63 protein-coding genes (2 of these 63 running past the window's edge) are annotated in these 52,849 nt (G+C 71.7%); 34 read left to right on the top strand and 29 right to left on the bottom strand.

The window, feature by feature from the left end; genetic code table 11:
• The 4 genes from HNR40_RS23200 to HNR40_RS23185 form a co-directional block, all read left to right on the top strand.
• Positions 1-569 carry the end of a ricin-type beta-trefoil lectin domain protein gene (locus HNR40_RS23200; RefSeq protein ID WP_221340728.1) on the top strand. Its footprint begins 928 nt before the window's first position, so 569 of the gene's 1,497 nt are visible here — the last part of the coding sequence; the start codon falls outside the window, past its left edge; it ends in the stop codon at positions 567-569.
• An 84-nt stretch (positions 570-653) separates the two neighbouring features.
• Complete coding sequence (locus HNR40_RS23195) at positions 654-1,046, top strand: VOC family protein (protein WP_184964669.1); 393 nt, start codon at positions 654-656, stop codon at positions 1,044-1,046.
• Positions 1,047-1,074: 28 nt separating this feature from the next.
• Positions 1,075-1,944, top strand: a complete 870-nt coding sequence (locus HNR40_RS23190) for a sigma-70 family RNA polymerase sigma factor (protein WP_184964667.1) — start codon at positions 1,075-1,077, stop codon at positions 1,942-1,944.
• A 74-nt stretch (positions 1,945-2,018) separates the two neighbouring features.
• On the top strand, positions 2,019-2,216 hold the full coding sequence (locus HNR40_RS23185; protein ID WP_184964665.1) for a hypothetical protein: 198 nt from the start codon (positions 2,019-2,021) through the stop codon (positions 2,214-2,216).
• Here HNR40_RS23185 and HNR40_RS23180 read toward each other — a convergent pair.
• Both HNR40_RS23180 and HNR40_RS23175 read right to left on the bottom strand, forming a co-directional pair.
• On the bottom strand, positions 2,203-2,706 hold the full coding sequence (locus tag HNR40_RS23180) for a hypothetical protein (RefSeq protein ID WP_221340727.1): 504 nt from the start codon (positions 2,704-2,706) through the stop codon (positions 2,203-2,205). The two genes, HNR40_RS23185 and HNR40_RS23180, sit on opposite strands and share 14 nt — an antisense overlap.
• Positions 2,703-2,879, bottom strand: a complete 177-nt coding sequence (locus HNR40_RS23175) for a hypothetical protein (RefSeq protein WP_184964663.1) — start codon at positions 2,877-2,879, stop codon at positions 2,703-2,705. Before HNR40_RS23175 ends, HNR40_RS23180 begins: the two co-directional genes overlap by 4 nt.
• Before the next feature lie 78 nt (positions 2,880-2,957).
• Here HNR40_RS23175 and HNR40_RS23170 point away from each other — a divergent pair, with 78 nt between their 5' ends.
• The gene (locus HNR40_RS23170) at positions 2,958-3,533 is read left to right on the top strand and encodes a TetR/AcrR family transcriptional regulator (protein ID WP_184964661.1); all 576 of its coding nucleotides are present in this window, start codon (positions 2,958-2,960) and stop codon (positions 3,531-3,533) included.
• Positions 3,534-3,547: 14 nt separating this feature from the next.
• Here HNR40_RS23170 and HNR40_RS23165 read toward each other — a convergent pair whose 3' ends face one another.
• Complete coding sequence (locus HNR40_RS23165) at positions 3,548-4,303, bottom strand: hypothetical protein (protein WP_184964659.1); 756 nt, start codon at positions 4,301-4,303, stop codon at positions 3,548-3,550.
• Between the two features lie 184 nt (positions 4,304-4,487).
• On the opposite strand from HNR40_RS23165, the gene HNR40_RS23160 reads away from it, so the two are divergent.
• Positions 4,488-4,784, top strand: a complete 297-nt coding sequence (locus HNR40_RS23160; RefSeq protein ID WP_184964657.1) for a hypothetical protein — start codon at positions 4,488-4,490, stop codon at positions 4,782-4,784.
• Here HNR40_RS23160 and HNR40_RS23155 read toward each other — a convergent pair.
• Both HNR40_RS23155 and HNR40_RS23150 read right to left on the bottom strand, forming a co-directional pair.
• On the bottom strand, positions 4,754-5,512 hold the full coding sequence (locus tag HNR40_RS23155; protein WP_184964655.1) for a GntR family transcriptional regulator: 759 nt from the start codon (positions 5,510-5,512) through the stop codon (positions 4,754-4,756). The genes HNR40_RS23160 and HNR40_RS23155 overlap by 31 nt on opposite strands.
• Entirely contained in the window at positions 5,512-6,534 is a 1,023-nt protein-coding gene (locus HNR40_RS23150) for a hypothetical protein (protein ID WP_184964653.1), read from the bottom strand. The genes HNR40_RS23155 and HNR40_RS23150 overlap by 1 nt, the downstream gene beginning before the upstream one ends.
• A gap of 149 nt (positions 6,535-6,683) precedes the next feature.
• Between HNR40_RS23150 and HNR40_RS23145 the strand changes: the two genes are divergently transcribed.
• The 3 genes from HNR40_RS23145 to HNR40_RS23135 are packed head-to-tail and all read left to right on the top strand — an operon-like array spanning position 6,684 to position 8,731.
• The gene (locus HNR40_RS23145) at positions 6,684-7,253 is read left to right on the top strand and encodes an RNA polymerase sigma factor (protein ID WP_184964651.1); all 570 of its coding nucleotides are present in this window, start codon (positions 6,684-6,686) and stop codon (positions 7,251-7,253) included.
• A complete protein-coding gene (locus HNR40_RS23140) occupies positions 7,246-8,091 on the top strand; it encodes a hypothetical protein (protein WP_184964649.1) in 846 nt (281 codons plus the stop codon). The genes HNR40_RS23145 and HNR40_RS23140 overlap by 8 nt, the downstream gene beginning before the upstream one ends.
• A gap of 52 nt (positions 8,092-8,143) precedes the next feature.
• The gene (locus HNR40_RS23135) at positions 8,144-8,731 is read left to right on the top strand and encodes a dihydrofolate reductase family protein (RefSeq protein ID WP_184964647.1); all 588 of its coding nucleotides are present in this window, start codon (positions 8,144-8,146) and stop codon (positions 8,729-8,731) included.
• Between the two features lie 7 nt (positions 8,732-8,738).
• Here HNR40_RS23135 and HNR40_RS23130 read toward each other — a convergent pair whose 3' ends face one another.
• Genes HNR40_RS23130 through HNR40_RS23115 form a run of 4 tightly spaced genes read right to left on the bottom strand, consistent with a single transcriptional unit; the run spans position 8,739 to position 12,676 of the window.
• A complete protein-coding gene (locus tag HNR40_RS23130) occupies positions 8,739-9,587 on the bottom strand; it encodes a shikimate dehydrogenase family protein (protein WP_184964645.1) in 849 nt (282 codons plus the stop codon).
• A complete protein-coding gene (locus HNR40_RS23125) occupies positions 9,587-10,360 on the bottom strand; it encodes an enoyl-CoA hydratase/isomerase family protein (protein WP_184964643.1) in 774 nt (257 codons plus the stop codon). The genes HNR40_RS23130 and HNR40_RS23125 overlap by 1 nt, the downstream gene beginning before the upstream one ends.
• A gap of 1 nt (position 10,361) precedes the next feature.
• The gene (locus HNR40_RS23120) at positions 10,362-11,921 is read right to left on the bottom strand and encodes an acyl CoA:acetate/3-ketoacid CoA transferase (protein ID WP_184964641.1); all 1,560 of its coding nucleotides are present in this window, start codon (positions 11,919-11,921) and stop codon (positions 10,362-10,364) included.
• Positions 11,918-12,676 (bottom strand): SDR family NAD(P)-dependent oxidoreductase, encoded by a 759-nt coding sequence (locus tag HNR40_RS23115; RefSeq protein WP_184964639.1) that lies wholly within the window; start codon positions 12,674-12,676, stop codon positions 11,918-11,920. Before HNR40_RS23115 ends, HNR40_RS23120 begins: the two co-directional genes overlap by 4 nt.
• A 142-nt stretch (positions 12,677-12,818) precedes the next feature.
• On the opposite strand from HNR40_RS23115, the gene HNR40_RS23110 reads away from it, so the two are divergent.
• Complete coding sequence (locus tag HNR40_RS23110) at positions 12,819-13,979, top strand: Gfo/Idh/MocA family protein (RefSeq protein ID WP_184964637.1); 1,161 nt, start codon at positions 12,819-12,821, stop codon at positions 13,977-13,979.
• On the opposite strand, the gene HNR40_RS23105 is transcribed toward HNR40_RS23110, so the two are convergent.
• Positions 13,974-15,014 carry a LacI family DNA-binding transcriptional regulator gene (locus tag HNR40_RS23105; protein ID WP_184964635.1) on the bottom strand — a complete coding sequence of 347 codons (1,041 nt, stop codon included), beginning with the start codon at positions 15,012-15,014 and terminating at the stop codon, positions 13,974-13,976. The genes HNR40_RS23110 and HNR40_RS23105 overlap by 6 nt on opposite strands.
• Before the next feature lie 68 nt (positions 15,015-15,082).
• A complete protein-coding gene (locus HNR40_RS23100; RefSeq protein ID WP_184964633.1) occupies positions 15,083-16,093 on the bottom strand; it encodes a LacI family DNA-binding transcriptional regulator in 1,011 nt (336 codons plus the stop codon).
• Between the two features lie 157 nt (positions 16,094-16,250).
• Between HNR40_RS23100 and HNR40_RS23095 the strand changes: the two genes are divergently transcribed.
• Genes HNR40_RS23095 through HNR40_RS23075 form a run of 5 tightly spaced genes read left to right on the top strand, consistent with a single transcriptional unit; the run spans position 16,251 to position 20,491 of the window.
• On the top strand, positions 16,251-17,219 hold the full coding sequence (locus HNR40_RS23095) for an ABC transporter substrate-binding protein (protein WP_184964631.1): 969 nt from the start codon (positions 16,251-16,253) through the stop codon (positions 17,217-17,219).
• Positions 17,216-17,965 carry an ABC transporter permease gene (locus HNR40_RS23090; protein ID WP_184964629.1) on the top strand — a complete coding sequence of 250 codons (750 nt, stop codon included), beginning with the start codon at positions 17,216-17,218 and terminating at the stop codon, positions 17,963-17,965. The genes HNR40_RS23095 and HNR40_RS23090 overlap by 4 nt, the downstream gene beginning before the upstream one ends.
• Complete coding sequence (locus tag HNR40_RS23085; protein WP_184964627.1) at positions 17,962-18,738, top strand: ABC transporter ATP-binding protein; 777 nt, start codon at positions 17,962-17,964, stop codon at positions 18,736-18,738. The genes HNR40_RS23090 and HNR40_RS23085 overlap by 4 nt, the downstream gene beginning before the upstream one ends.
• Positions 18,735-19,496: an ABC transporter permease gene (locus HNR40_RS23080; protein WP_184964625.1), complete on the top strand. Its 762-nt coding sequence runs from the start codon at positions 18,735-18,737 to the stop codon at positions 19,494-19,496. The genes HNR40_RS23085 and HNR40_RS23080 overlap by 4 nt, the downstream gene beginning before the upstream one ends.
• Positions 19,493-20,491, top strand: a complete 999-nt coding sequence (locus HNR40_RS23075; RefSeq protein WP_184964623.1) for an amidohydrolase family protein — start codon at positions 19,493-19,495, stop codon at positions 20,489-20,491. The genes HNR40_RS23080 and HNR40_RS23075 overlap by 4 nt, the downstream gene beginning before the upstream one ends.
• Here the strand turns inward: HNR40_RS23075 and HNR40_RS23070 are convergent.
• Together HNR40_RS23070 and HNR40_RS23065 are read right to left on the bottom strand one after the other, a co-directional pair.
• On the bottom strand, positions 20,488-21,024 hold the full coding sequence (locus tag HNR40_RS23070) for a GNAT family N-acetyltransferase (RefSeq protein ID WP_184964621.1): 537 nt from the start codon (positions 21,022-21,024) through the stop codon (positions 20,488-20,490). The two genes, HNR40_RS23075 and HNR40_RS23070, sit on opposite strands and share 4 nt — an antisense overlap.
• A 107-nt stretch (positions 21,025-21,131) precedes the next feature.
• Entirely contained in the window at positions 21,132-21,887 is a 756-nt protein-coding gene (locus tag HNR40_RS23065; RefSeq protein ID WP_184964619.1) for an SDR family NAD(P)-dependent oxidoreductase, read from the bottom strand.
• A gap of 122 nt (positions 21,888-22,009) precedes the next feature.
• Here HNR40_RS23065 and HNR40_RS23060 point away from each other — a divergent pair, with 122 nt between their 5' ends.
• Positions 22,010-22,873, top strand: coding sequence for an AraC family transcriptional regulator (locus HNR40_RS23060; RefSeq protein WP_184964617.1), 864 nt, complete (start codon positions 22,010-22,012; stop codon positions 22,871-22,873).
• 189 nt (positions 22,874-23,062) lie between these two features.
• Entirely contained in the window at positions 23,063-23,302 is a 240-nt protein-coding gene (locus HNR40_RS23055; protein WP_221340726.1) for a hypothetical protein, read from the top strand.
• On the opposite strand, the gene HNR40_RS23050 is transcribed toward HNR40_RS23055, so the two are convergent.
• Positions 23,299-24,351 (bottom strand): alpha/beta fold hydrolase, encoded by a 1,053-nt coding sequence (locus tag HNR40_RS23050; protein ID WP_184964616.1) that lies wholly within the window; start codon positions 24,349-24,351, stop codon positions 23,299-23,301. The genes HNR40_RS23055 and HNR40_RS23050 overlap by 4 nt on opposite strands.
• A complete protein-coding gene (locus HNR40_RS23045; RefSeq protein ID WP_246509380.1) occupies positions 24,348-24,590 on the bottom strand; it encodes an AbrB/MazE/SpoVT family DNA-binding domain-containing protein in 243 nt (80 codons plus the stop codon). Before HNR40_RS23045 ends, HNR40_RS23050 begins: the two co-directional genes overlap by 4 nt.
• 158 nt (positions 24,591-24,748) lie before the next feature.
• Here HNR40_RS23045 and HNR40_RS23040 point away from each other — a divergent pair, with 158 nt between their 5' ends.
• The 3 genes from HNR40_RS23040 to speB are packed head-to-tail and all read left to right on the top strand — an operon-like array spanning position 24,749 to position 28,358.
• Entirely contained in the window at positions 24,749-26,176 is a 1,428-nt protein-coding gene (locus HNR40_RS23040; protein ID WP_312896484.1) for an alpha/beta hydrolase family protein, read from the top strand.
• A 9-nt stretch (positions 26,177-26,185) separates the two neighbouring features.
• Positions 26,186-27,310, top strand: a complete 1,125-nt coding sequence (locus HNR40_RS23035; RefSeq protein ID WP_184964614.1) for a LysR family transcriptional regulator — start codon at positions 26,186-26,188, stop codon at positions 27,308-27,310.
• Positions 27,311-27,320: 10 nt separating this feature from the next.
• Positions 27,321-28,358 carry an agmatinase gene (speB, locus tag HNR40_RS23030; protein WP_184964612.1) on the top strand — a complete coding sequence of 346 codons (1,038 nt, stop codon included), beginning with the start codon at positions 27,321-27,323 and terminating at the stop codon, positions 28,356-28,358.
• Between the two features lie 120 nt (positions 28,359-28,478).
• Here speB and HNR40_RS23025 read toward each other — a convergent pair whose 3' ends face one another.
• Positions 28,479-28,895: an STAS domain-containing protein gene (locus HNR40_RS23025; RefSeq protein WP_184964610.1), complete on the bottom strand. Its 417-nt coding sequence runs from the start codon at positions 28,893-28,895 to the stop codon at positions 28,479-28,481.
• Between the two features lie 107 nt (positions 28,896-29,002).
• Here HNR40_RS23025 and HNR40_RS54845 point away from each other — a divergent pair, with 107 nt between their 5' ends.
• The 6 genes from HNR40_RS54845 (at position 29,003) to HNR40_RS22995 (ending at position 32,832) form a co-directional block, all read left to right on the top strand.
• Entirely contained in the window at positions 29,003-29,314 is a 312-nt protein-coding gene (locus HNR40_RS54845; protein ID WP_312896483.1) for a helix-turn-helix transcriptional regulator, read from the top strand.
• A gap of 80 nt (positions 29,315-29,394) precedes the next feature.
• Positions 29,395-29,814 (top strand): hypothetical protein, encoded by a 420-nt coding sequence (locus HNR40_RS23015; RefSeq protein ID WP_184964606.1) that lies wholly within the window; start codon positions 29,395-29,397, stop codon positions 29,812-29,814.
• Positions 29,815-29,816: 2 nt separating this feature from the next.
• On the top strand, positions 29,817-30,041 hold the full coding sequence (locus HNR40_RS23010; protein WP_184964604.1) for a helix-turn-helix transcriptional regulator: 225 nt from the start codon (positions 29,817-29,819) through the stop codon (positions 30,039-30,041).
• Between the two features lie 72 nt (positions 30,042-30,113).
• Positions 30,114-30,506: a beta/gamma crystallin-related protein gene (locus HNR40_RS23005; RefSeq protein ID WP_184964602.1), complete on the top strand. Its 393-nt coding sequence runs from the start codon at positions 30,114-30,116 to the stop codon at positions 30,504-30,506.
• 29 nt (positions 30,507-30,535) lie between these two features.
• Complete coding sequence (locus HNR40_RS23000) at positions 30,536-31,492, top strand: squalene cyclase (RefSeq protein ID WP_184964600.1); 957 nt, start codon at positions 30,536-30,538, stop codon at positions 31,490-31,492.
• Positions 31,493-31,548: 56 nt separating this feature from the next.
• Entirely contained in the window at positions 31,549-32,832 is a 1,284-nt protein-coding gene (locus tag HNR40_RS22995; protein ID WP_184964598.1) for a tetratricopeptide repeat protein, read from the top strand.
• Here the strand turns inward: HNR40_RS22995 and HNR40_RS22990 are convergent.
• From HNR40_RS22990 to HNR40_RS22970, 5 genes are read right to left on the bottom strand one after another with little or no spacing between them, the layout of a single operon-like run.
• Entirely contained in the window at positions 32,813-34,105 is a 1,293-nt protein-coding gene (locus HNR40_RS22990) for an aspartate aminotransferase family protein (RefSeq protein WP_184964596.1), read from the bottom strand. The two genes, HNR40_RS22995 and HNR40_RS22990, sit on opposite strands and share 20 nt — an antisense overlap.
• Before the next feature lie 50 nt (positions 34,106-34,155).
• On the bottom strand, positions 34,156-36,768 hold the full coding sequence (locus tag HNR40_RS22985) for an ATP-binding protein (RefSeq protein WP_184964595.1): 2,613 nt from the start codon (positions 36,766-36,768) through the stop codon (positions 34,156-34,158).
• A gap of 11 nt (positions 36,769-36,779) precedes the next feature.
• Entirely contained in the window at positions 36,780-37,223 is a 444-nt protein-coding gene (locus HNR40_RS22980) for an SRPBCC family protein (protein WP_184964593.1), read from the bottom strand.
• Positions 37,220-38,548, bottom strand: coding sequence for a carotenoid oxygenase family protein (locus HNR40_RS22975; protein WP_184964591.1), 1,329 nt, complete (start codon positions 38,546-38,548; stop codon positions 37,220-37,222). The genes HNR40_RS22980 and HNR40_RS22975 overlap by 4 nt, the downstream gene beginning before the upstream one ends.
• Positions 38,545-39,807 (bottom strand): MFS transporter, encoded by a 1,263-nt coding sequence (locus tag HNR40_RS22970; RefSeq protein ID WP_184964589.1) that lies wholly within the window; start codon positions 39,805-39,807, stop codon positions 38,545-38,547. The genes HNR40_RS22975 and HNR40_RS22970 overlap by 4 nt, the downstream gene beginning before the upstream one ends.
• Before the next feature lie 97 nt (positions 39,808-39,904).
• Between HNR40_RS22970 and HNR40_RS22965 the strand changes: the two genes are divergently transcribed.
• The 4 genes from HNR40_RS22965 (at position 39,905) to HNR40_RS22950 (ending at position 41,704) form a co-directional block, all read left to right on the top strand.
• Positions 39,905-40,339, top strand: coding sequence for an SRPBCC domain-containing protein (locus HNR40_RS22965; RefSeq protein WP_184964587.1), 435 nt, complete (start codon positions 39,905-39,907; stop codon positions 40,337-40,339).
• On the top strand, positions 40,326-40,667 hold the full coding sequence (locus tag HNR40_RS22960; RefSeq protein WP_184964585.1) for an ArsR/SmtB family transcription factor: 342 nt from the start codon (positions 40,326-40,328) through the stop codon (positions 40,665-40,667). Before HNR40_RS22965 ends, HNR40_RS22960 begins: the two co-directional genes overlap by 14 nt.
• A complete protein-coding gene (locus HNR40_RS22955) occupies positions 40,664-41,041 on the top strand; it encodes a VOC family protein (protein ID WP_184964583.1) in 378 nt (125 codons plus the stop codon). The genes HNR40_RS22960 and HNR40_RS22955 overlap by 4 nt, the downstream gene beginning before the upstream one ends.
• A 90-nt stretch (positions 41,042-41,131) precedes the next feature.
• Positions 41,132-41,704, top strand: a complete 573-nt coding sequence (locus tag HNR40_RS22950; RefSeq protein ID WP_184964581.1) for a hypothetical protein — start codon at positions 41,132-41,134, stop codon at positions 41,702-41,704.
• Positions 41,705-41,709: 5 nt separating this feature from the next.
• Here HNR40_RS22950 and HNR40_RS22945 read toward each other — a convergent pair whose 3' ends face one another.
• The 7 genes from HNR40_RS22945 to HNR40_RS22915 form a co-directional block, all read right to left on the bottom strand.
• Positions 41,710-43,155, bottom strand: coding sequence for a sensor histidine kinase (locus tag HNR40_RS22945; protein WP_184964579.1), 1,446 nt, complete (start codon positions 43,153-43,155; stop codon positions 41,710-41,712).
• Positions 43,152-43,862, bottom strand: coding sequence for a response regulator transcription factor (locus HNR40_RS22940; protein WP_184965335.1), 711 nt, complete (start codon positions 43,860-43,862; stop codon positions 43,152-43,154). Before HNR40_RS22940 ends, HNR40_RS22945 begins: the two co-directional genes overlap by 4 nt.
• Before the next feature lie 46 nt (positions 43,863-43,908).
• On the bottom strand, positions 43,909-44,670 hold the full coding sequence (locus HNR40_RS22935) for an ABC transporter permease (RefSeq protein ID WP_184964577.1): 762 nt from the start codon (positions 44,668-44,670) through the stop codon (positions 43,909-43,911).
• Positions 44,667-45,578, bottom strand: coding sequence for an ABC transporter ATP-binding protein (locus HNR40_RS22930; protein ID WP_184964575.1), 912 nt, complete (start codon positions 45,576-45,578; stop codon positions 44,667-44,669). Before HNR40_RS22930 ends, HNR40_RS22935 begins: the two co-directional genes overlap by 4 nt.
• Before the next feature lie 108 nt (positions 45,579-45,686).
• The gene (locus HNR40_RS22925; protein ID WP_184964573.1) at positions 45,687-46,703 is read right to left on the bottom strand and encodes an NAD(P)/FAD-dependent oxidoreductase; all 1,017 of its coding nucleotides are present in this window, start codon (positions 46,701-46,703) and stop codon (positions 45,687-45,689) included.
• 97 nt (positions 46,704-46,800) lie between these two features.
• Positions 46,801-47,325: an isoprenylcysteine carboxyl methyltransferase family protein gene (locus HNR40_RS22920; RefSeq protein WP_184964571.1), complete on the bottom strand. Its 525-nt coding sequence runs from the start codon at positions 47,323-47,325 to the stop codon at positions 46,801-46,803.
• A gap of 6 nt (positions 47,326-47,331) precedes the next feature.
• A complete protein-coding gene (locus tag HNR40_RS22915; protein WP_184964570.1) occupies positions 47,332-48,381 on the bottom strand; it encodes a type III polyketide synthase in 1,050 nt (349 codons plus the stop codon).
• Between the two features lie 57 nt (positions 48,382-48,438).
• Between HNR40_RS22915 and HNR40_RS22910 the strand changes: the two genes are divergently transcribed.
• The gene (locus tag HNR40_RS22910) at positions 48,439-49,251 is read left to right on the top strand and encodes a UbiA family prenyltransferase (RefSeq protein WP_312896482.1); all 813 of its coding nucleotides are present in this window, start codon (positions 48,439-48,441) and stop codon (positions 49,249-49,251) included.
• Here HNR40_RS22910 and HNR40_RS22905 read toward each other — a convergent pair.
• Positions 49,241-50,380: an NAD(P)/FAD-dependent oxidoreductase gene (locus HNR40_RS22905; protein WP_312896481.1), complete on the bottom strand. Its 1,140-nt coding sequence runs from the start codon at positions 50,378-50,380 to the stop codon at positions 49,241-49,243. The genes HNR40_RS22910 and HNR40_RS22905 overlap by 11 nt on opposite strands.
• Positions 50,381-50,483: 103 nt before the next feature.
• On the opposite strand from HNR40_RS22905, the gene HNR40_RS22900 reads away from it, so the two are divergent.
• The 3 genes in view from HNR40_RS22900 to HNR40_RS22890 are tightly spaced (each overlapping or abutting the next) and all read left to right on the top strand, a layout consistent with a single transcriptional unit that may run on beyond the window.
• Positions 50,484-51,095, top strand: coding sequence for a sigma-70 family RNA polymerase sigma factor (locus tag HNR40_RS22900; protein ID WP_221340725.1), 612 nt, complete (start codon positions 50,484-50,486; stop codon positions 51,093-51,095).
• Positions 51,079-52,167 carry a cupin domain-containing protein gene (locus tag HNR40_RS22895; RefSeq protein WP_184964566.1) on the top strand — a complete coding sequence of 363 codons (1,089 nt, stop codon included), beginning with the start codon at positions 51,079-51,081 and terminating at the stop codon, positions 52,165-52,167. The genes HNR40_RS22900 and HNR40_RS22895 overlap by 17 nt, the downstream gene beginning before the upstream one ends.
• Positions 52,164-52,849, top strand: the 5' portion of a protein-coding gene (locus HNR40_RS22890) for an ABC transporter ATP-binding protein (RefSeq protein WP_184964564.1). It continues 277 nt past the right edge of the window; the window shows 686 of its 963 coding nt (coding positions 1-686); it begins with the start codon at positions 52,164-52,166; its stop codon lies beyond the right edge, outside the window. Before HNR40_RS22895 ends, HNR40_RS22890 begins: the two co-directional genes overlap by 4 nt.

Here is a 52,849-nt window from a genome sequence, read left to right as displayed (position 1 = left end):
AGCTCACCCAGACCTCCGCGTGCGCGCAGGGCGGCGACTCCGGCGGCGCGTTCATCAGCGGCGACCAGGCCCAGGGCGTCACCTCGGGCGCGTCGGGCAACTGCTCCAGCGGTGGCAACACCTTCTACCAGCCGGTCAACGAGATCCTCGGCGCGTACGGCCTGAGCCTGACCACGACCGGCGGAGGCGGCAGCACGAGCCGCATCGTCGGCTGGCAGAACAAGTGCATCGACGTCCCCTACGGCAACGGCGCCGACGGCCAGGCCCTCTGGCTCTGGGACTGCAACACCAGCGCCGCGCAGAGGTGGACGTTCCCCGGTGACGGCACCATCCGGGCCTTCGGGCTCTGCATGGACGTGGCCTGGGGTTCCAGGGACAACGGCGCCGTCATCCAGCTCGCGCACTGCAGCGGCAACCCCGCGCAGCAGTTCGTGCTGAGCGGCGCGGGCGACCTGGTCAACCCGCAGTCCAGCAAGTGCGTGGACGTCAAGGACTGGGGTGGCAGCGGCGCCGCGCTGATCCAGTACGAGTGCCACGGCGGCGCCAACCAGAAGTGGTGGCGCGGCTGATCGCTGGTGGGTCTGTTACCTCTTCCCGTCGGCTCCCGTCATACAGGTGACAACACGTCAACCTACAAGGGAGTCGAGAACAGGATGCTGACCACCATCATGTACGCCACGGTCTACGTCACCGACCAGGACCGCGCGCTGAAGTTCTACACCGAAGGGCTCGGACTGGAGAAGCACGCCGACTATCCGGGCCCTGACGGACGTTTCCTCACCGTGGGCGTCCCCGGAAACCCCGTGAAGATCATTCTTTGGAAGCACGCGCCGGCCTCGGGACAGCCGGCCGAGCCGGGCGGCGCGCCCGGTCCGCTCATCCTGGAGTCGGACGACCTGAGGAAGGACTTCGAGGAGTTCCGCCGGCGAGGCGTGACTTTCGACGAGCCCGAGCCGGTGGACTACCCTTTCGGCGTCCGCGTCGAGGCGGTGGACCCGGACGGCAACCGGATCTCCCTGCGCCAGCAGCGCCGCGTGAACCGCTGACGTCCGCGAGCTGAGGAAAGGTGCCGAGGTGACTGACACCAGCCTGGTGGCCGGCGTGTTCGAAGCCCAGCGTGACCGGCTGCGCGCGATCGCCTACCGGGTCCTCGGGTCGCACGCCGACGCCGAGGACGCGGTTCAGGAGACCTGGCTACGGCTCGCCCGCCAGGACCCGGCCACCATCGGCAACCTGGCGGGCTGGCTCACCACGGTGGTCGGCCGGATCAGCCTCGACGTCCTGCGGGCCCGCCGGTCCCGGCCCGAGGCGGCGTACGACGACCAGTTGCCCGAGCTCGTGGTGACGGTCGACGACGGCCCCGCGCCGGAGGACGACGTGGCGCTGGCCGACTCGGTCGGGCTGGCGCTGCTGGTCGTCCTGGACTCGCTCAAGCCGGGGGAGCGGCTGGCGTTCGTGCTGCACGACCTGTTCGCGGTGCCGTTCGACGAGATCGGCCGGATCCTCGGCAAGTCCACCGACGCCACCAAGATGCTCGCCAGCCGCGCCCGCAGAAAGGTACAGGCGACCGGGCAGCCCGCCGCCGCCCGGCGGGAGCAGCGGGAGGTGGTCCAGGCCTTCCTGGCGGCGACCCGGCACGGCGACTTCGAGGGGTTGCTCCGCGTGCTCGACCCCGAGGTGAAGCTGACCGTCGACACCGCCGACGGCGTGGTCGTCGTCCTCGGCGCCACCAAGGTCGCCGCCGGAGCGCGGCTGTCGGCCACCGCCGCCGCGCGGGGCCGCGACGTGCTCGTCAACGGCCGGCCCGGCATGGTGGCGTGGCGGGAGGACGGCGCCCCGCTCTCGGTCATGGCGTTCACCGTCGCCGAGGGCCGGATCACGGGCATCACGATCGTGACCGATCCGGCCCGGCTCGCCTCCATGGACCTGCCCGCCCCGGAGTGACCCACCGTCCGGGACCCCTCCCGGACGATGACCCCGATGCTACGGACGGTACCGACACAGCCGAGGAGACGAGCATGCGGGCACTGGCCGACTGGCTGACCATCATCCTGTGCTTCCTGGCGATGATCCCGCTGCTTCTGGCCTCACAAGGGCTGAAACGACGTGCCGACGGGACCAACCGCTGGGAGTTCACCTGGTGGGCGAAGGTGTTGCTGGCCACGGGGGCGGTCTTCCTGGCCTTGCTCCTGCTCGTCCAGTTCACGATGCGCTAGCTGTCGGTCGGGTACGGCGCCAGCCGTACCCGGTCAGGCCACGCGGTTTGTAGACGGACAGGACCGTCGCGATGACCAGCACCGTCGCGCCCCCGATCGAATGCGGCAGCGTCGCGGGCAGGAGGCGCGGGTCGGCGTCGTCCAGCGCCGTTTCCGTCAGCGAGCGCACCGTCCGGCTTTCGACCAGCAGGACGACCGTGGCCGCCACGGTGAGGACGAGCTTCACCAGCACCCAGTAGTGACGCAACAGCCCCCAAGGCGTCCCCAGGGCGTTGACCAGCCCGACGACGAGGGAGGCCCCGGCCAGCGGCACGATCGCGAAGCGGACCAGCACGTCCATGCCCGTGTACGCGCCGCGCACCGCCGCGACGTCCGTGCCGAACGCGGCCGTGACGTCCAGGGCCAGGTAGGCGAGGACCGCGCCGAGCCATCCGACGGAGGTGGCGATGTGCGTGGTCAGGATGAGTTTGCGCAGGCGGGGCGGCATCACGGGCGGGGCTCCGCGCCGGTCGCCGCGTGCGCCGGGGAGGCGTGACGGCCGGGGCCGTGTTCGCCGCCGACGCCGAGGACCTGGGCGATGAGGAACGCCAGGAGCAGCACGGCCGCGACGATCCCGGAGATCTTCACCCACTTGGGGGCCGGTGGGGGTGTCGGGGAAGACATGTCGTTCTCCTTTTTGCGAGACAGTATGTCGCTATAGGAGATATCTGTCACGACCCTGTCGTCCCGTATGCTTGGGCGGTGCCCAAACTGTGGAACGAGACCATCGAGGCGCATCGGGCCGCCGTGCGAGACGCGATCCTGGACGCCGCCTGGGCGCTGGTCGTCGAGCGCGGGCTGATGTCCGTCACGATGGCGGGGATCGCCGAGCGGGCGGCCATCGGCCGGGCCACGGTCTACAAGTACTTCACCGATGTGGAATCGGTCCTGGCCGCCTGGCACGAACGCCAGGTCGCCGCCCATCTCCAGCAGCTCGCCGAGATCGCCAACCGGCCGGGCGCGGCGGGCAGCCGGTTGGAGGCGGTGCTGGCCGCGTACGCGCGCATCCTGCGGGGCCGTGGGGAACACGGCCCCGACCTGGGCGCGCTCCTGCACCGCGACGGGCAACCTGAGCACGCCCAGCGGCACCTCGCCGACCTCGTCCGCGCCCTGCTGGAGGAGGGGGTGGGGAGCGGGGAGTTTCGGGCTGACGTGCCCGCCGGGGAACTCGCGCGCTACTGCCTCCACGCGCTGTCGGCCGCCGCGGGCATGGCCTCGGAGGCCGCCGTGGTACGGCTGGCCGGGGTGGTCATGAGCGGCGTCGCGGCTGGTGGTTGAGCCACGGGGTTCGGTCAGCCTCGGAGTCGTTCCAGGAGCTTCTTGGCCGCCTCGTGGCGCTCGCCGTACTTCACCGGATCGCCCTCGCTGAGCCGACCGAAGATCTCGACCGCTTCGGCGGCCAGCTGGATGGCCTCGTCCTTACGGCCCACTGTTTCGAGGTAGGGCGTGACGGGCCACATGATCCACTCGCCGGGCGTGGGTGCGTGCTCGGGAAGCGTCCGCATGATCGTGACGGCCTCCAGGGCGCGGGCCACCGCCCAGGAACGCTCCGGCTCGGGCCGGTGCCAGAGTTCCTGGGACATGACGATGAGCTGCTGCGCCTGGCCGAAGAAGGCCGTGGTCTTGACCTGGCTGGGAGCGAGCCGGGTGTGCCTGATCATCTTGTCGCCGGTCGCGGTGAGGACGTTCATCTCGCCCTCCTCGCCGCTCACCACCACGGGACGGACGGAGGGCCACGGCCGGCCGAGCGGGAACCACTGGACCCAGCGGCGTTCGGCCCGATCGAAGTAGGTGGAGCGGACCCGCAGATCCGGACCGGCCCAGAAGATCTGCATGTCCTCCGGGGAGGAGGAGACGGCGACGATCCCGGGCGGCAACCACGACACCCCGGCATCGGTGACCCGCACCGGCGGCGGCCACGGGGCGTCCGGCTGTGTGCCGTCGAAGGCGGCGCTCCACAACGAGGCGTCCTTCGTGGGCCAGAAGATGCTGATCTGCCAGGGCTTGGGGGAGACGGCGGCCACCGGCGAGTCCGTGGGGTCGGCCAAGCCGGGGGGCTGGCACGACGACGGCCAGAAGAAGTTCGGGCCGCCGCACACTCAGGACATTAGGTGTAGGCGAGCGCGGCGAGCCGATGATCGAACACCCGGCCAGGACCCTGCGTGCTGGGGCGGAAGAAAACGATTCACCCTCCAGCAGGGCGTTCACCGCCAGGCGCGAGTTGTCGTCGGCGTGGCCGCGCAGCGTGGCGTCCGCGCCGCCGCCCACCCACGCGCCGAGCTGGTCGATCGCGGTACGCGCCGAGCCGCGGAAGCCGTCGAGGTCGCGTTGGAGCGGGAGGACGTACGCCTCGTGCTGGTGGCCCAGGAGCTGCTTGACGGCTTCGAGTACGCCGTCGAGCTGGGCCCGCATCGCCTGGAAGCGCTGGTCCATGTCGCGCAGCCTGGCGAGATCGGGCCTCGGGGCGTCGTCCTGAGTAGGGCCTGCTCATGGCCGGGTCAGGTGCCTACTTCGAAGACGATGTCGTAGAAGTCGCCTCGGTAGGTGGATCGTCCCCATTCGACCACGGCGCCGTGCCGGTCCCAGGCCTGCCGTTCCACCAGAAAAGAGGGCGACGCGGGGGCGGCGCCGAGCAGGGCCGCCTCCTGCTCGCCCAGCGCGATCGCGGAGACCCGGTGCACGGCCCGCTCGACCCGCACGTCCCAGCGGTCGCTGAGCGCCGCGTACAGGGACATGTCATCGCGCAGTACGCGCGGCAGGCCGGGAAAGCGGCGCGCGGACAGATGGGTGTGCTCGATCGCGATCGGAGTGCCGTCGGCGGAGCGGAGTCTGCGCAGGTCGATGACACGTTCGCCGGCGTCGACACCGAGCCGCTCGGCGAGGGCGGCGCCGGCCCGGCGGGTGCGGACCGACAGGATGCGGGCGGCCGGGGTCCTGCCCCGGGCCCGCATCTCCTCGCTGAAGGAGGCCATGGTGGTGCCCTGCTGCAGCTTCGGCTCGGCCACGTACGTGCCGGAACCGCTGGAACGCCGGATCACGCCCAGCATGACGAGCTCCTGGATCTTCTGCCGGACCGTTCCCCTGGCCACCTGGTAGCGCTCGGCGATCGAGCGTTCCGAGGGCAGCAGCGTGCCCGGCGGCAGGGCGCGCACCATGAGCTCCAGGATCTCCCTGATCTGGTCGCCCTTGTTGCGGTCGGGGTCGAGGTCCGGCGGCAGCGCGAGGTCGTGGAAGCTGTCATGCGGCGTGCGGGCCATCAGCGGAAGTCGCTGATGCGGAAGACCGCCAGCATGTCCGCCCCACGCGCGCCGGTGGAGAACGAGGCTTCCGCCCCGACCCATCCGCGGAAGAAACCCTTGTCGTCGATGATCTGCATGAGCGGCTTGACGTGGGAGTTGCCGGTGTAGCAGAACTGGCCGCGCTCCATCGCCAGGCACGTGCACCAGTGCCACATCGAGTCGCGGCGGTCGGAGTTGGAGATCTTCGTGAGGTAGTACTGGATGGAGCTGACGTTCGCACGGGTGCCGCCGCCGTACTTGGGGCAGCCGCCGGCCTTCTGGCACGCGCCGTTGGAGGAGGGCTGCAGGTAGGTCAGGCAGCTCGTGGTGGTCTTGCAGGCGCTGAAGGCCTTGTGGCCGAACGGCTGGTTGTTGGAGGGCACCAGCCTGCCGCCCGCCCAGCTCGTCAGGTCCTGCCGCAGTGTGCCGGGGTAGGCCTTGACCGAACTCATCGCGCGCCGGGTGCCGAGCGCGGCGTTGCTGCCGTAGGCGTAGCCGTGGGTGGCGAGCGAGCTGGACTTGAGGTCCAGCCGGGCCAGCTTCCCGTCGGGGGAGGGGCGCACGTACCACTGCTCCGTCCACGTCTGGGCGATCTTCCACCGGATGCTCACGACGTTCCCCGACACGGTGTACGTCCCGGTGCGGGTCTCGTCGGGCGCGCCGGTGAATCCGCCCGCGGTGAGCACCCGGCAGGTACGCACCCGCGTGCCCTTGCCGCCCGCCTTGGTGCTGCAGCCCGCGTCCGGGGTCATGCCGGTGGCCTGCCTGGCCTCGGGATGGCGCTGCCACCACAGGTACAGGGACGAGGTCACGGTGCCGTTCGCGGCGAAGCGGTAACTGCCCAGCCGCACCCAGTTGTCCCGGGACGACGCCTTGAGATGACCCTGCGACACGACATAGGTGGATTTGCCCCCTGGCAGGGCCGCGGCGGGCGCCGGCTGGGCGGGTGCCAGGGTGAAGGCGAGAACCACCGCCGCCCCGATGGAAAGAACGGTACGCATAGAAAGACTCCCAGTGGCCTTTACGGGCTTCGCCGAATTCCACGGGCCACCGTATCCGGTCTATACCAGATAGGTAGGCGAAAGCCGGGAAAGCTCTGCCCGGTTGCGGCGAAGGAAGGAGGAAGAACCGTTCGCAGGAAGGGGAGAGTGTGACGACCGAGTCGCCCGGGAGGGTGGACGACGACGAACTCGTCGACCGCTTCCGGCAGGACGCGGAGGAGTTCACGGCCGTCTACGACCGCTACTTCCGCGAGGTGTACCTATATGTGGCCGGACGCCTGGACGTCCAGATCGGCGAGGATCTGGCGGCCGAGACGTTCTGCCTGGCCTTTCGTGACCGGGAACGTTTCGACCCGGCGCGCGGCGGGCTGCGGCCGTGGCTGTTCGGCATCGCCACCAACCTGATCGCCCGCCACCGCCGCAAGGAGGCGCGCCACTACCGGGCCCTGGCCCGCACCGGCGAGGAGCCTCCGGCGGGCAGCCACGAGGACCGCGTGGTCGACGTGGTCGCGGCCCAGCGTATGGGGCCGCGCGTGGCCGGCGCCCTGGCCACGCTCAACCAGGGCGAACGCGACGTGGTGACGCTGAACTACCTGGCCCAGCTCACCCACCAGGAAGTGGCCGACGCCCTCGGCATCTCCTACGGGACCGTCGGGTCCCGGCTCAACCGTGCCAGAAAGAAGATCCACCAAGCGATGGCGGAGGACAATCATGGATGACCTGCACGTGATCCGGACGGTGCTCGCCAAGCCCGACCCGTCCCCGGAGGTGGTCGCCAGGCGGCGCCTGCAGGTGACCTCGCAGATGCGCCGCAGGCCGCGCGGGCGACGGGCGCGCTGGGTGCTGCTCCCGGCGGTCGCCGCCGTGGCCGCCGCCGCGTTCGTGATCGTGCCGTCCGAGCCGTCCTCGGCGCGTGAGGTCCTGCTCGTCGCGGCCACCGCCGCCGAGCGCGCCCCCGAGGGCTCAGGAACGTACTGGCACGTGACCGTCACGAAGTCCGGAGGGCCGCCGGAGGAGTACTGGTACCGGCGCGACGGGCAGATCTGGCTCAAGGGCGAGAGGTTGAAGGGGGAGGGCACGCTCTTCAAGTGGCCCGGCGAGCCGCAGCCGTTCTGGATCGGGCCGCTGAGCCTGACCTTCGAGGAACTGCGCGGCCTGCCGGAGGAGGAGACGGCGCTGACCAAGCGGCTCACGGAAGAGGTGGCCGACGCCGGCATCCGCACCAGCAGGGGCACGCCGGGCCCCGCGGAACTGCGTGGCTTCACCGTCGAGGCGCTGCTCTCGCTGATCAGCGAGGCTCCGGTCTCGTCCCAGGTGCGCGCCGCCGCGTACCGGGCGCTGGCCGCGCTGCCGGACGTCACGGACCTCGGCGAGGGCGACGGCGGGCGGCGCCTGGAGCTGCCGCTCTCGTCCGGCAGGAAGGTCGTGGTCGTTGATCCGGAGACGGCCAGGGTGCGCAACACGCCGGTCTGGGTCACCCTCAGCGGAGCGATCGCCCTGACCAAGGGCGGGGTGACGATCGACGCCGAATGGACCGACCGGCTGCCCGCCGGGTGATTGCGGGCGCGGGCGGGCGCACCGACAATGGTCGCGGCACTCGGGAGGTGCGATGAGCAAAGTGATCATGCACAACGTCGTGTCGGTCGACGGATTCATCGCCGACGCCGACGACCAGATCGGGCCCCTGTTCGAGTGGTATACCAACGGCGACACCGAACTCGTCGACGGCGGCACGCTCAAGGCGTCGCGGGCCTCGGCCGAGTACGTGCGGCCGATATGGGCCGGCATCGGGTCGATGGTGATCGGGCGGCGCCTGTTCGACATGACCAACGGCTGGGAGGGCAGGCCGCCCGCCGGTGAGCACGTGGTCGTGGTCTCCCACCGGCCCAAGCCGGACGGCTGGCACCCCGAGGCCTCCTACCACTTCGCCGCCGACGTGGCCGAGGCGGTCGCCAAGGCCGGGGAACTGGCGGGGGAGGAGCGCACGGTCGCCGTCGCGGCCGGTGACGTCGGCGGTCAGGCGCTCGCGCTCGGTCTGGTGGACGAGGTGGCGATGGACGTGGTGCCGGTGGTGTTCGGCTCGGGCAAACGTTACTTCGGCTCGGTCGACGCCCAGCACCTCCTCGAGGACCCGCACGTGGTCATCCAGGGCGACCGCGTCCTCCACCTCCTCTACCGGGTACGCCGCCGGCCGTAGGCGGCGCTCAGGGGGTGAGGTCGTCGCGGCGCAGCAGCGGTTCGACGGCCGCCCGCATGACCGCGGTGGCGTCGCCGGCGCCCGTCCAGCGGCTGAAGGCCGCGGCAGCCTGGGCCACCAGCATGCCGGCGCCCCCTGCCGCGCGCATGCCCCGGGCGCGGGCCCGCCGCACGAGTTCGGTCAGCGGCGGCAGGTAGACCACGTCGAACACGGCCGCGCACGGCGAGATCAGGCCGACGTCCACCACCGGGCCGGGGGTCAGCATGCCGACCGACGTGGCGTTGACGAACAGGTCCGCCCCGGCCAGCCGATCGCGTACGCGCGGGTCGGCGAAGGCCATCGGCTCGATCGTGGCCAGGTCGCCGAACCTGGCCGCGAGCCGGCCCGCGTCCGCGGCGTCGAGGTCGAGGACGGTGAGGTGGCCGGCTCCGTCCTTGGCCAGCCCGTACGACACGGCGTGGCTGACACCGCCCGAGCCCGCCACGACGACCTCGGCGCCGCTCAGGTCCGTGCCCACGTGCTCGCGCAGCGCCGTCATGAAACCGCTCACGTCGGTGTTGAAGCCGACCAGCCTTCCGTCCGCGCCGGCGGTCACGCTGTTGACCGCGCCGATCCGCAGGGCGTCGGGCTCGATCGCGTCGAGGAACGGCATGATCACCTGCTTGTGCGGCGCGGTGATCTGGAAGCCGAGCCAACGTTCGTCCCTGGCCTGCCGTACCTGCTCGGCCAGGTCGGATTCGCGCACCTCCCGCAGCTCGTAGCGGGCGTCGACGCCGAACGCCGCGAAGGCGGCGTTGTGCATGACGGCCGAGTGGGTCCGTCGCAACGGGTTGCCGAACAGGGCGACTGTGCGCATCACGACTTCCTGAAGGCCGGCGGACGCTTGGCCAGGAAGGCGCGGGCGCCTTCACGTGCGTCCTGGGTGGAGAAGATCTTTTCCGACTCGTCGAGCTCCAGCGCGAGTCCGTCGTCCAGCGGCCGCTCCGCGGCCTGGTCGATCAGCGATTTCGCGGCCTGTACGGCAAGCGGCCCGCGCGCGGCGATCGTCGCGGCCATCTCCCGGGCCGCGGCCAGCGCCGTGCCCGCCCGCACCACGCGGTTGACCAGGCCGATCGAGAGCGCGGTGGCGGCGTCGAGCGGCTCGCCCAGCAGGATGATCTCCTTGGCGCGGGCCGGCCCGACGATGCGCGGCAGCCGCTGGGTGCCGCCGCTGCCCGGCAGGACGCCGAGCTTGAGCTCCGGCAGGCCGAGCCTGGCCTGGTCGCCCGCGATCCGGAGGTCGCAGCAGAGCGCGAGCTCGAGGCCCCCGCCGAGCGCGTATCCCTCGACGGCCGCGATGGACGGCACCCGGAGCTTGGCGAGCTGACGGTAGACCAGCTTCTCCAGCAGCAGTTTGCGCTCGGCGACGTGCTCGTGCAGCTCGTCGAACTCGGCGATGTCCGAGCCCGCGCAGAAGGCCCGCGTCCCCGCGCCGTGGAGGATCACGACCCTGGTGTCCTCGTCGTCGCCGACGGCGCGCAGGGCCGCGCGCAGTTGCCCGGTCAGCTCGCGGGAGACCACGTTCACCGGCGGATTGTCCAGCTCGATCTCCGCGCAGGCTCCGTGCGTCACGTTGACCAGCGTCGCCATGTCAGTCCTCTTCTCCGAAGGTGATCCCCATGCGGGCAGCGCGGAACAGGCGGGCGTCCATGGGGCGCAGGCGCTCGCTGACCTTCGGGCGGAAGTCCATGTGGGCGAACACGTCCTTCTCCACGTCCATCCCGTCGGCGACCTCGATCAGCTCCAGGCCGTCGGCGGTCAGCGCGAAGACGGCGCGTTCGGTGATGTAGCGGACGTCCTGCCCTTTGCCCAGCGCCAGCGGCCCGTTGAAGCTGATCTCCCTGACTTCGTCGACGAACTTGCGCCGGGCGCCTTCACGTTCGACACGGGGCAGACCGCCGGACAGGTCGACGCGCAGACCGCCCGCCGTGAAGGTGCCGACGAAACAGAGCCGCCCGGTCCGCGCGCTGATGTTGATGAACCCGCCCGGTCCGCGCATCCGGTCGTCAAAGGCGTGCACGTTGACGTTGCCGTGCCGGTCGACCTGCGCGAAGGACAGGCTCGCCAGGTCGAGGCCGCCGCCGTCGTAGAAGTCGAACATGGAGGGCTGTTCCAGGCGCGCCTGGTAGTTCACCCCGGCGCCGCCGTCCGGGCCGTGCGCGGGCACGCCGCCGAAGATCCCCTGCTCGACGGTGAGCGTCAGCCGTTCCGCCACGCCTTCCTCGGCGGCCACCGCGCCGATCTGCTGGGAGATGCCGAAGCCCAGGTTGCAGATGTCGCCCCGGCGGAACTCGAGCAGGGCGCGGCGCGCGATCACCTTGCGCACGTCCAGGGGCGTGGGGGCGGCCGTGCCGTACGGCCTGCGCAACTCGCCCGAGAAGTACGGCGAGTAGCCAGTGCGGTAGGTCTGCCGCTGCTCCGCGTCCACGTAGACGTGGTCGACCAGCGCGCCGGGGATCCGCACCTGGTTCGGCGGCAGCGAGCCACGCGTCGTCAGGTGCCCGACCTGGGCGATGACGATGCCGCCGCTGTTGTGCGCGGCCATCGCCAGCGCGAGGGAGTCGCCGAGGATCGGCTCGTGCTCGAAGGTGAGGTTGCCGTCCTCGTCGGCGGTGCTCGCGCGGATCACCGCGACGTCGACGGGCAGCGCGGGGTAGAAGAGCCATTCCCGCCCGGCCAGCTCGACGATCTGGACCAGTTCCTCGGTGGTGCGCGCGTTCTGCCGTCCGCCGGTCTGGCGCGGGTCCACGTACGTGCCCAGGCCCACGTGGGTGAGATGACCGGGCCGGCCCGCGGCGATGTCGCGGCACAACGCGGACAGCACACCCTGGGGGAAGGAGTACGCCTCGATCGCACCCTCGGCGACCATCGCGCCGAGGTGGGGTTCGTTGCCGATGTTGCTGCCGATGGTGCGCCGGGTCAGGCCGGGCAGCGCGAGCTGGGACAGGCCGCGCTGGGCGAAGTCGCCGATGCCGACGACACGGACCGTGGTCAGGTCGCGGGGCGCGGCGGTGCGGGTGAACGTCGCGGCGAGTTCGTCGATGAACGCCTGCGGCACGCCGTGCCCGGCGCCGGACCCGCCGATCCACAGGGCGGCGCCGTCCGCCACCAGGGCCACGGCCTCCGCCACGCCGAGGAGTTTGGCGCTCATGGCATCAGCCCTCCGCTGTTGGGGCTGAGCGTCTGGCCGAGCATGAGCCGGGCGCCGTCGGACAGGAGGAAGGTGACGCATTCGGCCACTTCCTCCGGCTCGGCGAACCGGCCGAGCGGAAGCTCGGCCATGCGCTTGCGCCCGACTTCGCCCTCCATCACGGTGCGCCCCATGGCGGTGTTGGTGACGCCGGGCGACACGGCGTTCGCCCGGATGCCGCGCGATCCGAACTCCCGCGAGATCGACTTGGCCAGCGCGATCGCCCCCGCTTTCGCGCTGGCGTAGTGCGCGGCTCCGGCCCAGCCCATCTGGCCGAGCCTGGAGGCGATGTTGACGATGGAGCCGGAGCCGCGCTCCAGCATGCCGGGGAGCACGGCCTGGCTCGCGTGGAACATGCCGGACAGATCTGTCTTGAAGACCAGATCCCACTGCTCGGGAGTGATGTCGAGGAAGTCGGACTCCATGAGGATTCCGGCGTTGTTCACCAGGCCGTCGACGCGCCCGAAGCGCTCCTCGGCCCAGGCGGCCAGCGCGAACACGTCCTCGCGCGCCGACACGTCGCACGGCCGGACGTCGGCGTCGCGATCCATCGCCCGGACCTTCTCGGCGACCTCGTGGGCTCCGGCCCGGCTCGAGTGATAGGAGACGGCGACGTGCGCGCCGTCGCGGGCGGCGGCCAGGGCGATGGATCGTCCTATTCCCCGGCCGGCTCCCGTGACCAGGACGACCCGGTCGAGGAGGGGTGTCGATGGCATGACCAGCACCTTTCATCGGGAAGCGCTTTCAATTTTCTGCACGTTCTCATGAAAACTGAACACGCGCAAGACGTGATCTGGCCTTGACACCAGCAGCATCGATGTATAGAAAGCGCTTGCAATTCATATCTAGGGAGCGCTCATGGATCAGGTCCGAATCGGCATCATCATGAACGGCGTCACCGGGCGCATGGGAACCCGGCAGCACCTCGACAGGTCGATCGTCGCGATCAGGGACCAGGGCGGGCTGACCCTCGCCGACGGGCGGACGCTCACGGTCGACCCGATCCTCGTCGGCCGCAACGCCGGCAAGCTCGAGGCGCTCGCCCGCCGGTACGGGATCGACCGCTGGACCACCGACCTCGACGCTGCCCTCGGCAACCCGGACGACACGATCTACTTCGACGCCCAGGTCACCAACCTGCGCGCCGAGGCGGTCAGGAAGGCGATCGCGGCGGGCAAGCACGTCTTCTGCGAGAAGCCGACCGCCGGCGACCTGGCGGACGCCCTCGACCTCGTCAGGCTCGCCGGCGCGGCGGGTGTCAAGCACGGCGTCGTGCAGGACAAGCTCTTCCTGCCGGGAATCCGCAAGCTGAAGCGGCTCGTCGACGGCGGATTCTTCGGCGACCTGCTCAGCTTCCGCCTCAACTTCGGCTACTGGGTGTTCGAAGGCGACTGGCAGCAGATCAACAGGCCCTCATGGAACTACCGCAGGCAGGACGGCGGCGGCCTCATCCTGGACATGTACCCGCACTGGCGTTACGTCCTCGACAACATCGTCGGCCCGGTCAGGTCGGTGCTGTGCCACGGCCAGATCCACATTCCCGGCCGCTGGGACGAGGACGGCAACGCGTACGTGGCGACGGCCGAGGACGCGGCCTATGGTCTGTTCCAGTTCGACCACGGCGTCCTGGCGCAGTTCACGACGTCGTGGGCGACCCGCCCGTACCGTGATGAGATCGGCGAGTGGCAGCTCGACGGCACGCTGGGCAGCGCCGTCGCCGGGCTGCGCGAGTGCCGGATCCAGTCGCGCGCCACCACGCCGATGCCCGTGTGGAACCCGGACATCCCCAACCCGATCGATTTTCGCGGCGGCTGGTCCCCGGTCCCCGACAACGAGGAGTACGTCAACGCCTTCCGCGCGCAGTGGGAGATGTTCTTGCGCCACGTCGCCGAGGACACCGAGTTCCCCTGGGACCTGCTGGAAGGAGCCAAGGGCGTCCAGCTCGCCGAGCTCGCGATGCGCTCGTGGCGCGAGCGCCGGTGGATCGACGTCCCGGAGCTCACGGTCGCGGCGTCATGAGCCCTTGACGACGGGTGCGGTGCTGTCGCGCATGAGCACGGTCCCGCCGATCTCCACGGTGTGGCGCGGCTCGTCCAGGGGCAGCAGCGCGAGGTCCAGCGCCGTCCTGCCGATGCGCTCGAGCGGGAGTTCCACGGTGGTCAGGGCCGGTACGGCGTCGGAGGCCAAGGGAGTGCCGCCGAAACCCGCCACGGAGACGTCCTCGGGGATGCGCAGCCCATTGCTCCTGGCCCAGGCCATCGCGCCCACCGCCACCACGTCGGCCACCCCCCACAGGCAGGTCGGCCGGTCGGGGCGGTCGAGCAGGCGGCGGGCGGCCCGCGCGCCGCCGTCGCGGGACATGTCGGCGTGCACGATCGCGTCGGCGGCGAGCTCGATTCCCCGGTCCTGCAGGCCGAGCCGGAAACCGCGCATGCGGTCGCGCACCGCGATGAGCCTGGCGGGGCCGGAGATCACGCCGAAGGAGGTGTGGCCCAGGTCGGCGAGCAGGTGCGCGAGCCGGCGGGTGGCCTCGACGTTGCCCACCTCGACGAGATGACCGATCCTGCGTCCGCGGGTCACCGAGACGACCGCGCCGCCGTCGGCCTGGTACGCCGACAGCTGCGCGGTCATCGCGGCCGTGTGCGCCCGGTCGATGAAGGAACTGCCCGCCAGGATGATCGCGCGGGGGCGCTGTGTGCTCAGCAGGCTGACGTAGTTGAGCTCCTGCCGCGGGTCCCGGTACGTGCACACCATGGTCACCAGCAGCCGGTGCGCCTCGGCCGCCTTGATCACCCCTCCGGCGATCATGGCGAAGTACGCGTCCCGCACGTCGTGCACGACCAGCCCGACACTGGTCGAGGTCGAGCTGGCCAGGGCGCGCGCGTGCAGGTTCGGCCGGTAGCCGAGCTCGGCGGCGGAGGCGATGACCTTGTCGCGCAGGGCGGCCCTGCCCTTGTAGTCGGAGTCGCTCAGCATGCGCGAGGCGGTGGCCAGGGAGACGCCGGCGTGGTCGGCGACGTCCTGAAGCCGGACCGGGCGTCCTTCAGACGACATCCGTGTTCCTCCCGTGAACTGCGAGCGCGAGCACAAGATACTCGACCCTCCGGCAGGAACGCCGCCGCCTAGCCGGGCGGCCGCCGGGCGGTGGTCTCCCGGGGGATGACGCGGTGGCTCAGGAGGGTGGTCGTCGCGTCGCCGGGCAGGGCGTCGATCACGTGCTGGGCGGCCATGGCGCCCATCTCGTACAGCGGCAGGCTCACCGTGGTGAGGCCGACGAACCGGGCGAGTCTGAGGTCGTTGATGCCGGCGACGGAGATCTCGCCCGGCACGTCGATGCCGGCCTGCCGCAGCGCGTTGAGCGCGCCGACGGCGGCCTCGTCGTTGGCCGCGAGGATGGCGTCGGGCAGCGGCGGGCGGGCGATGAGCCGCATGGCGGCCAGATGGCCGGCCTCGAAGTCGAAACCGCCGGGCAGGCACCGCGCCACGTCGCTCAGGTTCGCGGCGTTCATGCAGGCCAGGAAGCCGTCGCGGCGTTGCTTGCTGGTGGTCATGCCCGGCGGGCCTTCGATGAAGGCGATCCGGCGGTGGCCGAGCGAGAGGAGATGATCGGTGACGTCGTGGGCGGCGCCCTCGTTGTCGGCGGTGATGACCGGGCAGCCGAGATCGCGGCTCGTCAGGGACACGGCCTGGATGCCCTGCTCCTTGGCCTGCCCCACGGCCACGGCCAGATCCGGCGCGAGCGGATCGGCCTCGAAGCCACTGCCGGCGATGATCACCCCGGCGGCGCGGTAGTCGCGCATCGTCCGCAGCCTGCTGATCTCCGTGCTGGTACGCCGGTCGACGTTGGACAGCATGGTGACGTAACCGGCGCGGCTGGCGACGTCGTCGATGCCGCGGGCGATGACGGAGAAGTAGGGGTTGACGATGTCGCTGACGAGGACGCCGATGAGCCTGCTACTGCGTGACACCAGAGCCCGCGCGAGAGCGCTGGGTGAGTAGCCGAGCTTCTCCGCGGTCGCGATGACCTTGGCGCGGGTCTTGGCCGAGATCGGGTGACTGGAGCCGGTCAGCACCCGTGACGCTGTCGACACGGAGACGCCGGCCGCTCGTGCGACTTCCACCAATGAGCTCACGGCACTCAGCATAGCGAGGAAAACGTTTGCCTGCGTCATTCGAGGTCAGCGGGCAGATCTGATGTCTTCTGCGGAGAACGCCCTTGACGGGGGCCCGATCCTTCTCTCTATCCTTCGGTTAAGGCATACGTTTGCCTAGCCGTTGACAAGGAGCATTATGCATCTGAAGAGGCTCGCGGCGCTGGCGGTGATGTCCGCACTGGCCGCGTGCGGCGTTCGGGGGACCGAGACCAATCCCGACGGGACCCTCTCGTTCTCGATCGCCGTCACCGAGCCGGACATCACCACCGTGCCGATTCTCGCCGCCGTCGACGTGGTCAGGCAGGCGGGCCACAAGGTCGAGGTGGTGGAGCTCGCGGAGCCCGAACTGGCCATCGGAGGGCTGGCCGAGGGCGCGTACGCGTTCTCCGCCGAGGCCACCAGCCCCGCGCTGAGCGCCATCGAGCAAGAGGCGCCGATCCGGATCGTCGCCGACGCGATCGGCAACCAGTGGGCGATCTACGGCAAGTCCCGGGTCACGTGTGACGACCTGAACGGCCGGCCGTTCGGGATCTTCAGCCGGGGCGCGGTCGCCACCGCGATGACCGAGGAGTGGGTGCGCACGCAGTGCACCGGCGGCCGGAAGCCCGAGTACCTGACCATCGGCGGATCGGACGTGCGCGCCCAGGCCCTGGTCGCGGGCGAGATCGACGCCACGGCGCTGGAACTGGCCGACGTCGTGGCCCTGGAGCGCTCGGGCGACTCGTCGTTCACCCAGGTCGTCGACTTCGGCGAGACCCTGCCCGACCTGCGTCCGCAGACGGTCTACGCCAACACCGGATTCCTCGCCGAGCACCGGGACGTGGCGCAACTGTTCGTCTCCGCGCTGGTGCGCGAGCACGCCAAGATCAACGCCGACCCGCGGCACCTGGTCAGCCTCGTGAAGACATATCTGCCGGAGGAGGAGACCGATGACGTGGCCGAGATCGCCGAGCGTTCGGTTGAGGCGGGCCTGTTCGACGCGGCCGGCCTGACGGAGCGCAACATGCAGGTCACCATCGACTTCTTCGTCCGCGCCGGCGTGATCGAGCCGGGGATGACGGCGAAGGACGCCACCGATCTGTCCTTCATCAAGGCGGCGGCGTGACCAGGCGGGGGCATCTGCCGTACCAGCTGCTGACCTTCGTGATCTTCGCGGTGAGCTGGGAGGTCTACGCCCGCGTGCGCGGCGGCCTGCTCATCCCCACCTTCACGGAGACCGTCGGGGCGAGCGTGAAGCTGCTGGGCAGCGCCGAGCTGTGGCAGGCGCTGTACGCGAGCAACCAGGCGCTCGTGCTCGGCTTCGCCCTCGCGGTCGGCGTCGGGGTCCCGCTGGGCATCGTGCTCGGCCGGTTCCGGACGCTCGAACGGTTCGCTGACGTCTACCTCAACATCCTGCTGGTCACGCCGATGGCCGCGATCATCCCCCTGCTCGGGATGTCGGTGGGGTACGGCCTGGCCGCACGGGTCATCCTCGTCGCGATCTTCGCGATCGTGATGGTGGTGGTGAACAGCCGCGCGGGCGTCAGGCAGGTCGACCCGTCCCTGATCGAGATGGCGCGCAGCTTCGGCGCGAACGAACGGCGGATCTGGACCCGCGTCCTGCTGCCCGGCGCCCTGCCGGCGATCATGACCGGGATCCGGCTCGGCATCGGCCGCGCGGTCACCGGGATGGTGCTCGTGGAGCTGCTCATGGTCTCCACCGCCCTCGGCGGGCTGATGCTCGAGTACCGCGGCCTGCTGAAGGCGCCGCAGCTCTACGCGACCATCGTGATCATCTTGGCGGAGGCGCTCCTGCTGATCTCCGTGGCCCGCTGGGGCGAACGCAAGCTCACCGGAAGGAGCGTCCGATGATAGAGATCCGTGGACTGAGCAAGAGCTTCGTCGGCCAGGACGGCGGCCGGGTACAGGCGCTGAGCGACGTCGATCTCGACGTGGCCGAGAACGAGTTCCTGACCGTGCTGGGTCCCAGCGGCTGCGGGAAGACGACACTGCTGAAGGCCGTGGCGGGGCTGGTCCCCGTGGACTCCGGCGAGATCGTCGTCGATGGCACGAAGGTGCGCGGTCCCGGGCCCGACCGCGCCATGGTCTTCCAGAACTTCGCCCTCCTGCCGTGGGCGACCGTGCTGGACAACGTCGCGTTCGGGCTGGAGCTGCGCGGGGTCGGCAGGGCCGAGCGCCAGGAGCGTGCCCGTGCGCTGATCGCCATGGTGGGGCTGGCCGGATTCGAGACCAAGCGCCCCGCCGAGCTGTCCGGGGGCATGCAGCAGCGGGTCGGGATCGCGCGGGCGCTGGCCGTACAGCCGAGGGTGCTCTTGATGGACGAGCCGTTCGGCGCGGTCGACGAGCAGACCAGGCGGTTGCTGCAGGAGGAGCTGCTGTCGATCTGGGAGGAAAGCCGGCTGACCGTCGTGTTCATCACCCACAGCATGGAGGAGGCGGTGCTGCTCGGCGACCGGGTGGTGCTGATGAGCGCACGACCGGGACAGATCGCCGAGATCGTGCCGGTGCCGCTGGAGCGTCCGCGTGCCCGCTCGCTCGAACGCTCCGGCAAGTACGCCGAGATCACCGCCTACCTGTGGGACCGGCTGCGCGACATGCACGAAGAGCACCGGGCGGCGCGATGAGAGCGCGCGTTCCGGCCGCCGCCGTCAGCCTGGCCACCGGCGCCGTCGCGTGGGAGCTGATCGGCCGGCTGGCGGGCGTGTCCTTCTTCCCGCCGCTGAGCACCGTGGCGGTGCGCCTGGCGGAGATGGCGGCCGCCGGCGAGATCCTCCAGAGCGTCGCCGACAGCCTGGTCAACCTGCTGATCGGCTTCACGATCTCCCTGGTCGCCGGGCTGCTCGTCGGCGTCGCGATGGGCCGTTACCGCAAGGTGGAGGCCGCCCTCGGCGTCTACGTCTACGCGCTGCTCACCGCCCCCGCGCTGGTCTTCGCGCCGATCTTCTTCTCACTGCTGGGCGACGGGCGCGGCTCGATCATCGCGGTCGTGGTCATGTACGCGACGTTCGTCATCATCATCAACACCGCCTCGGCGATCCAGTCCGTCCCCGCGCACCTGGTGGAGATGGCTCGCTCCTACGGCGCGAGCGAGCGTCAGGTCCTGCTGCGGGTCCTGCTCCCCGCCGCGACCCCGATGATCATGGCAGGGGTACGGCTCGGCGTGGGCAGAGCCGTGACCGGCATGATCAACGGAGAGATGTTCATCGCCGTGGTCGGCTTCGGCCACATCGTCACCGAGGCCGGGGGGCGTTTCGACAGCGCGAGCGTCCTGGCCGTGCTGCTGGTCATCATCGCCGTCGCCCTGGGCGCGGTCTGGCTGGTCCAGGCCGTCGACCGCAGGCTGACCGGCTGGGTTCCGCAAACATCGAGGGGAAGTCAATGAAGATCGACGCCTACAGCCACATCCTGCCCGCGCCTTACTTCGAGCGCATGCGCGAACTCGCCGTCGACCCCGGCGCGCTCAAGCGCTGGCTGGAACTGACGGCGCTGCACGACGTCGGCGCGCGGTTGCGGATGATGGAGGAGTTCGGCGACGACTACCAGCAGATCCTCACCCTGTCCTCGCCGCCGATCGAACTGCTCGCCGGGCCGCGGGACTCACCCGAGCTGGCCAGGCTGGCCAACGAGTCGATGCTGGAGTTGTGCCGCGAGCACCCGGAGCGCTTCCCCGCCTTCGTCGCCTCCCTGCCGATGAACAACCCGGACGCGGCCATGGCCGAGCTCGCGTACGCCATCGACGACCTCGGCGCCCGCGGCGTGCAGGTGTTCACCAACGTGAGCGGCCGCCCGCTGGACGATCCGGCGTTCCGGCCCGTCTTCGACGAGATGGCCCGGCGCGACCTGCCCATCTGGATGCACCCGGCGCGCGGGGCCGCCTTCGCCGACTACGCCACCGAGGACGCCTCCCGGTTTGAGATCTGGTGGGCTCTGGGCTGGCCGTACGAGACGAGCGTCGCCATGTCCCGGCTGGTCTTCTCCGGCCTGTTCGAACGCCATCCGGCCATCAAGATCATCACGCATCACATGGGCGCGATGATCCCCTACCTGGAGGGCAGGATCGGTCTGGGGTGGAGCGACCAGCTCGGCAGCCGCACCGAGGGAGAGGTGCTCGGCGAGCAGTTGCCCAAGGGGCTGCTGGAGTACTTCCGCCGCTTCTATGCCGACACGGCGCTGTCGGGTTCCGCGATCGGTATGCGGTGCGGCCTGGAGTTCTTCGGTCCCGACCACGTCCTGTTCGCCACCGACTGCCCGTTCGACCCGGAAGGAGGGCCCATGTACATCCGGGAGACGATCAAGGCGATCGGCTCGCTCGACCTCTCTCCGGAGGCCCGCGACCGGATCTACCACCTCAACATCAGTTCCATGATCGGGCTCTAGACCCCGGGCAGATCGCTCTGGCGGATGCGGTAGGCCTGCAGGGTGAGATCGTAATACTTGGCCGTCTCGCCGACCCACTGCATGCCCAGGCGCTCGGCCGTGGCGATGGCGCGGCGGTTGGCCGGGCGGGCGACGGCGAACAATTCGTCCACGTCCTGCGTGAACGCCCATGCGATGAGGGCTCGGGCGGCCTCGGTGGCGTAGCCGTGGCCCCACGCCTTGCGGTCCAGCTGCCAGCTCACCTCCAGGTCCTCCTCGTACGGCGGAAGCAGCCGGATGCTCAGCCCGCCCACCACCTCGCCCCCCTCGCGGAGCTGGACCGCCCACCGTCCGCGCGGTTTGAGCAGGTTGGGCTGAGCCTCCTGCCAGGCCTGCAGGACCGATCGCATGCCCGCCACGTCCTCGACGCGGTGCATGGCAGGGGTGAGCCACCGGGTGACGTCGACGGAGCCGTAGATCTCCAGCGCCGCCTCGGCGTCGTCGGCCGACCAGTCCCTGATGATCAGGCGGTCGGTGACCAGTGGCATGTCCATGCGCGAGTTCCTCTCCGTGGGGACGGCCTGGGTGCCGAAGAGCTCTTCTGAGCTTCGCACGGGCACCCGGGCGGGGCCGTACCGGGGTTGGGCCTCCTCGTGGCCGGTCAGAGGTTGTAGCCGCCCGACACCTCGATGACCTGGGCGGTGACCCAGCGGCTCTCGTCGGAGACGAGCGTGGCGATCATCGTGCCGATGTCCTCGGGTTCGCCGACCCGGCCGAGCGCGGTCCTGGCGGCGAGCGGCGGGATGACCTCGGGGAAGCGGGCGAAGGCGTCGTCGGCGAGGCGGGTGCGGGTCGCTCCCGGCGAGACGGCGTTGACGCGGATGCCGCGCGGGCTGAACTCCTTGGCCATGTACCGGGTCAGCACGTCCAGGCCGCCCTTCATCGAGGCGTAGGCGGAGTAGCCGGGCTCCAGGCCGGCCTTCGCGGTGGAGTTGCTGCTCGTGTTGACGACGGCGCCGCCGTTCGCCATCAGGGGGAGCAGTTTCTGGGTCAGGAAGAACGGCCCCTTGAGCAGGACCGCGCTCAGCCGGTCGAACGTCTCCTCGGTCATGTCCTCGATCAATGAGGTACGCGCGAAGCCCGCGTTGACCAGGTAGTCGAAGGTGTCGCGCTGCCAGGTGTCGCGCAGCACGCCGGCGACCGTGTCGCGGAAGGCGGCGAAGGAGGCGCTCTCGCCGACGTCCAGCGGCAGCGCGACGGCGGTGCCGCCCTCCTTCTCGATCGCGGCGACCGTGTCCAGGCCTCCTTGCGGGTTGGCGGCGTAGGTCAGGATGACGCCGGTTCCGCGCTTGGCGATCTCGATCGCGGCGCTCTGCCCGATGCCGGAGCTGGCGCCGGTGACGATGGCGACCCTCATAATGGAATCCTCTCGACGAGTGGAGTGCGGTGATTCCATTCAAGCTGCCTGACCAGTCAAAACGTTAGAATGATGGTCTCCCGTACTTGCACGATCCTCCCAGCTGTGGGAGTGATGGACCTATGAGTCTGGACGAGCTCCGCTCCCTGCTGAGCCGGCACGTACGCCCCGACTGGACCACCGCCATCGACGGCGTCCTCATCTCGAAGGTCGACCGGCCGGATCCGCCCGAGCCGTCGATGACCGGCACCACGCTGGCCGTCATCGCCCAGGGCGCCAAACGGCTCGCCCTGGGCGACCGGGTGTACGAGTACCGCGCCGGGCAGTATCTGGTCGCCTCGGTGGATCTGCCGGTCACCGGGCAGTTCCTTCAGGACGCGCCCGATCAGCCCGCCCTGGGGTTCGGGCTCACGCTGGAACCGGCCGCCGTCGCCGAGCTGCTCCTGCAGGCCGGGCCCGGTGACAGCGCCCGCGTGCCGTCCGGGATCGTCGTCAGCGACGCCCCGCCCGCACTGCTCGAGGCGGTGGTACGGCTGCTGCGCCTGCTCGACGAGCCACGCGACCGGCCCGTGCTGGCCCCGCTCATCAAGCGCGAGATCCTCTGGCGGCTGATCACCAGCGAGCAGGGCGCCACGGTCCGCCAGCTCGGCCTGGCCGACAGCGGTCTCAGCCACGTCTCCCGGGCCGTGCGCTGGATCCGGGAGCACTACGCGCAGCCGTTCAAGGTCGAGGACGTGGCGCGCCTGTCCGGCATGAGCGTCTCCGCCTTCTACCGCAACTTCCAGGCGGTGACCGCGATGAGCCCCATCCAGTTCCAGAAGCAGATCCGGCTGCAGGAGGCCAGGCTGCTGCTGGCCACCCACCCGGGCGACGTCACCGGGGTCGGCCGCCGCGTCGGGTATGACAACCCGTCGCAGTTCAGCCGGGAGTACCGCCGCCAGTTCGGCGCGGCCCCGAGCCAGGACGCCGCCCGTCTGCGCGCATAGATCCACGCTTGGTATCGTGCGCGGTATGTCGGGCGCTTCTGCCGCGGCTGCCGCCGCCGTGACCAGCAAGCTCCGCTAGCGGCGGGGCGTTCCACTTTCACTTTCTGCTGAACAATCCGTCGCTTCGTGTCGCCCGAATTCCTCTTCGCGCACCGGAGCGTTCCTGTGTCATTCCCTCTTCTTTCTTCCGTGCGGTCGTGGCTGGTCCTTGTCGGGCTGCAGTACGCCGCGGTGGCCGGGGTGAGCGAGGACGACGCGGGTGTGGCCTCCGGCGTGCAGCGCGCGGCCGATCAGCTCGGCGGGTCGACCGGCATCACGGTGTACATCGGCCTCGGGGTCGCGCCCGGCCTCGCCGATCCGTTCGTCACGAGCAGCGTGCTGGCGATCGCCGGTCTTGTCGTCGCCGCCGCTGTCACCTGGAGGACTTAGGCGTGTGATCGCCCGGAGGATTTGGGTGCTTCCCCGGTGAGCGTTGCGGCGAAGTCGGTCAGCGCTCTGCTGAACGCGTGCGGCTTGTCGCCGTGGATCACATGCCTGGCGTCGATGCGCCGGTAGACGGTCTGCGGCGCCAGCTCGCGTACCCTCCGCGCGTCGTCGTCGTCCATCGCGCCGACCAGCCCGTGGTTGTCGTAGCGGTTCCAGTTGGCGTGCAGCAGCAGGACGGGGCAGGTCGTCGAACGGAGGGCGGCCTCGTGGGAGAAATCGCCATAGAAGCGGCCGTCGAGGAAGGCCTGGGCGAAGTCCGGATCGAACATCGACGCCGCCCGGACCATCTCCTCCAGCGAACGCGGCAGCCACCGGACGCCCAGGCTCGCCGGGCGTCCGGGGCGCCGCCGCCGATGCCGGGCGATGAGCCGGTCGAGCAGGCCGACGAGCCGCTCCGGCATCCGGACGCTCCTGGTCTCCGAGACGGGGATCTCCTGGCGGTAGATGCCGGCGACCCGCCGCGGGTCGAGGTCGCCGAGCACGCTGACGGCGTGCGCGAGGCTGCCGTAGACCCAGCGGTCCCGGTCGCGGAAGCGCGGCATCTCGGCCGAGAAGATCGGCGGGTCCTCCAGCACGATCGCGGCGACCTCTTCCGGGGTACGGCTGGCGCACCACAGAGCCAGGACGCCGCCCGAAGAGTTGCCGCTGACGATCGCCGGGCGGCCGATGACCTCGCGCAACAGGCGGGCCAGATCGCAGCCCGCGGAGTCCCAGGAGTAGTCGCCGGGCGTCCAGGAGGAGTTCCCATGGCCCCGGACATCGACGGCGAAGACCGTGAACCGCCGCGAAAGCTCCGGCATGACGCGGCGGTAACTGCTCCACAGGCTCATCTGCCCGGGGACGAGCAGAAGTGGCATCCCGGTCTCCGGGCCTTGGACATAGCTGATGACCGTCCCGTCGAACGTGGCGAACTCCTGCTTGAACCCGGCCCGCGCCAGCGCGGGCGGCAACGGGTCGCTTTGCCCAACGAACGGGTTGCGGTAGCCGGTCACCCCTCCTCCTGGGCGGACTCTTGTGCGGCCAGCACGCCGTTGGCGAAGTTGCGGAACCGCTCGTTGTCGACCAGCGCGATGCCCTGCTTGCGGTCCACGAGCACGAGCAGGGTGTCGCCCGGCTGGAGGTCGAGCAGGTCCCGTGCGTCCTTCGGGATGACGATCTGCCCCTTCTCCCCGATCTTCACCGTGCCCACGATGTACCGGCCATCCGGGCCTTCGATCATCTTCCCCGCCATACGCCCTCCTATGCCAACTATTCGCATATTACCCACTTTTCCTACTAGTGGGTGTCAGACCCTGGTGGGACATCGGCGGGCGAGGTCATACCAGGGGAGCAAGCAGGTCTGGACCTAGAGCTGATGCCCTGCGGGGCCGCGATCCGAAGAATGAGCGGGTGACGATTCTCGGGCTGTCTCTCGTGGAGATCCTTGCCGTCCTGGCCGTCGTGGCGCTGGTGCTGGCCCGCTGGCTCCCGCCTCCCGCGCGGCGGCCGATCGCGCTGGCGGCCGGGGCCGTCTTCGCGGTGTGCGCGGTGCTGCTGGCCGTGTTCGGGGTGCGCTGGCAGCTCGTTCCGGTGCTGGCCGCCGGGGGAGTGGCGCTGGCGTTCGCGGGGTTCGTGCTGATGAGAGCGCGGGCCGGGCGGCCGGTGCGCAGGGCGCGGTGGTGGGCGGCGCTGCCGGGGGCGGTGGCCGGTCTGGGCCTGGTCGTGGCGGGCACGGGGGCGTCGTGGGCGTTGCCGCTGCCGGTGTTTCCGAAGCCGCCTGGGGCGTACGCGGTCGGGACCACCGTGGTGCAGTGGACCGACGCCGACCGGGAGGAGACCGCCACCGCCAAGGCCGGTGACCAGCGGACGGTCGTGGTCCAGCTCTGGTACCCCTCCAGTGACTCCACGGGCGCCCGGCAGAGCCGCTACCTCGGGCGCACGGCGGAGGAGGCGCGGATCGTGGCCGCGGGCGCCGCGGCGTATCTCGGGGTGCCCGGGTTCACGCTCGACGAGGTGGCGCGTGCCCATGCGCGTTCGACGCCGGAGGCTCCGGTGGCGGGCGGGAGTGAGCGGTTTCCCGTCGTGCTCTTCTCGCCGGGGCTCGGCGGGGTGCGCACCCAGAACACGGCCTGGGCCGAGGAACTGGCCAGCCGGGGGTACGTGGTGGCGGGGGTCGACCATCCCTACGACTCGGCTGTGGTCGTGCTCGACGACGGCAGGGCCGTACGCACGCGGCTGGCGGCGACCGGTGACGACGCGGAGGACGAGCGGCTGGCGGCCGGGTGGACGGCGGTCCGCGCGGGCGACCTCAGCTTCGTGCTCACACAGCTCGGCCGGATGCACAGCGGCGAGATCCAAGGGCCGCTGGCCGGACGCCTCGACCTGAACCGGGCCGCCGCGACCGGCCACTCCCTCGGCGGCGCCGCCGCACTGCAGGCCGCGCGGCAGGACACCCGGTTCGCCGCGGTCATCGTGCTGGACGGCTATCCGCGCGACCCCGTAGCCCAGCCGTTCCGTCAGCCCGTGCTCGCGCTCACACACGACATCGGGCCAGGGGAGGAGCAGGACTACCTCTCCCGCCTCACCCGGGTGCTCGACCTCAGCACGGCGGCGAGCTACCGGCTCACCGTCCCCGGCTCGGCACACCTGACCTTCACCGACGCGCCCCTCTACCTGCCGCCACTGCCCTCACTGATCGGCTCCGCCGAACGCACCGCCGGGCCCCGCCTCACCTCGGCCGTCACCGCCGCCTTCCTGGACACCACGCTCCGCGGCAAGGGAACCGACCTGGCCAAGACCCTGTCCACGTACGGCGAGCTGACCACCTTCCCTCCATAGCATGTATGGATGATGGATCTACGCCAGTTCCACGTGCTGAGGGCGATCGCGGTCAGCGGCTCGCTGGCCGGGGCTGCCCGCCGGCTCCACTACGGCCAGCCCACGATCAGCTACCACCTCGACGCGCTGGAGACTCACCTCGGCGCCCGGCTGGTCGAACGCGGTCCCACCGGTGCGGTCCTGACCGACATCGGGGCGATGGTGCTGGAGCACGCGGCGGTCGTGCTGGAGCGGGTCGAGAGCGTGGAGTCGGACGTGGCTGCGCGCCTGGCCCACGGCGTGTCCACGCTGCGGGTCGGCGCGTTCACCACGGCCGCGACCAAGCTGCTGCCCGGCCCCCTGCGCCGCGCCACCGAGGGCAGCGACGTCCGGATCGAACTCACCGAGGCCGAACCCCTAGACCTCCTCACCCGGCTCCGGGCCAGCTCACTGCACTGCGCCCTGATCTACGACGTCGCAGCCGCCAAACCCGCCCACATCACGACCGCGAACCCCCGCCACGACCCGGCTGCGCAGCCTGGCCATGGCTCGGCGGCGAAGCTCGACCACGGCTTGGGTGCGCCGTCCGGTCGCGATTCGGTGGTGGAGTCTGGCCACGGTTCGGGGGTGGAGGCGCGTGAGGGTGGGGGGTCGAAGGTCGGGGCGGGGGTGAGGGGGCGGTACGGGGCGGATCTGCGGGTTCGGACGTTGATGGATGATCCCTATCGGTTGCTGCTGCCCGGAAACCATGCCTTGGCTGCCGAAGATGGGCCTGTCGATCTTGGGTTGCTGGCGGGCGAGGGGTGGATCATCTCCAGTGGCTCCTATGACCCGAGTGACCAGACCCTCTATGCGACCTGCCAGTCCCTCGGGTTCCGTCCGCGCATCGCGCTGCGGGCCGACAACTACAGCGTGATCCACGGCTTCGTCGGCGCCGGGGGTGCGGTGGCGCTGGTGCCGGAGCTCGCCTTCGAGCAGGGGTACGACGTGGTCTCCCGGCCTGTGCTTCAGGATGTGGGCGCACGCGGGATCCAGTTCGTCACCCCCGCCGGGCCCCGCCCCGCCGTCGTGGATCGGCTCTGGAACGAGCTCCATAGAGCATATGGAGGTGGTGCAGAAAAGCGGGGCGTTCCGGTGCGGGACCCGTCGCTGTGAGGATGCGGTCATGACCCGATTTGGCGCGATGTATGGTCCCGATCTCACTTTCCTCGGCGTTCCCGCTTGCGACCTGGACGATCCGGCCTCCTGGGACGAGGCCGAGGTGGTCATCCTGGGCGCGCCGTACGACGGAGGAACGTCCTACCGGGCGGGCGCCCGCTTCGGTCCGGGCGCCATCCGGCAGGCCTGCTATCTCGAACACGACGGCGTCCGGCCGTCGCTCGCCCTCGGCGTGGACAGCCTGCTGGATCTGCGGGTGAAGGACGCCGGTGACGTCATGATGCTCAGCGGTGACGGCTACGCGGCGCACGCCGCCCTGGAGCAGGCGGTTCACACGGTCGCGGCGGCCGGCAAGATCCCGCTCGTGCTCGGCGGTGACCATTCGATCGCGCTGCCCAACATCACCGGCGTCGCCCGCGCGGCCGGCTGGGGCAGGGTTTCGGTCCTGCACTTCGACGCCCATGCCGACACCGGCGACAGCTCGTACGGCACGCTCATCGGGCACGGCCAGCCCATGCGACGGCTCATCGAGTCCGGGGCGGCCAGAGGCGACAGGTTCCTGCAGATCGGGCTGCGCGGCTACTGGCCGGGGCCGGAGACGTTGCGCTGGATGGCCGAGCAGGGGATGCGCTCGTACGAGATGACCGAGCTTGTCGAGCGCGGACTGGCCGAGTGCCTGAGCGAGGCGGCCGAGATCGCGCTGGACGAGTGCGACGGCGTGTACCTGTCGGTGGACATCGACGTCGTCGACCCGGGCATGGCGCCGGGAACGGGCACACCGGAACCGGGCGGCCTGACCTCCCGTGAACTGCTGGACGCCGTGCGCCGCCTGTCCTACGAACTGCCGATCGTGGGGGTCGAGGTGGTCGAGGTCGCCCCCGCCCACGACCACGCCGACGTGACCGCGATGCTCGGCAGCCGCGTGGTGCTGGAGGCGCTGTCCGGCCTGGCCAGGCAACGGGCGGAGAAGCGCGGCCAGCTTCAGCCGTGGAAGCCCGCCGAGCCGCTGCTCCAACGGCACACATCCGGCGATGTCAGCCCATGACGGGTGCTCCTACAACACGGGTCACGCGATGTCCGTCGATGACGGGGTGCCGCTGCCTCGATGGCACAGCTCCCACGATGTGAGCGGGTGACGGCTGTGTGGTTACCGCCCCGCCGTGTGTCAGGCGATGTCGGCTGATGAGGGGTCGGCGGAGGTCAGGCCGGAGGCTTGGAGGGCTGTTTCGAGGGTGGGGTGGATGTTGAACTGGCGGTAGGCGCCGGTGACCTCGAGGATGCGGGCGGGCCGGGGTTGCACGGTGGCCAGGTGGAGGGTGCCGCCGTGCTCGCCAGAGGCGGCTCTCAGGTGGAGGAGCAGGCTCAGGCCGGTGCTGTCCATGAAGGTCAGCCCGCTCAGGTCGAGGACCAGGGGCAGCCCCGGCTCACTGTGGCGTTCGGCGACGTAGTCCGCCAGCTGTGTGACGTTGCCGGCGTCCAGCTCACCGGTGACGGTGATCAGCGTGCCACGCAGCATGCTGACGGTCATCAAGGACAGCGGCGTCATCATGACCTCGGTGATCTCCCCGGGCAGAAGCTCCACTCAACGGCGTCACCCTACTCTATGGGCGAATGGCAATACAGGAAAGATATTTCAGTATACGATGTTCCTATAACAGTGGTCGCGCGGGGGACGAGAGAGTGAACGCCGTGCCCGAACCTCAAGGCGAAAGCCCGCCCGGCTGGACCTTCCTCACCCACCACGCCCGGGTCCTGCCGGAGATCGCCCGCGATCCCGAGGTTCGGCTGCGCGACATCGCCGCCACCATCGGCATCACCGAGCGCACCGTCCAGGGCATCGTCAACGACCTGCACGAGGCCGGCTACCTTACCCGCGAGCGAGTCGGCCGCCGCAACACCTACGTGCTCAACCCCGACCGCCACCTCCGCTACCCCACCGAGTCCGGCTTCGCGGTCCGCCACCTGATCGAGATCTTCACCGAATCCAGGCCGCCCACCTGACCCATGTTAAGAATCTTTGACACCGTGTCCAAGATGCTTTACCTTGGCGATGTCGGTTTTTCTTGACATGGAGGAGTGTCGTGTCCACCGAGGAAAAACGTGTGTGGGTGTACGCGGCGGTCGCGCTCGCGATCCCCGTCGTCTACTTCGCCAGCGTCCTCCGGCAACTGCCCGGGGCGGACGTCACCCGGATCACCTACATCCCGGCCCTGCTCACCGCCATCGGCGTCGCCGTACTCGCGAACATCGTGGCGTCGATCGCCACCGCGATCGCCGCGCCGAAGGAGGCGGGCCTGAAGGACGAGCGCGACGCCGGCATCCGCCGGTACGGCCAGCGGGCCGAGTATTACGTGCTGGCCGTCAGCGTCGCCGGCGTGTTCGCGCTGACCCTGGCCGGAGCCGCGCACTTCTGGATCGCCAACGCCCTCTACCTGGCGTTCGTGCTGTCGGCGCTCGCCTCGGCGATCGTCCGGATCGTCGCCTACCGCAGGGGTTTCTGAGCATGGTCAAGCCCACCAAGGTGACGAACTCGATCCGCGCGCTGCGCTTCGCCAGCGGTGAGATGACCCAGGCGGACCTGGCCGAGCGCGTCGGCGTGACCAGGCAGACCGTCATCGCCATCGAGCAGGGCCGCTACTCGCCCTCGCTGGAGATGGCCTTCAAGATCGCCCGCGCGCTGGGCGTCAGGCTCGACGACGTCTTCCAGTATCCGGAGGACGGGGACTGACGGCGGGTGTTCCACGATGGAACGGGATGTCACGCCCCTCTGGTGACACGTCACTCTCAGAGGAGGCACCTCATGCGCAAACACCTGCTGGCGATCCTGGCGGCGGTGGTGACCGTGGCGGCACTGACGGGCGCCGCGCCCGCGCAGGCATCGGTCGGGACCCTCATCCTCGGCCAGAACCAGTCCCTGGGCGGGCTGAACTGGACCTTCAGCGAGACCAACGGCAACCTCTCGCCGACCGGCAGCGACGACCGGGCCAGCTCCCTGCGGGTCACCGGCGACTCGGCCTGGGTCGTCTACCAGCACGACAACAACGGCGGCCGCGCCTACTGCGTCCTGCCCGGCCAGAGCATCAACGACCTGCACCACCGCTGGTGGCAGTTCGGCGACACGATCTCCTCGGTCCAGCGGCTCATCGGACCGAACTGCTTCAACTTCCCCATGTTCCTGAGCACGACTCTCTGACCAGGACGCGCCTGGATAGGGTCGGCTCCATGGACGTGATCGCATGGCTGCGCGACTCCGATCCGGCGCTGCGCTGGCAGGTCGAGCGCGATCTGGCCGGCGAGCCGCCGAGGGTGTGGGAGGCGACGCGGGCGAGGATCGCGGCCGAGGGCTTCGGCGCCCGGCTCCTCGCCCTCCAGGACCCGGACGGCCAGTGGGCAGGAGGCGCCTTCTTCCCCAAGAAGCACTCTCCGGAGGAAGACGGGCAGCCCTGGACGGCGACGACCTGGACGCTCACCACGCTGCGGGAATGGGGGATGGATCCGGCGGTCCTGCGCGAACGCCGTACCGCCGAACTGCTCGCCGAGAACTGCCGGTGGGAGTACGACGACCTGCCGTACTGGGACGGCGAGGTGGACTGCTGCATCAACGCCTGGACGGCCGGGAACGGCGTGTGGCTCGGCGCCGACGTCAGCGGCATCGCCGAGTGGTTCCTTGGGCACATGCTGCCGGACGGCGGCTGGAACTGCGAGTGGGTCAACGGCTCGACCCGCTCGTCGTTCCACTCGACGCTCAACTCGCTCAAGGGGCTGCTCGCCTACGACCTGGCGACCGGCGGCACCGAAGCGACCCGCGCCGCCCGGCGCTCCGGCGAGGAGTACCTGCTGCGGCGCGGTCTTTTCCGGCGGCTGTCCACCGGTGAGCCGGTAGGGCCGTGGGTGGGGCGGTTCGCGTACCCCGTCCGGTGGCAGTACACCGTGCTCAACGCGGCCGAGTACTTCCGCGAGGCCGCGCTGTTCGACGGCGCCGAGCCCGACCCTCGGATGGCGGAGGCGATCGAGCTCATCCGGGCCGCCCGGCGTCCGGACGGCACCTGGGAGCAGGCGTGGCGGTATCCGGGGCGGGTGTGGTTCGAGGTGGACGCGCCGGTGGGGGAGCCGTCGAAGTGGCTGACGCTGTCCGGGACGCGGGTGCTGTCCTGGTGGGACGCGCTTATCCGTGTTTAACCGTCGCCTCTGTTGTGTGGCCTTGATCGGTCCGCACACGACACGAGGCAGGACACATGACCCTCCACCATGCCGACCGGCGCACGTTTCTCAAAGGGACGGCGGCCCTGGTCGCCGCCGCCGGAGCGAGTACGGCGCTGCCCTTCGCGGCCGAGGCCGGCACCGAGGACCCCGGCCAGCTGTTCAAACAGGGCAGGTTCGCCGACGCCGAACGCGGCTACCGCCGCCTGCTGCGCCAGGACCCGCGTGACGCGCACGCCCACGCCCAGATCGGCTACATCGCGCTGCTGTCCAACCGGTTCGGCACCGCGGAGGCGCACCTGTCGAAGGCCACCGCGCTGGCTCCCGGCGACATCGCCTCCACCCAGCGCCTGGCCGAGTGCTACGTCCGCCAGGACCAATTGGCCCGCGCGGTCCCGCTGCTGCGCCGTACCGGCCGCCCGCGCGACGCGGCGTTCGCGAAGGTCTACTCCCACATCGAGGGCACGCCCTGGAAGGTGTCCGGCGCGCGCAGCACCCGCGTGCCCTTCCACACGCTGGATCCCGTCCCCTCGGTCGAGGCGAGCATCAACGGCGGCCGGCCGGAGAAGTTCTACCTCGACACCTACGCGACGCTGGACCTGTCGAAGGAGGTGGCGGAGCGGGCGGGGCTGCGCGCGCTGGCCACGTTCGAGGGCGGGGTCGTGGACGCCCATCCCGTCGTGCTCTACTTCGGCGTCCTGGAGTCGTTCAGGATCGGGGACATCGAGATCCGCAACATCCCGGTGCAGTGGAACGACGCGCAGCGGCCGCCCCTGCCCGACGGCTCGCAGGCGGCGGGCGCGTTCGGCACCACGATCTTCTACCACTTCCTGACCACCATGGACTACGCGGGCAAGGCCCTGCTCCTGCGGCGCACGCCCGGCGCCCCGCGCGACGAGATCACCCGCCTGCCGCTGTGGCTGGCGGGCGACCACTTCCCGTGCTCGGTGGGCAGCCTCGGCGACCACCCGCCCAAGATGGTCACGATCGACACCGGCGGCATCGGCAGCGCCCTGGACACCACGGTGGCGATCGCGGAGCAGTACGGACTCACGGTGGACTACGCCAACCCGCGAGAGCGGTTCGGCATCAAGACCTACCCGGTCACCGCGGAGCGGGCCGCCCTGGGCAACGCGGTCAGGCACGACGTGCGCGGCAACGCCGCCGAGAAGGTCTTCCCCGGACTGCCGGGCCCCGGCCAGTCGGCGCAGTTCGGCTTCGACATGATCGCGAACTTCACCCACGAGTTCTTCAAGCCGTACGCCGTCACCTTCGACTACAGCCGCATGCGCATGTCCATCAGCCGTGGACGTCGGTAAGGGCCTGGTCGAGGATGGCGGCGCCCCGGGTGATCTCCTCGTCGCTCGCGGTCAGCGGCGGGGCGATCCTGAAGATGCCGCCCATGCCGGGCAACTGCACGATGTTCATGTGCAGCCCTAGCTCGAAGCAGCGCCGGGTGACGGCCGCGCCCAGCCGGTCGGCGCCGCCGGCGCCCAGCACCTCGTCACCGGCCAGCTCCACACCCAGCAGCAGCCCGCGCCCGCGTACGTCCCCGACGACGTCGTGCCGGGCGGCGATCTCGTCGAGCTGCCCGCGCAGCATCGCGCCGAGCTCGCCCGCCCGCTTGTCGAGGTGGTCGCGCTCCAGCACGTCCAGGACGGTGTTGCCGACCGCGGCGGGCAGCGGGTCGCTGACATGGGTGGTGAAGAACAGGTACCCACGCTCGTGCGCCCGCTGCTCGATCTCCGCGCCGGTCAGCACGGCCGCCAGCGGCAGCCCGGCGCCGAGCGTCTTGGACAGCGTGAGGATGTCGGGCACCACGCCGTCGTGCTGGAAGGCATACCAGTCCCCGGTACGGCACAGCCCCGTCTGCGCCTCGTCCAGGATCAGCAGCATGCCGCGTTCCCGGCATTTCTCGGCCAGCGCGGCGAGGTAGCCGGGCGGCAGCTCGACGACGCCGCCCGAGCTGAGGATCGGCTCGACCAGGCACGCGGCCAGGCTGCCGACCGACTGGGCGTCGATCAGGTCGAAGCCCAGGTCGAGCTGGCGGCGCCAGTCGAGCTCGCCGCCCGCGTCGACGATGCCGGGACGGAAGCGGTCGGGAACGGGCAGCGCGAAGTTGCCCGGCGCGGCGGGCCCGTAGCCCTTGCGCCCGGCGCTGTAGGTGGCGTTCGCGGCGGCCATCGTCATGCCATGCCAGGACCGGGCGAACGACACGATCTCATGCCGGCCGGTGACGAGCTTCGCCATCCGCACCGCGGCCTCGTTGGCCTCGGCCCCGGTGGTCAGCAGCAGCGCCTTCTCCAGCGGATCGGGCAGGGACTCGGCGAGGCGGCGGGCGAGGTCGACGACGGGACGGCTGAGCATGCCGCTGTGCAGGTGGTCGAGCAGGCCGATCTGCTCGCGCACGGTCTCGACGATCGCCGGGTGGGAGTGCCCGAGGATCGCGCTCATCTGGCCGGAGGTGAAGTCGAGCAGCTCGCGGCCGCTCTCGGTGAACACCGAGGTGCCGTGCGCGCGGGCGATGAGCTCGGGGGTGAACGCGGCCTGGCCGCTGTAGCGGATGAGGTGGCGGGCGGATTCGGGAACCATGCCACCGACGTTAGGCACGCACCGCCGCACGCGTCCATCGCCCGGCGCGGCTAGCGGATCTCGGGCAGGTCCCGCAGCTGCCTGCGCGAGGTGAGCCCGAGCTTGCGGAAGATGTTGCGCAGGTGGGCGTCGATGGTGCGCGGGCTGAGGAAGAGCGTGGCGGCGACGTCCTTGGAGGTCGCGCCCTCGGCCACCAGCCGCGCGATGTGCACCTCCTGCAGGGTGAGCTGCTCCGCCTCGGTGGTACGGCTGCGCGCCTGCTCACCGGTGCCGCGCAGCTCACCGGCGGCTCGTTTGGCGAAGGCCTCGGCGCCCAGCTCGGAAAGCTGCTCGTGCGCCTGCCGGAGCTCCGCCCGCGCGTCCCGGCGCCGTCCCTCCCGGCGCAGCCACTCCCCGTAGAGCAGGTGGGCCCGCCCTCGGTTGACGGCCATGGGGCCGGTCCGCAGGTGCTCGATCGCCTCCAGGTAGCCGTCCTCCTCGCCGGTGACCAGGGCGCGGCAGTACGCCTCGACGCCCAGAGCCCAGCCCGTGCCCGCGGCCTCGGCGCGCGCGGTCAGCTCGCGCAGGGCGGCGGCGGCCCGCTCGGGGCGGCCGGAGCGCACCGCGGCCTCGATCAGCTCCGGCAGGGCCAGACCCGACATGCCCAGGTCGCCGCTGGCGGTGGCGGCCTCGGCCGCCTCCAGCGCGGCGGGGTAGTCGGCCAGGCCGTTGTGCAGGACGGCAGCGGCCCACCGCGCGCTCAGGCTCATGCGCGGCGGCACGTCCGCGAAAAGCGCCATCGCCTCCTCACGCCGACCACGAAGGGCGGCCAGGTGCAGGCGCGGATAGACCAGGGGTGCGGCCCCGGTCGCCGAGGCGATGGCCTCCTCCTCCGAGATCATCTCGGCCGCCGGGCCGAACGCGCCCGTGTGCGCGCGGACGGTGGCCAGCATGGCCAGGCCGATCGGCACCAGGTGGAAGGCGCCCGACTCGCGTCCCGTGGCCACGACCCGCTCGGCCGTGCCGCGCATCACCTCGATGTCCCACAGCTCGGCGGCGGCCAGGTAGCCGAGGGAGGGGCGGCCGGCCCAGACCTCGTCGTCGAGCCGCCGCACGATCGGACGCAGCGGCCCGGCGGCCGCGGCATGGCCTTGGGTGACGAGCGTGACCAGGCCGTCGAGCACGGTGTCGGTGCTGGTCCCGGTGCCGGGCGGGGCGGACCCGGCGGCGTCCACGATGGCGGCCAGCTCGCCGGTCAGCACGCCCATCTCCATCGCGTCCAGGTAGCAGGCCCGCGAGCGGGCCGGGTCCGCGCCGGCCAGGGCACGGGCGGCCCGCAGGAGGTAGGCGGCCGGGTCGCCGCCGCCCCGGTAGCGGGCGAAGGACAGGCGGCCGCGGAGCACGTCGAAGCGCGGGTCGTCGCTCTCCACGCTGCTGAGCAGGTCGGCGGCGACCTCGAACGCGCCGACCGCGAGCTTGGCGCGGGCGGCGGCCAGCACACGTTCGACGCGCGCTTCGGGATCGGTGGTCAGCGCGACCGAGCGTTCCAGGAAGGCCGCCGCGGCGGCGATGCCGCCACGGGCCTGGGCGCGGGCGGCCGAGGCGTCGAGCTCGGCGGCGATCTCCTCGTCCGGGCCGATGGCGGCCTGGGCGCGGTGCCAGGCGCGCCGGTCGGGTTCGGCCGCCGGGTCGGTGGCCTCGGCCAGGGCCGCGTGCGCCCGGCGGCGTTCCCCGGCGGTGGCGGCGCCGTAGACGGCGGAGCGGGCCAGCGGGTGGCTGAAGCGGATCCGGGTCCCGAACTCGGCCAGCCCGCCGGTCCGCGCCGCGGCGTCGGCGGTGATGCCCAGCTGTTCAGCGGCCCGCCACAGCAGGGCCGCGTCGCCCACCGGCTCGGCCGCCGCGACGGTGAGCAGGGTTCTGGCCGGTTCCGGCAGGGCCCGCAGGCGGGTCAGGTAGCTCTGTTCGATCACGGTCGGGACGTCGAAGCCGCCCGCCAGCCCGGCCAGTCCCGCGGTCCTCGGCAGTTCGAGCAGAGCGAGCGGGTTGCCCCTGGACTCGGACAGGATGCGGTCGCGGACCCGCTCGTCCAGCGGCGCGTGGACGGCCTGCGCCAGCAGCGCGCGTGCCTCGGCCTCGCTCAGGCCGCGCAGCCCCAGCTCGGGCAGGTCCGCCAGCGCGGCCGGTCCCGGCTCGCGGGCGCCGAAGACCATGGCGATGCGTTCCGTCCCGATCCGGCGGGCCAGGAAGGCCAGCGTGTGGGCGGAGGCGTGGTCCAGCCACTGGGCGTCGTCCACGACGCACAGCACCGGCCGCTCGCGCACCGCGTCCAGCAGCAACCCCAGGGCGGCCAGGCCGACCATCAGAGGCTCTGGTGTGCCGGAGGCCAGCCCGAACGCCACCTCCAGGGCCGTGCGCTGCGGCGGGGCCAGGTCACCGAGGCGGTCCAGGAGCGGCGCGCACAGCTGATGGAGCACGGCGAACGGCAGCTCCATCTCGAACTGCGCGCCCGTGGCCCGGATGACCAGGAAACCGGCCGCGGCCTGCTCGGCCTGCCGCAGCAGCACGCTCTTGCCGATGCCCGGCTCCCCCTTGACGACGAGGGCACCGCCCCGCCCCTGCCGTGCGGCATCGAGCAGAGCGGTGAGCTGCGCCGTTTCGGCGTGGCGGCCGAGCAACGTGTCCATGGGCAGACACTTTAGGGGGCCTTTTCCGTCGCCTCCTTCAGGTGGCGCAGCCAAGTGGTCAGCGACCCTTCGAGCGCGGCGCGCATGCCCTCCACGTCCGCGCGGATCGCCGCGCCGTCCCACGACTCCTCGGTGTGCACGTGTACGGCTCCCGCCTCCTCGCGGAAGGTCCACAGGTGCAGGCCGTCGATGCCGTGGGCGGGACCACCCCACAGGATGCGGGCCAGCGGCTCCGCCTGGTGCACGGTCGAGGTGATGTCGAGGCCGAACGTGCTCCAGTGGAAGACCGCGCCGGGGATCAGCGGGCTGTGGGCGGAGGCGGTGGTGATGTCGCGCTGCCAGGCGGGCCAGCCGTTCACGTCGGTGTGGAGGCGCCAGACCCGCTCCAGCGGCGCGTCGATCACGGTGTCGAGGCGGACGACGACGGCGGCCTCGGTGTCGATGGCGGTGATCACTTGGTGTCCTCGATCCAGTGTCCGTGGATGCCGGACGGCACCCGGCGGGGAAGCTCCACGGTGGCGACCGTGGTCAGCTCGGCGGCGTCCAGCACGAGCAGCTCGGACGCGTCGGCCTTGAGGTCGCTGACGACGGTGAGCAGGTAGCCGTCGTCCTCGTTGTTGCTGCCGGCGGCGGGCACGAAGACGGCCTCGCCGGGCATGCGGTGCTCGCCGTGGGAGAACAACCGCTGCCGGCCGCTCGCCGTGTCGAACTTGACGGTGTGATAGCCGGACAGTCCCGCGCCGGGGAAGGCGATGGCGTAGCTGTAGCGGTTGGCGATGCCGGTGTGGGCGTCGTTGATCGCGGGGAACTCGACGTTCAGGCTGTCCAGGGGCGCCTCGGTGGCCTTGCCGGTGGCCGGGTCGAGGATCCAGCGGTGCAGGGTCGCGCCGGACAGCGGGCTGGGGCCGTACGCGGGCGCGCCCACCCACCACTTCCACGACGACTCCCACGCGGCGCGGTCGAAACGCGGCCCTTCGAGCACCACGCGCCCGTGGGCGTCCACGTAGGAGTTGCTGACGTGCAGCAGCGTGCTCTGCTCGACCTCGAACCAGGTCACCCGGTCCGACTCGCGCGGCATGACGCCGACCCGGAACGGCACGTCGTCGTGCCAGCGATAGGGGATGCCGGACTGCTCGGCGTGGTCGAAGACGACGGGCGAGCACATGAACACCGCATGCTGCGCGGTGATCGCGAAGTCGTGCATCAGCGACGGCCCCGCCCCCTCGATCACCTGGGTGCGCACGATCTGCCCCGAGGCGTCGGCCACGTGGTAGGTCAGGTACGGCGGGAAGGGGCTGTAGCTGAAGAAGTGCAGCTCACCGGTGACCGGATCCTCCTTCGGGTGGGCGGTCATCGCGCTGGTGAGCTTCCCGCCGAAGTCGAACACGCCGACGGTGTCGAGCTCGGCGGTCACCTCCCAGGGCAGGTTCGCCTCCTGCAGGGCCAGGTAGCGCCCGCCGTGGAAGATGATGCTGGTGGCCGCCGCTGAGACCTCCAGCTCCGTGCCGTGGAAGGGCACTTTTTCCAGGTACGGCGTGCGCACCCACCGGTTGCGGTACCACTCGGCCCGGCCACCGGCCAGCCGGATGCCGTGGATCATGCCCGAGCCCTTGAACCAGTGGGCGGGCGTCACCCCGGGCTTCGGGTTGTGGCCGTTGCGGAAGTAGCGGCCGTTGAGCTCGGGCGGCAGCGTGCCGCGCACGGTCAGCTCGTGGGCGGTGATCTCGTCGGTGACCGGCGTGTAGTGCCCGGTCAGGTACGGCTTGGCGAGTTCCTTCATGAGGGTGCCTTTCCAATCGAGACGATCGTGATGAGCAGGGTCAGCGCGGCGCAGGCGAGGAAGGCCCCGCCGTACGTCGGAAGAAGGGCCAGCGCGGACAGGCCCACGGCGCCGCCGACCTGGCGGGTGGCGTTGACCAGCCCGCCGGCCAGGCCGCTGTCCTCGGCGGGGACCCCGGCGGAGGCCCACGCGGTCAGGCGGACGAAGGCCACGCCGAGCCCGGCGCCGATGAGCAGCGACGGCGCGATCAGCGCGCCGGTGAGCCCGAGCCAGGCCAGGCCCGCGGCGAGCAACAGCAGGCCGACGGGCAGGACGGCGCGACCGCGGATCCGCCCGGCGGCCCAGGACGCGATGGTGATCATCAGGGCCAGGGGAAGCTGGGAGAGCCCGGCCTCCAGCGGCGTGTAGCCCAGGTCCCGCTGCTGGTAGAGCGGCAGGAAGTAGAACAATCCCAGCCAGACCGCGCCGAGCAGCGCCATCAGCAGGTTGGGCCGGGCGACCACCGCCATCCGGGCGGGCAGCAGCGGGTGCGGCGAGCGGCGCTGGATGACCACGAACACCGCCAGCAGCGCCAGCCCGGCGAGCGCCGCGGGCCACAGGCTGGTGAGGCCGTAGGTGAGCGCGATCAGGCCGGCGACGAGCGTGGTCGCGCCCGGCAGGTCGAGGGCGCCGCCTCGCGGGGTGTCGGCGGGCACCAGCCGCCAGGTGGCCGCGATGACCGCCAGGGCGAACGGGACCAGGACGGCGAAGACGGCGCGCCAGCCGTACAGGCTGGTGAGCAGGCCGCTCAGCAGCACGCCCGCCGCGCCGCCCGCGCCGGAGACCGCGCCCCACACCCCGAGCGCGGTCCCGCGCCCCTTCGCGTCCGGGAACAGGCGCAGCACCAGGGCGAGCGCGGTGGGCGCGAGGAGCGCGGCGCCGAGGCCCTGGACGACCCGTGCGGCGATCAGGATCGCGGGTCCGGTGGCCAGCGCGGCGGCCAGGCTGGACAGGGCGAACAGGGTGGCGCCGATCAGGAAGACGCGGCGCAGTCCGTACACGTCGCCGAGCCGGCCGCCCGGCAGCAGGATCGCGCCGAAGACCAGCACGTACGCGTTGATCACCCAGGTCAGGCCGGCCGGCGACATGGCGAGGCCGGTGCGGATCTGCGGGAGGGCGACGTTCACGATCGAGGTGCTGAGGACCACGAGGAACTGGGCGGTGGCCAGTGCGGCCAGGGGCGCCCAAGTGGCGGTTCGGGGAAGTGCGGTGCCGTGCATGACTTCAAGGTCGCAGCGCGGCCCCGGCATTCGCGTCGGTGGTTTTCACCTATATGCCGCCTTGTGCGCCGCTATCGCAACCTGTAGGTTGCCATACATGGTGACGAACACGATCGAGCGTGAGGTGGTGCTGCGGCACCCCGTCGAGCGGGTCTGGGCCGCGCTGACCACCGCCGAAGGGCTGTCCCGGTGGTTCGGCTCGGTGGCCGAGATCGACCTGCGGCCCGGCGGGCGCGCGTACTTCCGCTGGGACGACCTCGGCCAGGAGTCGCTCGCCACGGTCGACGTCGTCGAAGCGCCGCACCGGTTCGCGTTCCGGTGGGGGATCGAGGGGCTGCCCGGGGAGGACGCGCCGCGGACGCTGGTGGAGTTCACGCTGGAGGCCGTGGCAGAGGGCACCCGGCTGCGGCTGGTGGAGAGCGGGTTCGCCCAGGCCGCCGCGGACGTGGCCCGCACCGCCCACCAGGCCAACAGCCAGGGCTGGGACGCCGAGCTCGGCGAGCTGCGGGACTACCTCGATGCCGCCGCCTGACGCGGAGAGCCAGGCCGTCGCGGTGTTCCAGGCGCTCACCGACCCGACCCGGCGGGCACTGCTGGAGGAGCTCGCCCGCGCCGGACCCGCCACCGTCACCGATCTGGCCCGGCGGTTGCCGATCAGCCGCCAGGCCGTGGCCAAGCACCTCGGCCTGCTGGCCGGGGCGGGCCTGATCAGCGCCGCCCGGCCGACGGGCCGCCGCCACCCCTACCGGCTGGAACCCGCCCCGATCCGCGCCGCCCAGATCTGGCTGGCCACGCTCGCCCACCGGTGGGACGACCGGCTGACCGCACTGGAAGACGTACTCAACAAGGAGGAATCATGACCGCCTACACCGCTGGACTGAACATCGCCATGAAGATCCCCAAGGCGCAGTACGAGGCCACCGTGGCCTTCTACCGCGACACCCTGGGCTTCGAGGTCAAGGAGGAGGACGTCGGCTACGCCCCGACCGTGGCCACGACCCATTCGGTGAAGTTCGGCCCCAACACGCTGTGGCTGGACCGCGTCGACAACTACAGCCATCCCGACCTGTGGCTGCAGCTCCACACCGACGACCTGGACGCCGCGACGGCCGAACTGGCCGAGGTCGGCGTCCACCCCTGCGACGAGGTGGAACCGCTGGAGAACCTCGCCACGAGGACCCACTGGATCAAGAACCCGGCCGGGGTCGTGCACCTGCTCGCCGAGTCCGGCTGATCGGCCACCCGCTGACATCCGGGAGTGTGCGGAATCTGCCCTGGTGGCTCGGTACCCTGGTGCCCGGTCGTATCGGGGGGCGGGGTAGTCGTGACGGAGCACGGGCGGATCGTGGCCGAGGTGTCGGCGGTCATCGGGGAGGCGCGTCCCACGCTGGCGCGCGCCGCCTCCGGAGTACGCACCCTGCTGGACGCCGAGGCGTGGCGGGAGTTCACCGGGCCGGGCGGCGAGCTCGTCGAGCATGGCGACCTCGTGGAGTTCATCACCTCGGACCCGCCGCGCGGGCTCGGCGTGACGCCGGGGCTGGTGCGGGCGCTGGTGGCCGACGACCTCGACGTGGCCGCCCAGCTGGACCAGGCGTTGCTGGCCGACACCCCCACGCGGCCCGAGGAGCCGGAAGAGCCCGAAGAGCTGGAGGAGGCTCATGTCCCGGCCCCGGAGACGCCCGCGCTGCGGCGGCTGCGGGAGGACGCGCCCGCGCTGCACAGCAAGGTCGTGGCGGGCGAGCTGAGTACGAACGCGGCCATGGTGCAGGCGGGCTTCCGCCCCCGCACGATCAGCGTGCCGGTCTCGCGCCCGGAGAACGCGGCCAAGGCGCTGCGCCGCAACCTCAGCCGCGAAGAGCTGGTGGAGCTGGTGAGCCTGCTGTCGCAGGACCTGTGAGCACCTCAGTCCAGTAGCGGCAGGGTCAGCCGGAAGCGGGCGCCCTCGCCGAGCGCGGTCTCCAGTTCGACGTCGCCACCGTGCGCGCGGGCCAGGGAGCGGGCGATGGCCAGGCCCAGGCCCGCGCTGGTCCCGGCCGAGCGGTTGCGGGAGCGGTCGGTACGGTAGAAGCGGTCGAAGACGCGGCCCGCCTGCTCGGCCGTCATCCCCGGTCCCGTGTCCGCCACCTCGAGTACGGCCCGGCCGCCCGCCGTACCGACGCCGATCCGCACGGGCGTGCCCGGCGGGGTGTGCGCGGCGGCGTTGCCGACGAGGTTGGCCACGACCTGCCGCAGCCGGTCCTCGTCGGCGCAGACCGGGGCCGGTCCCGGTGGCCCGCCGCCGCCGGGGCCGGTGAGCTCGACCGGGCGCGACGGGTCGAGGGCGCGAAGGTCGTGGCGGGCGTCGTTGGCGAGCGTGCGCAGGTCCATCGGGGCCGGTTCGAGCTGGGACTCGGGCGCGTCGTCGAGCTGGGCGAGCAGCATGAGGTCTTCGGTGAGTGCGGTCAGCCGGGTGGCCTCGCGGTCGATGCGGCCCATCGCCGCGTCCACGTCGGCCGGTCCGGGTAGCGCGCCCATCCGGTAGAGCTCCGTCGAGCCCTTGATGACGAACAACGGCGTGCGCAGCTCGTGGCTGACATCCGAGACGAACGTCCGCATCCGGTTCTCGGCGGCGGTCCGGTCGGCGAAGGCCCGTTCGAGCTGGCCGAGCATGGTGTTGAGCGAGGCTCCGAGATGCCCGATCTCCGTGCCGGGCGGCGCGAGGCCCGGCACGCGATGGGTGAGGTCGCCGCCGGCGATCGCGGCGGCCGTGTGCTCGATCCGGCGCAGCGGCCGCAGCCCCCGCCCGAGCGCGAACCAGCCCACCCCGGTCAGCAGCACGAGCAGCACCACGCCGCCGACCAGGCTGCTGGCCCGCAGCTGCGTGATGGTGGCGTCGGCCTCGGTGAGCGGCGCGGCGGCGATCACCGTCCCGCCCCAGCCGACGGTCGGCCGGGCGACGGCCCGCCAGCGCCCCGAGCCGTCGGCGGCCGGCAGGTCCATGGCCCTCCCATCGGCCGGGATGGCCCGCAACTGCTCGCGCGTGGGCAGGGCGGCCTCGTTCAGCCCGGGTGAGTGCACACGCCCCGACACCGCGCCGTTCGCGTCCAGATACACCAGGTACGGCGTGCCGAACAGGTCGAGCGCCGGGCCGAGGAGCTCCGGGCGGGCCCCGGCCTGCTCGACGTCGGGCGGCCCGTCGCCGGAGACCCGGGAGATGATCGAGGTGAGCGTGCCGAGCTGGTGGTCCAGCCGGTTGAGCTGGTAGCGCTCCAGGTGCTCGGTGACGACGGCGCTGATGAGGGTCAGCCCGGCCAGCAGCAGGCCCGTGGTGAGCAGCAGCAGCCTGGCCCGCAGCGAGAACCGGCTCATGGCCGGGGCCCGCGGATCACGTAGCCCGTGCCGTGCACGGTGTGGATGAGCTTGGGCTCCTCGGTGTCCACCTTGCGCCGCAGGTAGGAGATGTAGGTGTCGACGATGCTGGCGTCGCCGCCGAAGTCGTAGCGCCAGACCCGGTCGAGGATCTGCGCCTTGGACACGACCCGCCCGGCGTTCTCCATCAGGTAGTGCAGCAGCCGGAACTCGGTGGGGGAGACGCGGACGGGCCGGCCCGCCCGCGTCACCAGGTGTCCGTCGGGGTCGAGCGCGAGCGGGCCCACGTGCAGCACGCCGGGCTGGTGGCCCGTGGTGCGGCGCAGGATCGCGCGGATCCGGGCGATCAGCTCCTGCAGGTCGAACGGCTTGGTCACGTAGTCGTCGGCGCCGAGGGAGAGCCCGGTGACCTTGTCCGCCTGGCGGTCGCGGGCGGTCAGGAACAGGACCGGCACCGGCCCGCCGCCGCCCTCGGGACGCAGCTCACGCAGCCGCCCCACCACCTCGAAGCCATCCATGTCCGGCAGCATGACGTCGAGCAGCACCAGGTCGGGCGGCTCCGCGGTGGCGGCGGCGACCGCCTCGGCGCCGGTCGCCGCCGAGCTCACCCGGAACCCGGCGAACCGCAGCGTGGCGGCCAGCAGTTCGCGGACGGTGGCCTCGTCGTCCACCACCAGCAGCCGCTCGCCGCCCTCCGCGGGTGTCATGGCCTGTCCAGGTTGTCGCACGATGGCCAGGATACGGAGGCCCCGTTCACACGTCGCGGCGCAGGAAGACCGCGAACGCGGCGGCCAGCACGACGGCGACCCCGAGGCACATCCCGCCCAGGTTCAGCCAGGGCTCGGGGTAGGCCGGGTCAGGGACCGTGGCGAAGATCGCGGCCGCCCCCTTGGTCGGCCAGATGGCGAACAGCCCCTGCATCCACGAGGGGAACAGGCCCTGAAGCGCGGGCACCAGGAAGATGATCCCCACCAGCGTGGCCAGGGCCCCCGCCGTGGCCCGCATGATCGTGCCGAGCCCGACCGCGAGCAGCGCGATCGCCGACAGGTAGATCCCGCCGCCCGTCACGGCCGACAGCACGCCGGGGTCGCCGAGCTGCGCGTTCGGCACCTCCTGCGTGATGAGCACGGCCTGCCCGAGGAAGAACGAGGCGAACATCAGCACCTGACCCGCCACCAGCGCGACCGCCGTGGCCACCACGACCTTGGCCGCCAGCAGCCGGTGCCGGCGCGGCGTGGCGCTGAGCGTCGTCGCCATCAGCCCGGTCGCGTACTCGGAGGTGACGACCAGGATGCCCAGCACCCCGATGATCAGCTGGGCCACGATGTACGTCGTCAGGCTGCGGCCGGTCGGATCCCAGTCCTGCGGCGACTCGGCCCGGTCGGCCCCGGCGGCGCCCATCGACAGCGCCGTGATGCCGAGGCCGACCACGAGCAGGGTGGCCAGCGTGTACCAGCTGGAGCGCAGGCTGCGGAACTTGATCCACTCCGCGTGGAGAGTCCGGGCGAAACTCACGCCGCCCCCTGGTACTCGACGCTGTCCTTGGTCAGCTCCATGAAGGCGTCCTCCAGCGAGGCCAGCTGCGGGGTGAGCTCGCTGAGCGCGACGCCGTGGTAGGCGGCGAGCTTGCCGATCTCCTCGCCCGTCATGCCGGAGACGACCAGCGAGTTCTCCAGGCCGTCGCGCACGGTGGCCCCGGCGGCGGTGAGCCGCCGCGCCAGCGATCCCGGGTCGGACGTGCGCACGAGCACCGTGCCCGCGCCGTTCGCCCGCATCAGCTCGCTCATGCCGGTGTCGGCGATGAGCCGTCCCCGGCCCACGACGACCAGGTGGTCGGCGGTCTGCGCCATCTCGCTCATGAGGTGGCTGGAGACCAGCACCGCCCGTCCCTCACGGGCCAGCGCGCGCATGAAGTCCCTGATCCACCGGATGCCCTCCGGGTCGAGCCCGTTCACCGGCTCGTCGAAGATCAGCACCCGCGGGTCGCCGAGCAGCGCCGCCGCGATGCCCAGCCGCTGCCGCATGCCGAGCGAGAACCCGCCCGCCCGCCTGCCCGCCACGCCCTCCAGGCCGGTCCTGGCCAGCACCTCGCCGACCCGCCGCCTGGGCAGGCCGTTGCTCACGGCAAGGGCCAGCAGATGGTCGTACGCCCTGCGGGCGCCGTGCACCGCCCCGGCGTCCAGCAGCGCGCCCACCTCGGTCAGCGGCGCCGGCAGGTCGGCGTAGCGGCGGCCGCCGATGGTCACCGAGCCCCGCGCCGGGGTGGCCAACCCCATGATCATTCTCATCGTGGTGGACTTGCCTGCCCCGTTCGGCCCGAGGAACCCGGTCACCTGGCCGGGCTCGACGGTGAACGACAGGTCGTCCACCACGGTCTCGGGCCCGTACTTCTTGGTCAGTCCTCTTACCTCGATCGTGGTCATGCGGGAGATCCTGGCGGGCCTGGTTGGGCGGGTTCTGAGAGGTTCTGGGAGAACTCTGAGAACCGGCGAAGGCCCGGCCCGCGACCGCGTCGCGCGCACAGGAAACTCTCAGCCGGAAAGGGCGCGGACCACCCCGGTGAAGACCGACGGCAGCCGGGCCGCCGCCGGGACGATCAGCTTGGCCGACGCCCGGCGTCGCGCCGCTACCAGGAGCGCGGCGGTGAGCACCCGGTGTTTGCGCGTCAGCAGCCGCCAGGCCCGCTCGTAGTCCTGCGGCCGCTCCTCGACCAGGCAGCGGACCAGGGCCCGCGCCGTCAGGACCGCCAGGCACAGCCCCTCGCCGGTGAGGGCGTCGGTGTAGCCCGCCGCGTCGCCCACCAGCAGGACCCGCCCTGACACCCTGCTGCGTACGCGCTGGCGCAACGGCCCCGCCCCGCGCACCGGGGTGACCGCCGGGCCGTCCAGCCGGGCGAGCAGGCCGGGGAAGGACGGCAGGCGCTCGTCGAAGCCGCCCCGCTCCCTGCTCAGGATCGCCACGCCCACCAGGTCGTCGCCCACCGGCGTCACGTACGCCTCGCCGGCCGCCGACCAGTGCACCTCGACATGGTCCGACCAGGGGGCCACCTGGTAGTGGCGGCGCAGGCCGTACCGGGCGGGCGCCCGGTCGGGCAGGCCGAGCCGCAGCCAGGAGCGCAGCGGCGAGTGCAGGCCGTCGGCGGCGACCAGCCAGCGGGCCCGGAGCCCAGCGGCCTCGACGCCGTCCTGGTCGTGGCGGGGCCGCACGACCTTGCCGGTCACGATCTCCACGCCCAGTTCGGCGGCCCGCGCCGACAGCGCCGCGTGCAGCACGGTCCGGCGTACCCCCAGACCGGGCGCGTCGCCGAAGTCGGCGCGCGCGTGAGTGGCGGCGTCGAGGTAGTCGATGCCGAGGAGCGGATGGCCGGACAGTTCCACGCCCATCGCCCGCAGCGCGGTCACGCCGCCGGGCATCAGGCCCTCGCCGCACGCCTTGTCGACGGGCGTGCCGCGCGGCTCCACGACGACGGCGCGCAGCCCGGCCAGCGTGGCGTGGATCGCCGTGGCCAGTCCGGCGGGCCCGCCGCCCGCCACGACCACGTCGATCACACGACCTCACCACCAAAGGCCACGACCTCATCACCAAAGGCCACGGCCTCATCACCAAAGGCCACGGCCTCGCCTCCACCGGCCACGATGGAGTCGATCACGCGACCTCGTCCAGCAGGGCCAGCGCCCGGTTCTCGCAGCGGATGCGGACCACCATGAGCACGGCGTTGAGCACGGTGAAGACGAGCGCGGTCACCCAGGCGGTGTGCACGAGCGGGAGCGCGAAGCCCTCGACGGCGACCGCGACATAGTTGGGGTGGCGCAGCCAGCCGAACCGGTACGGCCCGCTCCGCACCAGCGGCAGCCCGGGCACCACGATCACCTGGGTGTTCCAGCGCGGTCCGAGCGCGGTGATGCACCACCAGCGCAACCCCTGCGCGGCGATGACGAGCGCGAGCATGGTCCAGCCGAGCGCCGGGACGAACGGCCGCCCGGCCAGGAACACCTCGGCCAGGCACCCGGCCAGCAGGCCGGTGTGCAGCAGCACCATCCACGGATAGTGGCCTTGCCCGGTGAGTATCCCGCCGCGTTCCATGCTCCAGCGGGCGTTGCGGCGGGCGACGACGAGTTCGGCCAGGCGTTCCAGGCCGACGAGCAGGATGAGGAGTGGGTACCAGAACATCGGCGGCTACCAGCGCAGCAGGACGAGTTCGGAGCAGAATCCAGGGCCCATGGCCATCATCAGACCATAGCTTCCCGGCGGTGGGGTACGGCTGCGCAAAGTGTCTCGAAGGACATGCAGAACCGACGCTGACGACAGGTTGCCGTTGCCGGCCAGTGAGAGCCAGGTCAGTTCCAGCGCCTCATGCGGCAGGCCGAGCGTATCGGCGACGGCTTCGAGCACCTTGGGCCCGCCCGGATGGCACACCCAGGTGGTCACGTCGTCCCTGGTCAGGCCGTGTTCGGCCAGCAGCCCGTCGACGTCGTCGGCCAGATGGTCGCGTACCACCCCGGGCACGCCCGCGTCGAGGACGACGCCGAAGCCGCTGTCGCGTACCTCCCAGCCCATGACGTGCTCGGTGTCCGGGTAGAGATGGCCGCGGGTGGCCACCACCTCGGGCCCCGCCGGAGTGCCGGAGCCGCGGAGCACGACGGCCGCGGCGCCGTCGCCGAACAACGCGCTGGCCACCAGGCTCGCGACCGAGGCGTCGCCGCGCTGCAGGGTGAGCGAGCACAGCTCGACCGACAGCAGCACCGCGACGTGGTCCGGCCAGCCGCGCAGGTAGTCGTGCAGGCGGGCGATGCCGGCCGCGCCCGCCACGCAGCCCAGGCCGAAGATCGGGACCCGCTTGACGTCCGGGCGCATGCCCAGCCGCAGGCCCACCCTGGCCTCGATCGAGGGGGCCGCGATGCCCGTGACCGTGGTGAACATGATCAGGTCGACGTCGGCCGGGGCCAGCCCGGCCTGCTCCAGCGCGCCGGACACCGCCTCGGCGCCCAGGTCGACGGCGGCCGCGACGAACACGTCGTTGGCCGCGCCGAAGCCGTCGAGCTTGCCGTACTCCTCCAGCGGCAGGACCAGGTTACGATGATCAACCCGGGCGCTGTCGTGCAGCCGGTCAAGCAGTCGCCGGTCGGCGCCCTCCGGCAGGAAGGACCGTGCCGCCAGTTCGGTGATTTCGGTCTGCGCGTACCGATGCGCGGGCACCGCGCCGTGCACGGCTGCGATCCAGGTCATAGCCGGAGATTGCCCCGCGCCCATGGTTAGTATGCCCGTAAAGCGTCATGGATCGAGGTGCGTGTGCGAACGGTGGCCGGGCTGGCGCGCGCATGTCACCCCGGGCCCACGCTCGCCGTCACCGTCTTCGTCACCGCCGTGACCGCGGCCAGCGGCCGCGACCTGAGGGGAACCGTGCTGGTCGCGGCGGCGATCCTGACCGGGCAACTGTCCATCGGGTGGTGCAACGACGCCGCCGACGCCGCCCGCGACACCGCCTCCGCGCGCCTCGGCAAGCCGATCGTGGCGGGCATGGTGACCGCGGGCACCGTGCGGGCCGCCGCGTTCGCCGCGCTGGCGCTCTGCGTGCCGCTGTCGCTGGCCTCCGGGCCGCAGGCGGGCCTCGCGCACCTGCTCGGCGTCGGCGCCGCGTGGGCCTACGACCTCGGGCTGAAGGCGACCATGCTGTCGTGGCTGCCGTACATGATCGGTTTCGGCGTGCTGCCCGCCTTCGTCACGCTCGGCCTGCCCGGCCGGCCGTGGCCCGCGTGGTGGGCCGTCCTCGGCGCGGCCCTGCTCGGGCTGGGCGCGCACCTGGCCAACGTCCTGCCGGACATCAAGGACGATCTGGCTACCGGAGTTCGCGGCTGGCCGCAGCGGCTCGGCCCCGCCCGCGTCGCCGCGCTGGTCCCGCTGCCCTTGCTGGCCGCGACCGCGCTGATCTCCTTCGGCGTGTACGGCGCCGCCTCCTGGCCGGCCCTCGCGGTGGCGGCGGCGGTGACCGTGGCCGGGCTGTGGCGCGGCGGCAAGGCGCCCTTCCTCGCGGCGATCGTGGTGGCGGGAATCGACGTCGTGCTCCTGGTGATCAACGGCTCCAGACTCACCGGCTGAAGGCTGTGCTCAGTTCGGTCCTGGCCCAGCGGCTCACCACGGCGGCGGCCAGGGGGACGGGGACCGTACCGGCGCCCAGGCCGACCTCCACGAGGAGGTCGAAGACCTCCGGGCGGCGTGCGGCGGTGGCGATGGCCGCGTCGATGAAGCCGGGCGACTGGGCCGCGCGCGCCAGCACGTCGGTCGTGCGCAGGTGCCGCCCGAGTGCGGCGCGCAGCCCGCGCCGGTAGACGGGCAGCGGGTCGGCGCTCGCGGTGACGGCGGCCTCGCCGGCCAGGCGGCCGGACAGCAGCGCGTAGTAGATGCCCTCGCCGGTGAGCGGGTTGATGAGGCTGGCCGCGTCGCCCGCGAACAGCACCCGGCCGACGCCCGCACGGGGGCGGCCGGGCGACAGCGGCAGGTGGTGGGCGCGCAGGTCGCGGGCGGGCAGGTGCGGCAGCAGTTCGGCGAGCCTGCCGTGCAGGACCTGGCGGCCGGGCAGGCCGGTGGCGCGCAGGTGGCGGAGCAGCATGCCGAAGCCGACGTTCGCGGTGCCGTCGCCGATCGGGAACGCCCAGGCGTAGGCGGGCCACCCGGCCCTCTGCATGGCGATGAGCTGGGCGTCGTCGTCGTCCGGCAGGTCGGCGTAGCCGCGTACGGCGATCGCGATGTGCCGATCCGGCGTCTGCCTGGCGCCCAGCAGGCGGCGTACCACCGAGTAGGCGCCGTCGGCCGCGACGACGGCGCGGGCGGTCAGCGTGTCGTCCACCGTCAGCAGGCCGTCGCGGGCGGTGAGCGCGCGCACCCGGTGGCGGCGCACCTCGACGCCGCGCTCGCGGGCCGCCTCGACCAGGCGGGCGTCGAACACCATGCGCGGCACGACGTGGTTGGGCCGGGCGACCGTCGCCGAGACGCGCACGCCGCCGGGGGAGACCACGGACAGGCGGCGGGTCGGACGGTAGTCGTCGAGCAGGCCGGGCAGGCCGAGCAGGTCCAGTTCGTCGCGGCCGTGCGCGGCGATGCCGTCGCCGCACGCCTTGTCGCGCGGGAAGTCGTCGCGGTCCACGAGCAGGACACTCGCCTCGGGCCGTAGCTGTTTGGCGCGCAACGCGGCCGCCGCGCCCGCGGGTCCGCCACCGACGACGAGCACATCCCACACGTTGGCCACGTAGCGCCTCTACCCACTCGAACCGTCGCGGCAACGCCCGGTGTCACACGCGAGGCGTCGGCGGTGCTCTACAGATGTGAACGTAGTGAGGCATCGTAGGAGCGCATCGGCCGTGGTGGCCAGGCGGGCCGAGTGGAAGGACAGCGCGGTGGTGTCGAGCCCCCCGGGCGTCCGGGCCGATCTCGAGCAGGTCTTCCGCACGGCCTATCCGCGCGTCGTCGCGGTCGCCGCCAGGGTGCTCGGCTCCCGGGACGAGGCGGAGGACGTGGCCCAGGAGGTGTTCCTGACGTTCGGGCGCTCCACGGTGCCGGCGGGGGAGGCGCTGGGCTGGTTGTCGGTGGCCGCCGCGCACACCGCGCTGAACCACCTGCGCACCGGCCGCCGCCGCGCCTCGCGCGAGGAGGCCGCCACCCGCGCGGCGACGGTTTCGCACGAGGCGGCCGCCGGAGGCGGTGAGGTCGTGAGCCCGGACGTCGCCGACGCGGTCGTCACCCGCGAGGAGCGCCGCCGGGTGCGGGAGGCGCTGGCGAGGCTGCCCCACAGGCAGGCCGTCGCGCTCGTCCTGCGCCACAGCGGCCTCAGCTACGCCGAGGTCGCCGCCGTTCTCGACCTGTCCCCGGGCAGCGTGGGCACCACGGTGCGCCGCGCCGAGTCCGCTCTGCGGAAGGAGTTGAACCGTCATGCGTCATCCGACTGACGGCACGCTGCGCCGGCTCCTCGACGAGCCCGCCGCGATCGCCGACGCCGACCGCGAGCACGTCGCGGGCTGCCCCTATTGCCGGTCCGGTCTGGCCGTCGTCCAGCAGGACGCGGCGCTCGTGGGCGCGGCGCTGGACGGCACGCCGGACGTGGATGTCGACGCGGGCTGGCGGCGGCTGTCTGGTGCGCTCGTCGCCGAGGGGTCCCAGGTCACGGTTCCGGCTGGTCCTGGTCGTCGCCGGTGGAAGGCGTTGCGCAGCCCGGTGGCCGCCGTCGTCGGGGCGGCCGTCCTGGTGAGCGGGGTCACCGCCGCGGCCGCCGCCGAGTGGCTGCCGATCTTCCGCGCCGAGCAGATCACCCCGGTCGTCGCCCCGCGCGCCGACCTGGTGCAGATGCCCGACCTGTCCGACCTCGGCGACATGGAGGTCACCGAAAGGATCGACCTGCGCCAGGTCGCCGACGCCGCCGCCGCGAAGAAGGCCACCGGCCTGTCCGTCCCGCAGGTGAACACGCTGCCGCGCGGCGTCACCGGTCGGCCCACCTTCCACGTCGTCGGCCGGGTGAGCGCGACGCTGACGTTCTCGGCCGAGAAGACGGCCGGCACCGTGGCCTCGGCGGGCAAGACGCTCCCGCCCACGCTCCCCGGCCTGGACGGCAGCCGGTTCCGCCTGGCCGCCGGGCCCGCCGTGGCCGCGGCCTGGTCGGCGGGCCGGCCGATGCCCGCCCTGATCGTGGCGCGGGCGGTGCCGCCCACGGCGGAGTCCTCCGGCGTGCCGTTCCGGACGGCCCGCGACTATCTGCTGTCGCTGGGCGTGCTGCCGGAGAATGTGGCCTCGCAACTGCGCGCCTTCTCCGGTGACGGCACGACGCTGCCCCTGTTCACGACCATCGAGAAGGTGACGAGCTCGGCCACCGACGTCGGTGGCGTACCGGCGACCCTGCTCGTCCCGCGCGACGGCACGATGGCGGCCGTGATCTGGATGGACCGCGGCGTCCTCACCGTGGTGGCCGGCTCCCTGAGCGCCGACGAGGTGTTGTCGGTGGCCCGCGAACTGAAGGTGGAACGATGATCGACGACACCGCGACCCGGCTGCTCACCGAGCTGCCGCCCGCTTCGGCCGCATGGGGCTCGGGCCTGCGCAAGCGTTACCGGCGCCGGGTCGCCGTCGACGGCGTCTCCCTCGCGGTCGGCCGCGGCGAGGTGGTGGGGCTGCTCGGCCCGAACGGAGCGGGCAAGACCACCGTGATCAAGATGCTGCTCGGCCTGGTCCGGCCGGACGCGGGGGAGGTGCTTCTGCTCGGCCGGCCGGCCCGGGACCCGCAGGCCCGCGCCCGCGTCGGCTACCTGCCGGAACTGTTCCGCTACCAGCCGTGGCTCACCGCCGCCGAGGTGCTGGACCTGCACGTGCGCCTGGCCGGCGTCATCGTCCCCGACCGGGATCGGCGCGAGTGCCTGGCGACCGTCGGTCTCGCCGACCGCGCCGGGGATCGGGTGGGCGGCTTCTCCAAGGGCATGCAGCAGCGTCTCGGCCTGGCGGTCGCGCTGGTGGCCCGCCCCGAGCTGATCGTGCTCGACGAGCCGACCAGCGCCCTCGACCCCATCGGCCGCGCCGACGTCCGCGACCTGCTGCTGTCGCTGAAGGCCCGCCAGGTCGCCGTCCTGCTCAACTCCCACCTCATCGGCGAGGTCGAGCGCGTGTGCGACCGCGCCGTCATCCTCGACAAGGGCCGGGTCGCCGCCTCAGGCACCCT

It is taken from the genome of Nonomuraea endophytica (genome assembly GCF_014203235.1).
Lineage (GTDB): Bacteria > Actinomycetota > Actinomycetes > Streptosporangiales > Streptosporangiaceae > Nonomuraea > Nonomuraea endophytica.
Note: the sequence above shows the minus strand (reverse complement) of the source record. Positions and strands in the feature narration are given on the sequence as shown.

What these genes read in the sequence shown, in the direction of transcription:
- HNR40_RS23195 (WP_184964669.1), top strand. Translation starts at nt 654, where the DNA reads ATGCTGACCACCATCATGTACGCCACGGTCTACGTCACCGACCAGGAC.
- HNR40_RS23185 (WP_184964665.1), top strand. Translation starts at nt 2,019, where the DNA reads ATGCGGGCACTGGCCGACTGGCTGACCATCATCCTGTGCTTCCTGGCG.
- HNR40_RS23175 (WP_184964663.1), bottom strand. Translation starts at nt 2,879, where the DNA reads ATGTCTTCCCCGACACCCCCACCGGCCCCCAAGTGGGTGAAGATCTCC.
- HNR40_RS23155 (WP_184964655.1), bottom strand. Translation starts at nt 5,512, where the DNA reads ATGGCCCGCACGCCGCATGACAGCTTCCACGACCTCGCGCTGCCGCCG.
- HNR40_RS23150 (WP_184964653.1), bottom strand. Translation starts at nt 6,534, where the DNA reads ATGCGTACCGTTCTTTCCATCGGGGCGGCGGTGGTTCTCGCCTTCACC.
- HNR40_RS23140 (WP_184964649.1), top strand. Translation starts at nt 7,246, where the DNA reads ATGGATGACCTGCACGTGATCCGGACGGTGCTCGCCAAGCCCGACCCG.
- HNR40_RS23135 (WP_184964647.1), top strand. Translation starts at nt 8,144, where the DNA reads ATGAGCAAAGTGATCATGCACAACGTCGTGTCGGTCGACGGATTCATC.
- HNR40_RS23130 (WP_184964645.1), bottom strand. Translation starts at nt 9,587, where the DNA reads ATGCGCACAGTCGCCCTGTTCGGCAACCCGTTGCGACGGACCCACTCG.
- HNR40_RS23125 (WP_184964643.1), bottom strand. Translation starts at nt 10,360, where the DNA reads ATGGCGACGCTGGTCAACGTGACGCACGGAGCCTGCGCGGAGATCGAG.
- HNR40_RS23120 (WP_184964641.1), bottom strand. Translation starts at nt 11,921, where the DNA reads ATGAGCGCCAAACTCCTCGGCGTGGCGGAGGCCGTGGCCCTGGTGGCG.
- HNR40_RS23115 (WP_184964639.1), bottom strand. Translation starts at nt 12,676, where the DNA reads ATGCCATCGACACCCCTCCTCGACCGGGTCGTCCTGGTCACGGGAGCC.
- HNR40_RS23110 (WP_184964637.1), top strand. Translation starts at nt 12,819, where the DNA reads ATGGATCAGGTCCGAATCGGCATCATCATGAACGGCGTCACCGGGCGC.
- HNR40_RS23105 (WP_184964635.1), bottom strand. Translation starts at nt 15,014, where the DNA reads ATGTCGTCTGAAGGACGCCCGGTCCGGCTTCAGGACGTCGCCGACCAC.
- HNR40_RS23095 (WP_184964631.1), top strand. Translation starts at nt 16,251, where the DNA reads ATGCATCTGAAGAGGCTCGCGGCGCTGGCGGTGATGTCCGCACTGGCC.
- HNR40_RS23085 (WP_184964627.1), top strand. Translation starts at nt 17,962, where the DNA reads ATGATAGAGATCCGTGGACTGAGCAAGAGCTTCGTCGGCCAGGACGGC.
- HNR40_RS23080 (WP_184964625.1), top strand. Translation starts at nt 18,735, where the DNA reads ATGAGAGCGCGCGTTCCGGCCGCCGCCGTCAGCCTGGCCACCGGCGCC.
- HNR40_RS23075 (WP_184964623.1), top strand. Translation starts at nt 19,493, where the DNA reads ATGAAGATCGACGCCTACAGCCACATCCTGCCCGCGCCTTACTTCGAG.
- HNR40_RS23070 (WP_184964621.1), bottom strand. Translation starts at nt 21,024, where the DNA reads ATGGACATGCCACTGGTCACCGACCGCCTGATCATCAGGGACTGGTCG.
- HNR40_RS23065 (WP_184964619.1), bottom strand. Translation starts at nt 21,887, where the DNA reads ATGAGGGTCGCCATCGTCACCGGCGCCAGCTCCGGCATCGGGCAGAGC.
- HNR40_RS23060 (WP_184964617.1), top strand. Translation starts at nt 22,010, where the DNA reads ATGAGTCTGGACGAGCTCCGCTCCCTGCTGAGCCGGCACGTACGCCCC.
- HNR40_RS23045 (WP_246509380.1), bottom strand. Translation starts at nt 24,590, where the DNA reads ATGGCGGGGAAGATGATCGAAGGCCCGGATGGCCGGTACATCGTGGGC.
- HNR40_RS23035 (WP_184964614.1), top strand. Translation starts at nt 26,186, where the DNA reads ATGATGGATCTACGCCAGTTCCACGTGCTGAGGGCGATCGCGGTCAGC.
- speB (WP_184964612.1), top strand. Translation starts at nt 27,321, where the DNA reads ATGACCCGATTTGGCGCGATGTATGGTCCCGATCTCACTTTCCTCGGC.
- HNR40_RS23010 (WP_184964604.1), top strand. Translation starts at nt 29,817, where the DNA reads ATGGTCAAGCCCACCAAGGTGACGAACTCGATCCGCGCGCTGCGCTTC.
- HNR40_RS23005 (WP_184964602.1), top strand. Translation starts at nt 30,114, where the DNA reads ATGCGCAAACACCTGCTGGCGATCCTGGCGGCGGTGGTGACCGTGGCG.
- HNR40_RS23000 (WP_184964600.1), top strand. Translation starts at nt 30,536, where the DNA reads ATGGACGTGATCGCATGGCTGCGCGACTCCGATCCGGCGCTGCGCTGG.
- HNR40_RS22995 (WP_184964598.1), top strand. Translation starts at nt 31,549, where the DNA reads ATGACCCTCCACCATGCCGACCGGCGCACGTTTCTCAAAGGGACGGCG.
- HNR40_RS22990 (WP_184964596.1), bottom strand. Translation starts at nt 34,105, where the DNA reads ATGGTTCCCGAATCCGCCCGCCACCTCATCCGCTACAGCGGCCAGGCC.
- HNR40_RS22985 (WP_184964595.1), bottom strand. Translation starts at nt 36,768, where the DNA reads ATGGACACGTTGCTCGGCCGCCACGCCGAAACGGCGCAGCTCACCGCT.
- HNR40_RS22975 (WP_184964591.1), bottom strand. Translation starts at nt 38,548, where the DNA reads ATGAAGGAACTCGCCAAGCCGTACCTGACCGGGCACTACACGCCGGTC.
- HNR40_RS22970 (WP_184964589.1), bottom strand. Translation starts at nt 39,807, where the DNA reads ATGCACGGCACCGCACTTCCCCGAACCGCCACTTGGGCGCCCCTGGCC.
- HNR40_RS22965 (WP_184964587.1), top strand. Translation starts at nt 39,905, where the DNA reads ATGGTGACGAACACGATCGAGCGTGAGGTGGTGCTGCGGCACCCCGTC.
- HNR40_RS22960 (WP_184964585.1), top strand. Translation starts at nt 40,326, where the DNA reads ATGCCGCCGCCTGACGCGGAGAGCCAGGCCGTCGCGGTGTTCCAGGCG.
- HNR40_RS22955 (WP_184964583.1), top strand. Translation starts at nt 40,664, where the DNA reads ATGACCGCCTACACCGCTGGACTGAACATCGCCATGAAGATCCCCAAG.
- HNR40_RS22945 (WP_184964579.1), bottom strand. Translation starts at nt 43,155, where the DNA reads ATGAGCCGGTTCTCGCTGCGGGCCAGGCTGCTGCTGCTCACCACGGGC.
- HNR40_RS22940 (WP_184965335.1), bottom strand. Translation starts at nt 43,862, where the DNA reads ATGACACCCGCGGAGGGCGGCGAGCGGCTGCTGGTGGTGGACGACGAG.
- HNR40_RS22930 (WP_184964575.1), bottom strand. Translation starts at nt 45,578, where the DNA reads ATGACCACGATCGAGGTAAGAGGACTGACCAAGAAGTACGGGCCCGAG.
- HNR40_RS22920 (WP_184964571.1), bottom strand. Translation starts at nt 47,325, where the DNA reads ATGTTCTGGTACCCACTCCTCATCCTGCTCGTCGGCCTGGAACGCCTG.
- HNR40_RS22915 (WP_184964570.1), bottom strand. Translation starts at nt 48,381, where the DNA reads ATGACCTGGATCGCAGCCGTGCACGGCGCGGTGCCCGCGCATCGGTAC.
- HNR40_RS22895 (WP_184964566.1), top strand. Translation starts at nt 51,079, where the DNA reads ATGCGTCATCCGACTGACGGCACGCTGCGCCGGCTCCTCGACGAGCCC.